The following is a 57,671-nucleotide window of genomic DNA, read 5'->3' as shown; positions in this document are numbered from 1 at the left end:
ACAAGTAAGAAAAGCGCCCCCAAATATAGTGGATAGGCGATCATCGCCCATAATCGAATTGGGGCCAGCGCTAAACCGATTGTTGCAAGTAACACGAACACAAACCGCGTTATATGTTGCCACGGAATATCCGCCATACTTGGGTCTTTAAGCGTGACGGAAACCAAAACTGCCGTACCAAAAGAAGCAATCGCAATAAATGTCAGCAATAATGACCAGTGTAAGTTTCTCAACTTATCAATCAAAGTTAGCTTTTCGGCGATAATCCGCATTAATTAAATCGCCTCACTCGTGGAAGTTTTATTTTCTTCCTGCGCCATTGGGCTTGCCACTTTGTGCGTCTCTTTTGAAACGGGGTCTCGCTTCAACGTTTCTGTCATTATATCTCTTGCTATGGGGTAAGCTGCACTCGACCCACCACCATGATCCACAATCACACTACATACATATTTAGGATTGTCGGCAGGTGCATAACATACAAACAAGCCGTGATCTCGCAATTTCCAAGGTAATTGGTCGTTCTTAACAACACCGGTGACACGTTCTGCTGTTGAAATACGGCGCACTTGCGCTGTCCCCGTCTTACCGGCCAAACGTTGACCATTTCCGACATCACCAGCACGCAATGCTGTCCCTCCTGGTTCAGATGTCACGGCATACATACCAGCTCGCAATTGATCAGCAATTTCAGAATCCAGAGGCTCATAATGCGGCACCCCCGGATCAGGCGCAGCTGCGCCGCCAATGAATACTTTTGGCGACGGTGAGGCATTTTCTGCGGCAATTCTGGCTGTCATCACGGCCAATTGAAGCGGCGAAGTCGTCAAATATCCCTGACCAATACCATAATTGAGCGTTTCACCCTCATACCATGGCTCCTGTTTAGCAGCTTGCTTCCAAGCCGGATCAGGAACCACACCGGCATTCCCACCAGTCATCCCCAACTCATATACTTGTCCCAGCCCCATTTTCCGGGCCATATCTGCAATTCCCTGCACACCAATGCGACGTGCAATATCATAAAAATACACATCACAAGATTTCTGAATTGCGCCCTTCATATTGACAGAACCATGCCCGCCACGCTTCCAGCAGTGGAAGTCCCGGCCACCAAACCATGTTTTTCCGCCGCAATACACATGATCATTAGGTGTTGCGACGCCTGCTTCCAAAGCTGCTGCCGCGACAATCATCTTAAACGTTGACCCTGGAGGATACAGACCATCATAAGCTTTGTGATAAAGCGGAGATTTTTTATTGCCTAAAAGGTCATTATATTTTGACTGAGATATACCAGATACAAAGTCATTCGGATTGAACGCTGGTGTTGAAGCCATGGCAATGAGTTCGCCACTCTTAATATCCATGACAACTGCGCTACCGCTTTCTTCACCAAAACGGGCAATCGCAAATTTCTGAATTTCCGCATCAAAGCTTAAAACAATATCTCCACCGTCTTTGGGGGCGACATCATCACTTGGCAGCCGATCTACGATACGACCTGAAGCATTTACAGCAATCCGTTGGAAGCCAGGTATCCCTCTCAAATATGTTTCGGCATGCTGCTCAATCCCTTGGCGGCCCAAACGCATATCTGGGTGGCGATAAATTCTTTGCATGCGGCTTTGAATTTGCCGTTGTCCCGCAAAATCATCAGGACCAATTTGCAAACGGGCAATTTCCGCAGCTATCAAACTATCAAGCTCTTCCCTATTGGGGCGTGCGACATAGCCAATTGTGTGCGCAAAAGCTGCTCCCATAGGGTAAGAGCGCAATTCGCCAACTTCCGCATAAACACCTCTAAACTCTGGTGCATGCACATTGATACGTGAAAAATCTTGCCAACTTAAATCATCAGCGACTGGAATGGGCACAAACCTAGCCTGCTGCCGCGCTTGCAATAAAATTTTACGATGTTTACTTCCTGAGATGGGAATATATCTGCCTAAATGAGTAAGCGTATTCTCAAGATTATCTGTCTCTTCAGGAACAATCAGCACATAAAAATTTCTTTTATTGGATGCTAGTCGCTGTCCAAACCGATCAAAAATCACACCTCTACGTGCAGGCGCAGGGTCTAACCTGATCCTATTTTCCGTTGCTAATTCCGCGTATTCGTCACCCTCAAACAATTGCAGCTGCGTTAACCGAGCAGCCAGTCCTGTCCATAACACAGCTCCCGCTGCTCCCATAACTATGGAACGGCGAGTAAATTCAGCATCTTTTGATCTATTAGCACTCATACAGACAACGCCTCGTCATATGGGGCAAACAACGGACTTAACAAATAATATAACCCAAGAGTCCAAATGAGGTCTCCAACTAATGACAAGTCGATAACTTGAGCACCGCCAGCAATATCTCCAGCTAAAGACAGCCCCATCAAACCTGCAATACTACCGATAATTATCGAAACAAATTCAACTGGTATTGAAGCTGACATCGCTCGAAAACTGCCTCTTGCCACTAGGCCTGCACCATATCCACACAAGCCAGCCAACGCCCATGCTCCAAGGGGAGCTTCGCATATGAAATCTTGAAACAAACCTACGAACACAATCAAGACAGCGGCCCAAATAGACATACCCAACCGTACAGTCGAAAGTGCATAAAGCAGCACGGCAATCGGCCAAGTGTCAGTCAATGGGAAAGGCATATGGTGAAGCAACGGCGTTGCACCGAGCATACATATGACTATCGCAAAAACCGCTCCAAGAAACAGCCTTATGCGTGTGGTTGTGTTCAAGGGCGACCTCCAACATTCGTACCACCCTGCTCAGAATTTGAAGCTTCTTCAAAACTTTGACTTGTGAGATTTTCATCCGTATTAGGTGTTAAAAGCTTGCCATCACTTATCATCAATTCCTCAGGTGTAACAAAGCTTGGAGGTGGCAAAATTCTTACGAAATCTATCGCATCGCGTTGCATCGCTAAGTCTAGACGCCATCCTTCTTTATCCTGATGAGCAAAGCCCACGCGAAGGCCGCGCTCAAACAACCCGTCATCACCAGATGTGACCCACTCTTCGCCCTCAACAATTTTATCCGGCGTTTCGGCATGCAATATGCGCGCGCCCACTTTTTTATCTCCAACAAGCAAAGCGCGGTCCAACGAAGTTCTCCCCATGACAGGAATACGACTATTATAATCTGTCAAAAGCAAAATTCGAGACGTGCGATGACCAGTTCGAACAACCCGCCCTAACAGGCCGTGTTCATTAACGACGGCGAATCCATCAAAAACACCGTGAACTGCACCCGCATTTGCAATCCGTGAATGCGTGAATGGTCCATTTGTTTCAGCAATGACGCGCGCTGTAACACCGCCGATTTGAGGTTCTCCCATTAGATCAAGCATATTCTCATACTCAACCATGCGCAGCGACATCGTTCTTGATGCTTCTCGCCAACGTTCTAAGGAGTGAACCTGACTTTCAAGTTCACGAATGCGCTCTTTGGAGGCTTTGTTTGCAAACAACCATGTGTATCCGGCAAAATGATGATTGGCCGCACTTGATAGTTGCGATGTGATCCCATCCATACGTGCTCGGGCAGGCTGCAAAGCCCTGCGAACATCGGAGGAAGACTGAACCATCAACAAGCCAAGTAAAGCGATAGCAATACCCGCAATTCCGGCACGCGCTGCAAAGCGTGGTGCACCGACTTGATGTCGCGCATGCCTAGCCATGAGACTGCCTCCATTCTGAATATGGAAGCCTCCCATACAGAGAGGCACCCAAAACGCTACTACACTTTACCCTGATTTGGTCTAATCGTTTAGACGTCGGGCGCAAGAATATCTTTCATGTTTTCGAAATCTTCAAGAACAATACCGGAGCCTTTAACGACACATTTTAAAGGATCATCAGCAACTGTCACTGGTAATTGAGTACGCTCTTTAAGCACAACATCAAGGTTACGAAGCAGCGCGCCCCCACCGGTCAACACAATACCCTTATCAACGATGTCAGCTGCAAGCTCTGGCGGCATTGCTTCTAGTGCTTGTTTAACCGCTTCAACAATTTCAGAAACCGGATCTTGAAGTGACTTAGCAACCATTGCTTCAGAAACAGATGCCTCTTTGGGCACACCATTCATAAGGTCACGTCCACGCACCTCAATGGACATGCCATTACCATTGTCAGGAATTTTTGCTGTCCCAATTTCTTTCTTGATACGCTCAGCAGACGCCTCACCAATCAATAGATTTTCTTCACGCCGCAAGAAGTTCACAATGGCTTCATCCATTTTGTCACCACCCATGCGAACCGAACGCGAATACACAATTCCACGCAAAGACATCACTGCGACTTCGGTTGTACCACCACCAATATCGACGACCATTGAACCAGATGGTTCATCAATCGGTAGGTTGGCACCGATAGCAGCAGCCATTGGCTCATCAATCAAATGCACCTGACGTGCTCCAGCCATAAGCGCAGATTGGTGAATTGCACGACGTTCAACCGGCGTAGCACCGGTTGGCACACAGATTATAATAAGAGGAGAAATCAACGAACGCTTCTTCATCACTTTCTGGATGAAGCTTTTGATCATCTCTTCAGCGACTTCAAAATCAGCAATGACTCCATCGCGCATAGGGCGAATAGCTTCCATCCCGAATGGCGTTTTACCAAGCATCAGCTTGGCTTCAGAACCAACGGCGTGCACCACCTTACGCCCGTTTTGTGTGACGTACGCCACCACTGAAGGCTCATCAAGCTGTACGCCTTGTCCTTTAACATAGACAAGGGTGTTGGCAGTCCCCAAATCAATGGCCATATCAGTTGACATCATGCCAAGAAGTTTACCAAACATACATTCGCCACTTTCAATACTAATTGGAACGTTACGTTCCGCATTACAGTTAATTCTACCCTTTATACCTGTTTGCCGTTTCAGAACAATTAAAGCAAGGGGGGCAATCAAAGGTATTGAAATTTAACGGAACGATCAGTACCATTATAACAAAATACTGTTTTTAAATGAAATTATGAGAATTTCCTCATAATTCAAAGCCTGACGCTCAATTGTGGGATATAACAATTTTTCAATCAAAACCCCGAGAACGACAACTAATTTCCCGTCTTTTCGCAATTACCAGCTCATCTTACCAACTTTCAGCAATGCATTTGTTCAATTTTCAAACATCAGAATGATAATAGTTATAAGTTCCATTCTAGACATTTCTCAAATATGAGAACGAATTGGCGTAAGCTATTGCAGGAATCTCAGACATGTCTCAAAAGCGCTTTGCAGCCTTCCAACACAATTCTTATGTCCGCTACTTTATCGCTAGATTTTTAACAACATTCGCTGTTCAAATTTTATCTGTTTCCGTAGGTTGGCAAATATATGATCTCACCAAAGAACCAATCTGGCTGGGATGGATAGGTCTCGTTCAATTCTTGCCTGCTTTATTATTAGTGTTTGTAACTGGCCTATCAGCTGATAAGTATGGGCGTCGCCTCATCATGGGTATCTCATACGCTGTGGAAGCATTGTGTGCAGTTGCGATATTAGCCTTAGCAATGTTCAACCAGATATCTCCGATACCAGTCCTTATCATCCTTACAATCTTCGGAATTGGACGGGCGTTTGCTTCCCCAGCTGTTTCAGCCCTAGCCGTGAATGTCGTTCCCAAAGAAGATTTCGCAAACGCCGTGGCTTGGAACTCATCTTCTTGGCAATCAGCTACAATTGTCGGTCCAGTGATTGGAGGCTTGTTGTATGGCATTTCCGCAGAAACAGCTTACTCCGCTGCATCACTTTTCCTCATAGCATCAACACTTTTAGTCTTTACCATTCCTAAACCTAAACAACGCAAATCCATCGGAGCCACATCCTTTGCAACCGTCGTTGGAGGTTTCACTTTTATCTGGAAAGAAAAAGTAATCTTAGGCGCAATTTCACTAGATTTATTTGCGGTACTATTGGGAGGCGCAGTTGCCCTCCTCCCCGTTTATGCATCAGATATTTTGCAATTAGGTCCAGCAGGATTAGGGCTTTTGCGCGCGGCTCCAGGCATAGGCGCATTAATCATGGTGGGAATCATTACATCTTTTCACATTCGAAGCCATGTGGGCCTTATCTTATTTGCTTGCGTTGCTCTATTTGGTGCATCAACTATCGTGTTCGGATTCTCCACAAGTGCTTGGGTTGCTATACCAGCCCTCATGTTCATCGGGGCGTTTGATATGGTGTCCGTTTATATCAGGGAAACATTGCTGCAATTGTGGACACCCGATGAGATGCGTAGTCGTGTCAACGCAGTAAATTCGATATTCTTAGGTGCCTCCAACGAACTCGGTGAGTTTAGAGCCGGCACAATGGCACACGCCTTTGGTGCTGTCTCAGCAGTTGTCATAGGTGGATTTGCCACAATCGGGGTAGCTGCGTCTTGGGCACTATTATTTCCAGCAATAAGAAAAACCCAAAACCTCGATGTAGAAGAAAAATCACTCTAAACACAAAAATGACACCGCTCTCCACAGTTTGGACGACGGTGCCATTAATTCAAAATATATAGCTTAATTTAATTTGTGTATGGTTCCAAGCGGATCTCTACCCGGCGGTTTAATGGTTCGTTGACCCCATCGCCAGTTGGAACTTTAAGGCGGCTCTCACCATAGCCTGTAACAACCAATCGACCACCTAAAATGCCTTCTTGCATTAAGCGAGCAGCAACATTGTTCGCGCGCGCTTGAGATAGTTCATCGTTTTTCTGATAAGATCCCACAGTGTCCGTGTGACCATCAATAAAGACAACAGTCTTATCAAACTCTTGCAATACCAATCCAACATCTTGGAGGACATAATCAAACTGATTGTTAATTTCCGCGCGGCCTGTTGCAAAAGTGATATCACCCGGCATTACCAGCTGAATTGTATCACCGACACGCGTAACACCTACACCCGTTTCATCTAAGCGCTCACGCAATTTCTTTTCTTGCTGGTCCATATAGCGTCCGCTAGCACCCCCAGCGATTGCACCGATACCTGCACCGATCATAGCATTTTTGGCAGCCTGCTCACCACTAGACGTATTTGTTAATGCGCCCAAAACAGCCCCACCCAAGGCACCAATAGCTGCGCCTTTTGCAGTATTCGAGGTTTTTGTTTCCCGCGAATAGGGATCTGTTGTTTGACAGCCTGCCACCAAAATTGTGGTGCTCAATGCCGCCAAAGCAATAATATTTTTCATAGTAGACTCCCAAATAGGTAACTTAAATTACGTCACCCGCCCAAAGGCTCAAATTGCATATTCATTGTGTTAAACGCTGAACTGACCTTATGGTTCCACCTATTCCCAGAATTTGTTTTTTTCTTGACCTTTCTATCGCGAAATAAAAAAGAGCAATGCTTCAAAGCATTGCTCTTTAGAAAATTCACATCAATTCTAATAAACGTTTAGATATTTGAATCTGAGCTTTTACTACGGCGTATTTCAAGCTTGTTAAAAGCATGAATATAAGCTTTGGCAGCCGAGACGAGTGTGTCTGGATCTGAAGATTTTCCAGTTGCGACCAACCCATCTTCGCTTAATCTAACTGACACTGTTGCTTGCGCATCCGTTCCTTCGGTCACTGCATGAATTTGAAACAATTCCAACACAGCGTCGTGTGGAATAATTGCACGAATGGCATTAAAAACAGCATCAACAGGCCCATTGCCTTCCGCGCGCGCAGATTTGATTTCACCCTCAGTTTCAAGCTCAATCTCTGCGATTTGCGGTCCCTCAGTACCAGCAACAACTTTCAAGGCATGAAGTGATATAAGTTCGTCCGTCCCCGACAATTGATCATCTACCAATGCCATGATGTCTTCATCAAAAACATCTTTTTTCTTGTCAGCCAAATCCTTGAAGCGCCGAAAAGCATCATTCATCGCCTCATCATCTAAAACATAACCTAGATTTTCTAGCTTATCTCTAAAAGCATTGCGACCAGACAACTTACCTAAAACCAAAGACGTAGCCGATACACCCACATCTTCCGGATTCATGATTTCATAGGTTTGATTATTCTTCAGCATCCCGTCTTGGTGGATACCGCTTTCATGCGCAAAGGCATTCTTCCCGACAATCGCCTTATTAAACTGAACAGGAAAACCAGTAATCTGGGACACACGTTTAGAGGCACGAGACAATTTTGTAGCATCAATATTTGTTTCGTAAGCAAACGCATCTTTACGCACACGCATTGCCATAACAATCTCTTCAAGCGCGGCATTCCCCGCTCTTTCGCCAAGACCATTAATTGTACATTCAATTTGACGCGCACCACCAGCAACACCAGCTAAAGAATTGGCAACTGCCAACCCGAGATCATTGTGACAATGTGTGGACCAGATTGCTTTATCTGAATTAGCAACATTCGCGATCAAACGCTCAAACAATTCCTGATATTCCTGAGGGTGTGAATACCCGACAGTATCAGGAATATTGATTGTTGTTGCACCTGATGCAATCGCTAGATCACAACAGCGACACAAAAAATCAAAATCCGTGCGTGTCGCATCTTCTGGCGACCATTCAACATCCTCAACATAGCCACGTGCCTGTGCGACAGATCGGCCAACAGCCTCTAGCACAGCATTTTCACCCATTTTCAGCTTATGCTTCATGTGCACTGGGCTTGTGGAAATAAAGGTGTGAATACGGGGTCGCTCTGCCTTGCGTACAGCCTCACCACATCTTTCAACATCACGAGGCACAGCGCGAGAAAGACCAGCAACAATTATTGAAGAAGATCGACGGGCTACTTCGCTGACGCATTCAAAATCACCGGACGACGCAGCAGGAAAGCCAGCCTCGATAATATCTACGCCCATGCTTTCTAGCAATTCGGCAAGCTCTAGCTTTTCATTCAAAGTCATAGACGCACCCGGTGATTGCTCACCGTCACGCAACGTCGTGTCGAAAATACGGATTTGGTTATTTTTCTCTGTCATATCATTCGCTCAGATTTCTGTATTGGCGCGGAATATTTGAAATTCTATCAGCACCCCTGAACACGCGCCGGTTGCTACCAGCTAAAAGTCAAACGCATCCAGGGGCTAATCAGTGACAGCCCTGCAAGACGCAGTAAGGATAGAAGAGAATTTTTCATGGGATGGATATATGTATGAGCAAAGTGCCAAGTCAACAAATCTAATGATATTCAACGAAAATAAATTCAACTCAAATCAATTTTAACGCAAAAATATCTCAAAATATTTGCAGGAATTTAGAAAAAATTGGCGTATTTATCTATATACTCATTAAACTGAGACATCATCTTGCTCGGTTACGCGTCTTCGCGCAAAAAGCATCAACGGAGCCCATATTAACAAGGAACCAAGCACTGCTAGAAGTGCCAACCATGGATTCCCCTTTATTGCCGCCATTACAGCACCGCCGCCAAAAGCAACGAGAGCTGTTTTGGGAATAACACCGATTCCAGCACCAGCCCAAAAGCGCCAGAATTTCGCATGGCTCACGCCAAATGCCATATTCACAATGATAAAAGGAGCAGTCGGCACATTACGCACAATCATGGACGCAAGAAAGTCATTCTTCCCAACAAATCGAGATATCCGATTTACGGTATCACCACCATATTTACGGACAGTTTCCACTCCCATAAACCGGCCGACCCAAAATGTCATTGCCATAGAGCACATTGCTGCAATCCAAGCATATACAAAACCCAGCACCGGACCGAATGCAACAACCGCAACAGCTATCAATCCAAATTGCGGCGCACCGATAAATGCCATTGTGCAGAATAACAAGATAAGTGCAGGCAAACCCAATGGATGATCTTTTAAAGAAACCAGCAAGAGCTCGACTTTAGACAAAATGCCCTCACCGCTCTCACCATTCATCAATACAAGTTTGCCAAAAACCAGAATCGCAGCCACAACAACAAATAGCGCTGCCGATACACCTACGGCACGCCAAGCGGATTTATCCATACGGTTCAAAAATTTAAGTACTGATCCCATTCGCGCCCTTTGCCGTCAGCACACGCATACGTCAAGTCTCAATCCAACACCTATCGAAGTTATAAGCAATCTAACTCGTTTCGAATGCAATTTACGCGTATTTTTATCACACAAACAATGACGTTGTGATTACCTTACTCACAAGCACCAACATATTTGGCATCGGCCTGAATTGTGAAGGGAGCCATCATCCCATAAAAAGAAGCCGCTCCACTTGCATTCAAGGAAATAGCTCTACGTGAAGCGCTTAACTCTCCATTCGCAATACCTTTAACATCCCCGTCACAATTGAGCTTGAAAGCATAGCCTTTTTCCGTCGTCGTTACGTCAGCCATTGCACAATAACCCGACAGATCTTCAACAATATCGTTTAAAGATACTGTCGCTTCATCGGGAGTTACACATTGAGTCTCCGTGCTTGTTATGGGTGCAGGGCCAATCATTGTCTCATGCGTCCATTCCCAAGCCCCAGGCTCGATAGCAATAATGCGTTTGCCTTCGGTTTCATTGGGAGCAGCAAGTGCAGCAGACATGGCAAGCGTCAATGATGCTGCGATTGCACCAAATGTTGTAAGCGATTTCACCATTTTAACTCCTGCTCTCAAAAACACCTTGCTAGAAACATTTTGAGGTTTTTGATTCAAATACATTATTATTCACCTTATATGATTTGAAATTGAGGCAAGATCACGGCTCTTTGCGTCCATATTAGATGCATTTCCATTACGATTCAGCAACATATCTCAACATAATCGCAGCAGATAAAGCACCAACAATATATCCACCCACATGCGCTTCCCATGCAATTACACTCCCCAACAATGTAGGACCAACAACAGCAAGCATCACATTACCTAACAAGAAAACACCGCTTAAAACACCAAATTGCTGCGAAAGCATTTGTCCCTTGGCCATCAATAAGAACACTGCGCCAGTCAAACCAGAAACTGCTCCCGATGCGCCCACGGCAATAGAAGTATCCCCGCCCATTATTTGTCCAAAATAAAGATAAAATAGAGCACCACCAATTTGTGACGCCACATAAATAATCAAGGTCCGCCAGACACCTAATGCTCGGACAACCCCTGTCCCAAACGCAAGCGCAAACACCGCATTCATCCCCACATGCGCCCAATCGGCATGCAAGAGTCCATGTGTCAGAAAAGTCAGAGGACCATCATACCAATTAGCATATGCTTTAAAACTTCCGGCTTCTGCAAAATACCGGTCAGGAAACAATGCATAATCGACTAAGATAGCAAATTTTGTCTCTTCACCTTGCAGTGAATAAACGAGATAACACACGACCAGCAAAGCACTTAAAAGAACCATACTAATAGGTGCATTGAACACAGGCTCTTTAACACCTTCATCAGAACTTATCTCATTGGGATCAATTGGCGGTTCTTTATTAACCATGTTTTCAATTCACTTATGCAAAATCAAATTCAAGTTGTATGTAGGAAGTTTTGAGCTTCAACACACCCATTCATATGCAAGTGAACGGAAATAAACATAAAATGACTCAAAACTTCGCTAGATCTTGGATATAAAGCGATGAAAAAATTAGCTCTTGCTATCACAGCATTTTCAACTGCCTTCGTCTCGCTACCCGCAAAGGCAGAAGAGGCCGATAAATTACTGCCGAATTTAAAGCTTCAATCAGGACTCGCGAAACTTGCTGCGATAAAAAAGGAACAATTATTAGATTATGTTGCGCACAGTGACACCGTATTCCACTTAAAACGCACGCTTCACACCAAACCAGCAAAGAAACAAAATAACAAAGCAAGCCTAGCTGGCAGCCTTCACCCTTTTGAAAACAAAATAATTTTTTCAAGTTCTTTATATATAGGTGAAAAAGCTATTGGTGGTGCGAAAAACATAACTGCGCCTATTCGGATAAACGGACATCTTGTTTCAGACAATCAATTTGACATTCAAGATCTTCAAGGGCGCATTGGAGACTCAGCTGCTTACACTGGTATTGGTATAAACACGTCTGATTCAACGCGTAAATCATGGGGATTTAACATCATGGTCGGGGCAATGTTTTCCCAAAACCCAGAGTTTACGATCGCAACGAGTGAACGACTCTATTCAGATTCCCTCATAAATCTCGAGAATCTTGGATCCGACCAATTGGCTCTTACCGAAGAGCTCTCTCAATTCAAGATTACGCCAGTCTTCAACGCGGGTATTTCTTACAGATTTTAACTATTTCCTAAAAACTCCTGCTTGCTCTGTCATTACAAAAATGTAAGCCTCTTATTAGTGCCGCCAAAATGAACATGAAAAACATGCAGATTGGTGACTTAGACAGGGGTGTATATTATGGGCTTAAAAATTCACAGTTCAGCATTCATTGCTGTTTTGACTTCAATGACATTGATAACAGGATGCGCAACCACAAACACGGCAATCTTACCGCATTCCGTTCCCTCTCTTTATGGACCGACAGCAGCTGACATGCCTTCAAATATAAGCGCGAACCAAGAGCGGTGTGCAGCAATATTTGAAGAAATAGATTCCTTAAACGCTAAATTAGATCTTGCTGCAGTTGATGAAGACAAAGGTATTTTCAAACCGGCAAAATTTAACCGAGGCGAAGTAAGGCGGGCATATCTTATGGGATTAGCACGAGGCATTCCTTGCCCTAAAACCTCTTTAGAAGCCACAATCAGGACCTCAGGCGGGAAAAGTCAACCTGCCAGCTAATCAGACAGGAATCAGCTGTTTCATTTCCCATTGAAGCCAAGATCTATGCGCTTCCAATCGTTCTACAAAACGAACATCAGCCTCTGGACTGGTCAACACTTCGTCACGCCAACGCTGAAGAATGAGGTCCTGCGTCTTCAGCCAATTGAGAAGGTTTTCCTGTGTTTCGAAAGGAAGGCAACGAATAGAATTATTTTGAGTTTGAGCCATTTTCTTTCCCAACATTTGAAATTAAGAATTATTCTCAATATCTATCACGCCGCGGCAGTCGTCAAGTTAAATGCGAATTATTCTCATAACGATCTCAGATAGCAAATACATGCGTAATTCCGATAACGTTGAAAAATTAAAGGGCCAATTAACAAAACATCGCTAAAAATTAAGAAGCCTCCGCGCAATAACGCATCCTTCTTTCTTCAATTGGACCACTTACAATGTTAAAATCCACAACTTGCCTCATGGCAGGAGTTACTCTGGCAACCATTCTTCCGCTCTCTGCGAATGCCGAGACCAATTGGGCCGTATCAGGTGGACTGGGGACTCTTGGAGGAAATGCAGAGATCAAAGTTCAGCTGAATGACTATTTTGATGTTCGAGGCGGTTATAATTATTTCACTGTCGATGTAGACGAAACCTATTCAGGTATAACTTACGAAGGCGATTTAGATATGTCTGGTCTAGGTGCCTATATAGATCTTCGTCCGTTTAAAAATAGCTTCATTCTCAGCGCTGGTGCGCATTTTGGCGACAAACTTATAGACCTTGAAGCACGCTCCAACGAAAACATTTCTATTGGTGATCAGGTTTTCACACCCGCGCAAGCAGGTGTTCTTGACCTCAAAGCAGAGCTAACAAACCCAACACCATTTTTGGGATTGGGCTACGACTCAACTTTTCAGAATGATGGACCTTGGGGTGTGAAGTTATTAGTTGGTAGCCTATTTACTGGTGAAGCAGACGTAACACTGGAATCACGAGATGGACTATTCTCTACAGATCCAACATTTTTAGCGGAACTTGAAAAAGAACGCTTAAAAATTGAAGAAGATGCTGAAGATTTTAAATTCTACCCAGTAGTGCAAGCTGGGCTAAGCTACCGCTTTTAAAATGAAAAAACCCCGCCTCTTTGTGAAGCGGGGTTTCTTTTATTTCGCACCTGAACATTTAGTTCTTAGATTTATCTACCAATTGGTTAGATTTAGACCAATGCATCATGCCGCGAAGCTTTTCACCAACTTCTTCAATGTTGTGGTCATTCATGCGAGCGCGCATTGATTTAAAGCTTGGCGCACCAGCTTGGTTTTCAAGAACCCAATCACGTGCAAATTTACCGTTTTGGATATCTTCAAGCACAGCTTTCATGGCTTTCTTTGTTTCAGAAGTCACCACGCGCGGACCAGAAACGTACTCACCATACTCAGCTGTGTTAGAGATTGAGTAGTTCATGTTGGCGATACCGCCTTCATAGATCAGGTCGACGATAAGTTTTGTTTCGTGAAGACACTCAAAATATGCCATTTCAGGCGCGTAGCCAGCTTCAACAAGTGTTTCATAACCAGCTTTAATAAGTTCAACAACACCACCACATAGAACAGCTTGCTCACCAAATAGGTCTGTTTCTGTTTCTTCTTTGAATGAAGTCTCGATCACACCAGCGCGCGTGTTACCAATCGCTTTTGAGTAACTAAGCGCAACTTGCTGTGCTGTTCCTGTTGCATCTTGGTGGATCGCAATAAGACCTGGGAGACCAAAACCTTGTGAGAACTGACCACGTAGCGTGTGCCCCGGACCTTTAGGCGCTGACAAAGACACATCCACATCTTTTGGTGGAACGATCAAGTTGTAGTGAATGTTAAAACCATGACCAAACATGATGTGCTGGCCTTTACGAACATGTGGTTCGATTTCATTCGCCCAAAGTACAGCTTGCTTTTCATCTGGAACAAGAATCATCACAACATCAGCCCACTGTGTGGCTTCAGCAGGTGTCATCACTTTGAGACCTTCAGCTTCAGCTTTAGGCTTAGACTGAGACGTTGCTTGCAAACCAACAACAAGCTCTTTAACGCCGCTCTCGCGCATGTTCAAAACATGTGCGTGTCCTTGTGAACCATACCCAATGACAGCCACTTTCTTGGACTGGATTAAAGCTAGGTCTGCATCGTTTTCGTAATATACTTTCATCGGAAAGGCTCCTTAGGGTCAATTCTATAATTTAAGTTATTTTGGGATTAGCTTGGGTCACACATAATATCAAACCACGCGTGAGAAAAATGACATTTCCAACCACGTATCGGCCGAATAGTCGTTTAGGTTCTTGAATGAGACGGTAGAGCCATTCCATACCCAGCTTTCGCCAAGTTTCTGGTGCGCGGTTAACGCGTTCAGCAAGGAAATCAATAATAGCTCCACCATTTACTATTGTCGTCGGCCAGCTCGCTGCTGCCCGCAAAGCCATAGAAGTCATTTCTTGCTTGGGCATTCCCATAGCAAGAATCACAAGGTCGGGTTTAGAGGTCTCAATCGCTTCAATATAAGCTGCTTCATCTTGGAAACCATTCAAACGCGATACGATTGTTCCACCACGCGTTTCAATGACATCACAGCCTTTAGACAACCAAGGCTCCTGAGTTCCAAATACAGCGACCTTCATACCATCAAATTTCTCAATAATGCGTGGTATTAGATCTGTACCATTCAGGTTTGCACCCGGATTTTGGTTTAGCCATTTCATTAAAATCTTCATGCCTGAACCATCTCGCAATAAAATATCCGATCCGATCAGCGCTTTGAACAAGCCCTCATCTTTCACCATCAAATTTACAGCGTGTGCATTCACAAACGAAATCACCTGAGGTGAAGTCGCATCCGGCAATCCATTTAGCAATGCATCCACATTCGCTTCCGTTTCAGGAACCGTTAAATGTTCTAGCATGTCGTAAATTTTCTTACCGGACGACATAATCTACCGACCAGCTCCCGCATGAGGGCCGCGCTGAAGCGATAATACACCCGTTCTTGAGACTTCAACCAAACCAAGCGGAAGCATAAGTTCGACCATCTGATCAATTTTGGCAGACGTTCCAGTCACTTCAAAAACGAAGCTTTCATTTGTCGTATCAACAACATTGCAACGGAAAATTTCGCTTATCCGTAAAGCTTCCACACGTTTCTCGCCTTTACCTGCAACTTTTAACAGCGCAAGCTCACGTTCAATTCCAGACTTTGAATTCGTGATATCAATCACACGAGCCACAGGCACAAGGCGTAACAATTGTGCTTCAATCTGCTCAAGTGTGTGATTAGTCCCATTACTCACAATCGTTATGCGAGACGTGTGGGATTTAAAATCAACTTCGGCAACAGTGAGACTTTCAATGTTATATCCACGTGCGGAAAACAGCCCGACAACCCTTGCCAGAACTCCAGGTTCGTTATCAACAATGATAGCAAGTGTCCGCTTCTCGATAATATCTTCACCATGGTGAAGATCATATGCGGAAGCAGGTTCCATCGCATCTTGCATGGCTTCAATTTCTGCATCAGTCATGTTCGTAACTCCTTCAGCCATGCCTTAAACAAGCTGCTTACCAGCTTCATCAATTTCATCACCTGTAATATCAGACAGGATCATCTCATTGTGTGCAGCACCCGACGGGATCATTGGCAAACAATTTTCTGCTTTTTCAACCATACAATCAAAAATCACAGGCCCGTCATGGTTGATCATTTCAAGAAGTGCATCATCAAGCATTGTTGGATCGCTACACTTTATTCCATGCCCACCAAGAGCTTCCGCCAACTTCACGAAATCCGGTAATGTTTCAGAATAAGAACTAGAGTATCGTTCACCATGCAATAATTGCTGCCACTGACGAACCATGCCCATCCATTCATTATTTAGAATAAATATTTTAACCGGCAATTTGTGCTGAATGGCAGTAGAAAACTCCTGCATACACATCTGGATAGAAGCTTCACCAGCGATATCAACCACAAGCGCACCGGGATGTGCTTTTTGAACACCGACTGCCGCCGGCAACCCATACCCCATAGTCCCAAGCCCACCAGAGGTCATCCAGTGATTTGGTTCTGCAAATTTAAAATGTTGCGCAGCCCACATTTGATGCTGACCAACTTCAGTCGTGATATAAACGTCGTCACGCTCTTTTGTTAGTTCATATAACCGCTCAATTGCGTATTGCGGTTTAATCACTTCATCCGATTTTGGATAGGAAAAAGACTGGCGCGCTTTCCATTCATTAATCTGGCTCCACCACGCTTTTAGAGATGGCGTTCTTTTCTTATTCTCTCGCCAACCTTCAAGCAAAGCGCTCAATGCTCTTTCACAATCACCAACAACAGGCACGTCAACACGCACAACCTTGTTTATGGATGATGGGTCTATATCAATATGGATTTTTTTAGAATTTGGAGAAAACGCATCCAAACGCCCCGTTACACGGTCATCAAAGCGCGCACCGACACAAATCATCACATCACAATCATGCATCGCATTATTAGCTTCATAAGATCCGTGCATTCCCAGCATACCAAGGAATTTTTCGTCTTCACCCGGATACGCACCAAGCCCCATCAATGTAGAAGTGATAGGAAAACCTGTTTCTGCCACTAATTCACGCAACACTTTAGAAGCTTTTGGCCCCGAATTGATAACACCGCCACCAGTGTAGAAAATCGGCTTAGATGCGGTTTTCATCAGCTCTAAAGCTTGTTCGATACGCTTTTCTTTAGGCTCCGTACGCGGCTGATATGTACGGTGTTCTACAGCTTCCGGCCCGCAATATTCACCTGAAGCAAACTGAACATCCTTAGGAATATCAATAACAACGGGGCCCGGACGCCCGCTAGTCGCAACATAAAATGCCTCATGCATAATACGCGCGAGATCATTTACGTCTTTAACAAGGTAATTGTGTTTACAACATGCCCGCGTCACACCAACCGTATCACACTCTTGGAAAGCATCTGTCCCGATAAGGTGGGTTGGAACTTGTCCAGTTAGAACAACCATTGGAATGGAATCCAGCATTGCATCAGCAATCGGCGTCACCATATTGGTTGCACCTGGTCCAGACGTTACAAGCGCAACACCACATTTACCCGTTGAGCGCGCATATCCTTCCGCTGCATGGCCTGCCCCTTGCTCATGACGTACTAAGACATGCTCAACAGCATTTTGATTATAAATCGCATCATAAATTGGAAGAACTGCACCACCAGGATAACCAAATATGGTATCAACGCCCTGCTCTTTCAGCGCGCGCAACACCATTTCTGCACCGGTCAAAGTTGTAGGGGGAAGCGATTTCGAGTTTTTATTTTTTGGAGCCATGGGGTCTCTCCGGAATCTGATTTTTTTCAAAAATATATGATCGACTGGGGCAACGCGAAACTACGAAAAAGGGCTCCATGTTGGAGCCCCAATTTCAAAAACCCGACATCCCCTTCCGCGTTAAGCGAGGGATGCCGGGCTAATAACGAGTAGTACGATAGATGCGTTGAGCATGATCTTTCCCAAAAAACTGTGAGAATGGCTTTAGCCCCTCAAAACTCTTTCGTCAATCTCACTATGAATAGAACATATCACCTTTTTGCGAACTTCCAGACTATTTGAAGGAATACGCGCCCAAAACGGAAATTGATGGGCTATCCATGTAAACTGCCTTTTAGCGTAACGGCGAGTATCTCGTTTTCCTCGCTCAATAGAGTCTTCCAAACGAATTGCCCCATCAAAATACTCACAAAAACCGGGCATGCCATGCGCTCGCATGATCGGTAAATCCTTGGAAAGGCCCCGTTCATAAAGAATACGGGCTTCGTCTGGCGCGCCTGTTTCCAGCATTTTATCGTAACGCGCATTAATACGCGCATATAATTCTGCGCGTATCGGCGTTAACGCGAAACCGACCCATTCGTTTTGTTTTAAAAATGGCGGCTCAGGAGTTTGAAACGAGGTAATTGACCTGCCAGTATGATAAAATACTTCAAGCGCGCGAGTTAGCCTTTGAATATCTAACGGCCGAATGCGCATTGCAGCCTCTGGATCAACCAAAGCAAGCGCCTTATGCGCAGCTTCTCGATCTTCTTCAACTTGATCCAATGCTTTGCGTTTTACACTTTCAGGGACATCCGGCACCTTAGAAAGGCCGTGCACAAGCGCTGACAGATACAGTCCTGTCCCACCAGCGAGAATAGGCACTTTTCCGCGCGCCCGAATATCTTCAATGCGCTCACATGCGTCTTTAAGCCATAATCCCGTAGAATAACGCTGAGAACCATCAACATGACCAAACATGTGATGAGGTGCTTGTGCAATCTCTTCTATTGAAGGTCTTGCAGACAAAACCGATAGGTCCTTATACACCTGCATAGCATCAGCATTGATGATTTCACCATCCAACTCTTTTGCAAGTGCGATAGATAAATCTGTTTTTCCGCTTGCAGTTGGCCCGTGGATCAGTATTGCTGGCGCGGTTCGCACTATGAGCTTATCCTTTTTAAGCTTACCGCCCACTTCTAACTATAAGGGTACGGGTTTTATGAAACTTGTTATCGCCGCAAAAAAATCCGACAATTTGTCTTCTGCAATAGACCGTATTCTAGAAGGCGCACATGGTGCTATTGGTGACATTACCGACCTTGGCGGCGAAACATGGAATTGCAAAGAACGCAGCATAGAACAAGATGCATGGGAAGAGCTAGCCGAAGATGTCGCTATCCAACTAAAAGATAGCCGTGGTGAATTTGCTTTCGTTCCCGAAGAAAACCGCAAGAAAAAACTACTCATATCCGACATGGACTCCACAATTATCGGTCAGGAATGTATTGATGAACTTGCAGACTTTGCTGGCAAAAAAGACGAAGTTTCTGAAATAACAGAACGTGCGATGCGTGGTGAGCTGGATTTTGAAGGCGCATTGAAAACACGCGTTGAAATGCTCAAAGGCCTATCAGTATCAGTTCTCGAAGATTGTTTTAAAGAACGTATCACCTTAAATGAAGGCGCACGCACTGTTGTCAAAACAATGGAAGCATATGGCGCACGCTGTGTACTCGTCTCTGGCGGTTTCACATTTTTCACTTCCAAAGTTCAAGAACTAGCTGGCTTTCACCACAACCGCGCCAACACACTCATAATTGAAAACAATCTCATGACTGGTGAAGTCGGCATGCCTATCCTTGGTCGTGAAGCAAAACTAATTGCACTGAATGAGGAAGCAGCTATTGCGGGTGTTACCGCCGCTGATGCTTTAGCCATGGGAGATGGTGCAAACGATTTGGCTATGATTGAAGCAGCAGGCATGGGCCTCGCCTATTGCGCCAAGCCTGTTGTTTCTGCTCAGGCAGACGTGGCCATCAAAGGCAAAAGCCTAATCCCCGCTCTATTCTTTCAAGGTTATCACGAATCTGAATTCGTCACTGACTAATTTAAGCGCGCATTACGGCTCCAGATGAGATAGCTGCTGGTTTGGAAGTATTTATCTATTTGGCTTCACTGCCCCAAACCTGCATAGCCCTCAAAACAGGCTCCAACTTCTTACCTTTTTCGGTGAGTACATATTCTGCCCTCGGGGGATGCTTCTCATAATATCGCCGTTCCAATACCCCATGGTCTTCAAATAATTTCAAACGATTTGAAAGTGTATTCGGCGCAATACCTTTGAGAGTGTCCTGAAGGTCTTGAAAACGTCGCGTTCCATGTAAGACAAACTCTCTAATAATCTCAGAAGACCAGCGTGACCCTAAAATAACAGCAGCACGAGAAACCGGGCATGAAGGAAGTTTGAATTTTGTCATACATCAAACATAACTTAGTTTACTTCCAGAACAAGAAGTGACCGCATAAAATCTAATGGCTGGATAAATTTGATCAATAAAAAACCTTAGATCTTATAAAAATTTTTGTCGCGAGGCTTCTTAGCTCTTTCACGCTTTATTTCTCTATGCGCGTTGTAATGAAATTAGCTGTCCTGCCGAGTCCGTATAGATCTAAATGTGGTGTCTCCATCGCGATAAAATTGAAGCAAGACAGGTTCACCCCGCGCTGCTACAATTTCAGCTTCAGCAATCGCTTCATCTGGTGTGCGGACTGTCAAAAAATTGACCTCTACGATCACATCACCTTTTGATAACTTGCCAATAGCATCAGAACCAGGCTCAACGCGCACAACCACCACCCCCTCAACAGAGGCAGGAATACGATAGCGGCGACGATCTTCATCTGAAATGACAGATAATTCTACGCCCAATAAATTCGAAAATGATGGTGCACCGGAATAATCTACTGGCTCATCAGAACGGACATCAGATTCCATAAGATCCAACGTCACGACAATTTCTGTTTCTTTCTTTTTACGAAGCACCGACATTGCAACTCCCTCACCAATAGGCGCACTTGCAACAATGCTAGATAAATCTCTCGTTTCTTTAATTTCTTGTCCGTGGAACGCGTAAATCAAATCTCCGATTTCAAGCCCAGCACGTGAGGCCGGACTATTCTCTGTCACATGCGTTACAATCGCGCCAACGGCTCGTTTGCGCCCGTAACTGCGCGCTAATTCAGGCGTAACGCCTTGAACACGCACCCCCAGCCAACCACGCTCTACAAAGCCCTTGTCTTTGAGTTGCTGCACGATTTGGGTTGTGAGATTTGACGGTACAGAAAAGCCAACCCCCACAGACCCTCCGCCACCGCTAGGAGAATAAATTGCCGTATTCACGCCAATGACTTCACCATTTAAATTAAACAATGGTCCACCAGAGTTTCCTTTATTAATGGCAGCATCTGTTTGAATAAAATCATCATATTGACCTGCATTGATATTACGATCACGCGCGGAGACGATACCCGCAGTCACGGTGCCACCCAGCCCAAACGGGTTCCCAATCGCAACAACCCAATCGCCCACCAATGCTGAATCAGAATCGCCAAAATCCACAGAGATGAGAGGCGCTTCTGGGACAACTTTTAGCAAAGCCAAGTCCGTAGCAGCATCTCGTCCAACGAGTTCAGCCGCAAGAATAGTCCCATCTGATAAAACGACATCAATCTCGTCAGCCGATTCAATCACGTGATTATTGGTAACAACATAACCTTCAACATCAATAATAAAGCCAGAGCCAAGTGAAGACACCCGTTTCAGACCATCACCATCGCGATTGAAAAACTCATTAAACTCTTCAAGCGGCGAATCCTCACCAAATGCCCCTATGCCAGAGCCAGCGCTCATCGTCTGACGAGTTGAGATATTCACAACTGACGGCATAAGGCGTGCTGCCAGCTTTGAAAAACTGTCAGGCGCATTTTGTGGAGCCTGAGCAGGTGTTTCAATGGCAGTTTGAGCTGAAGCAACACTGAAACAACCCAAAACAAGACCTACGCACAATGTCAGTGCGACACTCCAACTAGCTTGCAAGTGTGATTGTCTCATTTCTTGTTTCCTCAATTCCTGCATGAATCGACTTACGCTTTAGTTTATACAAACTCAATTCTCTGTAGCAAATTTATCCAACTAAAATGCAAAACAGGCTTCATCACAATAAAAAGCCGCGCCAACCATCTATGGCTGACACGGCAAAATAATGGCAAAGCCAAACTCTCAATTTATTCTGATCAATCAACCAGAACCCAAAAAGTTAGTTTCCACCGTCTTTGTTAGCGAAATAACCAAAGAAATCGCTATCAGGTGACAACACCATTGGAGTGCCAGCTTTTACACCGTTTTTATAGGCATCCATTGAACGGTAGAAAGAAAAGAATTCAGGATCCAAATTATATGCATTAGCGTAAATAGCGTTACGTTGTGCATCTCCATCACCTTTGATCTTTTCACTTTCTTCATTTGCTTTTGCAAGAAGAACAGTCGCATTTTTATCTGCTTCCGCACGGATTCTCAAAGCTTGCTCTTCACCTTCGGCGCGGATCTCTGCAGCTTGCTGCTGACGTTCTGTCTGCATTCTCACAAACACACGCTCAGAGTTGGCGCGTGGCAAATCTGCACGTGTGATACGCACATCAACAATTTCAATACCGTATTTTTCAGCACCATCATTTAAGATGTCACGGATAGACATCATCAATTCAGCACGCTGTCCGGAAATAATATCAGGTGTTTCAACTTCACCCAAAACTTTACGAAGCGCACCAATCATAATGCCGTTCAACTGAGCGCGCGCACCGCGTTCATTGTTTGCAGATCGGAAAAACTGCAATGGATCAACAATTTTCCAACGCGCAAACGCATCAACATTCAAACGTTCTTGATCAGCCGCAATGATTTCAAGAGCGGGCAAGTCAAAGCCGAGATTCTTTTTATCAAAAATGGCGACATTCTGAACGAATGGAACTTTAAAATGCAGACCTGCTTCTGAATTCTCTTTGTTAAGATTATCATATTCAGGAACGCCAGCTTCGCCCTCTTCAACTGATACAATTGGCGTTGGCGCATTGATAACGCTTTGTGCTTCACCAAACTGGATCAAAATGGCCTGTTCATCCACACGCACAATGTAAAACGAATTAAACGCGACTATTGCTGCCAAACCGACAAGAATAAGCGCAAATGGTCCTAATATTTTAGCCATTCTTATTTCTCCCCACGACGAAGTTGATCAAGCGGAAGATACGGAACTGCGCCAGCATCATTGTCCAGAATGATTGTCTCTGAACGACCAAGCACTTCTTCCATAGTTTCAAGATACATACGTTCACGCGTTACACGCGGTGCTTTACGATATTCTTCAAATACAAGACGGAAACGTTCTGCCTCACCGGTAGCTGCTGCAATCACTTTTGAGCGATACGCATCTGCCTCTTGAAGAATTTTTTCTGCCTCACCACGCGCCCTTGGTACAACATTGTTGGCGTAAGCTGTCGCTTGGTTGATTGTCGATACTTTATCTTGAGCTGCGTTGTTCACATCAAGGAATGCATCATTCACAACGGCAGGCGGTTGAGATTTATCAAGCTGAACGACTGTAATCTCGATACCAGCACCATAACTATCTAAAGTGCTCTGAATAAGCTCACGCGTAGACGTTTGCACTTCATCACGACCTTTTGAAATAATACTTTGGAAATCCATTTTACCAACAACTTCACGCATGGAGCTTTCAGCAATAGATTTCAGTGTATTTTCCGGACCGTTCACATTGAACAAGAAATCTTGTGGGTTATTCACCTTCCAGTGAACCACAAAATCAATATCCACAATGTTTTCATCACCTGTCAGCATTTGGCCTTCAGAAGCACCCGTACCGATGTGAAGTTTCTGAATTTCGTTCACAAGTACGATTTCATGTGTTTCGATTGGGTCAGGGAAACGAACATGGAAACCCGGTCCACGTGTCGAGTGGAACTCACCAAAGCGCAGCACTACTGCCTGCTCTTGTTCATTCACCTGAAACACACCAGTGGCTAACCAACCGATAAGACCCACGACAGCAAACATAGCAAAGCCAGCGCCGCTGAAACCGCCGCCACCTTTTGAACCTTTGCCACCACGTCCACCGCCGCCCTTGCGACGATTTGCAAATTTCTCTTGCATCTTTTTTAGACTATCCTCTAGGTCTGGTCCTTGTTGGCCATTATCGCCCGGACGCCCCCAAGGACTTTTATCATCACCGCCAGATCCTTTAGGACCATCGCCCCACGGACCTTTGCCGCCCTTATTATCGTTCCAAGGCATTTACGCCACTCCTTTCGGATTTAAAAGTCTACACTATATCAACTATCTAATATCGTTTAACTTTGGAAAGCTTCAACCGTGACAAACACGAATTCTGACCTCAAACAGGCTGTTCTTGACGTTCTTGACGTAATTATTCACCCAGATACAGCAAAAAGCCTCGTTAAGTCCCAAAGAGTTCAAGGTCTTTCCATACAAAATGGGGGCCAAGTGGGCTTCATTATCGAAATTGATGGAGGCCCATCTCCTCAAGCTGATTCTCTCCAAAAAACTATTGAAGAGGCCGTAAGTCAGATTAATGGCGTTTCTAAGGTCACAGTCGTCATGACTTCACATTCAGAAACGCCGCAATCTCGTCCCTCGTCTCAGCCAGCTATGGCTCCCGGTGCCACTCATCGGATGCAAAAAGGTGACGGTACGGCGACTAAAGATGCCAAACGTCCCGCAAAAGCCAGTTCGACACCTGCAGAACGCACAAGCCTTCCCGGCGTGAATGCAATGATCGCCATTGCAAGTGCCAAAGGCGGCGTTGGCAAATCCTCAGTCACTGCAAATCTCGCTGTCGCCTGCGCGCAACTGGGCCTCAAAGTCGGCATTCTCGATACAGATGTTTATGGCCCTTCTATTCCCACAATGTTTGGCTCCAGCGAAATAGAGCCGCAACAAAACAAAGAAGGTAAGCTCATTCCGATTGAAGCACATGGCATCAAAACCATGTCGATTGGCTATCTGGCAGACACGGATGCACCAATGATTTGGCGCGGTCCGGTTGTTGTTTCAGCAATCAACCAAATGATGAAAGATGTAGAATGGGGCAATCTGGATATTTTGTTTGTCGATACACCGCCCGGAACAGGTGATATCCAACTATCACTCGCCCAACGCGCACCGCTTACGGGTGCGGTCATTGTTTCTACACCGCAAGAAATCGCGCTCGCCGATGTTCGTCGAGGGGTCGCAATGTTCCACAAAACGCATACACCCGTTCTTGGTATCATTGAAAACATGGCTTGGTTTGATGATCCAGTTAGCAATAACCGTACTTATATCTTTGGTGAGGGCGGCGCAAAGAAAACAGCTGAAGCGCTAGACATTCCATTTTTGGGAGAACTTCCAATAGTGCCTAAAATACGCAAAGATGCAGATAATGGCACACCTGCTGTTCTAACAAATGGCCCAGTTCAAGACAGCTTTCGCCTAATAGCCGAACAGATAATCGCCTCATTAGATGCGCCTCAAGGCAAGGCTCCACCACGCATAATTTTCGAGTAAATTTTTAGCAAATTTTACCTACCGCAAGAAAACCAAGAAATTACATATAGAACAGCTACTTTCTCACAATTTGTTGCTCCTCCCCTATTTATTTTAACCTTTTTTTAGGGTTTCCTAGACGCATGGCCTCCTCATTGCAGGGAGCACCAGTCTAGCAGAAAGCTATGTGCGTTTTCTTATCGTCTTGACGGAGCTTTATCTATGTCCTTCTCATATCCTATCCGCGGTGTTTTCTGGCCGCAGGATGAATTTGGACGCGTCCTAAATATTGCGGTCAAGCGAGAAGAGCTTTCTCCGCTCTGGTCAAACCTAAGCGAAAGCGCCGTTGATTATGCGCATGAACGCTTTGAGCAAGATCTACACAGCGTTTACCTTACTGGTCCAGCAGCACGCAACCGCCCTGGTGGTGGTTCGATTTTTATCGTCCTCCACAAAAACGCAAAAAGTTCAAATGCGCCTAGTTGGTGTGTATCTGCTGCTGAAGCTTTACGACGTGATCACAATTGTAAATTTGGACTAAATATTCACGTTCTCAAATGGCATCAGGTTTTCTCGCCTATGGGACGTTATTCACAAGCAAAATTCCGTTTGAGTGTAAATTCAGTGTGTGTGGGCGGACGTCCAGTCACGCGCTTGATCACGCCCCAGTGCGTGAACGAAGCCGTCGCAAATCCTATGCTTGTCACGTTTGAAAACAGGCTCAAACAAGCAAAACAAAAAACACTCACCTCAGACAGTCGCCGCATTATTCGTTCAGTTTCAGCCAATGTCGGACACGCCATTGTATCTGCAGGCTATGCAAGCGTGATAGCAGCAGAACAAACCTACACTGAGGATCTGGATATTCGCCGCGATATCTTTTCACTTTATCACCCAGAGCGCGCAGAAGACATTCAACGCGCATATGATATGTCCGCGCTTCCTTCTTATGATCCAGTTCAAGTACGTTCATTCATCAATGAAGCAAGTGAATGGGTTTTGCCGCTCGTAGATGAATGGTTAAACACCAATAATCCCAAACGTGTGGAATTGCTTTCAGTATAGTTTGAAGAACTCCTACTACTGATCAAAAGCGCAAAACTCGGTATGGACGCGACAAGCATTCCCGATGCCGCGCTTTTGATTGCAATCACGCACAGCATTTACTCGCGCAGCAACCGGATCTTGGGCACTGGCAACTGCCCAATAACGCCAATCAAAAGCAGACCCAGAATTGCCAACCTCCTCTTTCGCCATTGCGTAGACAAAACACCCATTAAACGGCTCCACCGACACACAAGCCCCAGATGTGGCGCTACAATTTTTTTGCGCTAACAGCAAAGCATCATTCCTTGTGTCTTGTCCTTTACTCAAGCCTACACTGCCATTTTCAGAACGAGAAAAACCGCCCCATAACTGACTAAAGCGCGGTAAATTCTCAATGTCGCAATTTGGATAGAGCGCATCACGCCCAGCAACATCATCATTAGACAAGCCGCGCTTCCATATCCCCGGTGCCTGCACATTTCTGCGCACCATAGCGGCACTTCCCGCAACTTTTATCGAGGGTTTCAACCCCTCTGTAGAGGCCATGCAATTTATGGGTATTTCATTATAGGGAATGTCATCACTATCAATATTTAGAGATGGTCGCTCTGTGGGGTGGCCTAACCCTAAAGCATGGCCAACTTCATGCAAAATAAGTGTTGGAAAATGCACACAGCTAGGATGCGTTTTCTCCAAATTCTCATCAACATAAAAACAACGCTCTTTATTGACCCGCACATCGGCGCTTTCAATTCGATCTTTTACATCTGTTGACCGCACCCCATTGGCAAGCGTGACATAATTGGTCGGTCGGTCATAAAAAATCGTATAGCCATTCATCAGTGCATTTCGAAAATTTGGAAATTCCAATGCACTAGAAGCATAAAAATCTATTTCAGCGCCCTGATCAGTTTCACCAAACACAGCAAGGGGGAAACTTGGTTTAATTTGACCTGTCACATCTGTGAATTTTAAAACCGGATGCCCTGAAGACCAGCGATCCAAAGCTTGTGCAATAACATTTTTAGCTTGGTCACAATTTGTATCATCAACAAAATGCAGCTCACATATGCTGACATCGACAGAATATTCCAAACCACCGCCCAACCCGCGCTGCTGCGTCTCTACAAGAGACCCATCCGTCATTGCCCAGCGAGAAGCACGTCTTAAATCCTCAATCGGATTACCTGTTGATTTACGTGGCCCCTCCACAACAAAAGCTGCAGCTGATTGCACGATTAGCAATCCCGCAAGTATGCTTGTAGCAAAAAAACGGACCATATTTTCTCTTTTACAAAACCGCTAATCACACTCAAACTAGCGCTATAAAACTGAAACGCAGATGAACACTTTCAACTCGCTTAATTGTTAGAGCTTCCGTTTATACAGGTTTGCGTACTAATTTGCGCATCACAAATGCATGATCATTATCTTCATCGGCAGCATGATTAGTTTCCTCAACACACGTCCAGACGTCATCATCTATCTCTGGAAAGAAAGTATCGCCTTCTGGCTCTGTATTGACTTCAGTCACATAGAGCACATCGACATTTTCAAATGCTGCAGTATAGATCGCTCCACCGCCGATAATCATAACCTCTTCAACATCGGTTTGATCTGCGATTGCACGCCCAGCCGCAATGGCAACACCAAGACTTGGGAATACGCGCGCACCTTGAGCATCAAAATCATGTCGACGAGACACCACAAGATTTGCCCGCCCTTTTAAAGGCTTAAAAGGTAAACTCTCCCACGTTTTGCGTCCCATAATAACCGGCTTACCGAGTGTGACGGATTTAAAAAACTTCAAATCCCCCTTCAAACGCCAGGGTAAATCACCATCCACACCGATGACGCCATTTTTTGCACGTGCCACAATCATAGCGAGTTTAGGCAGATGAAGTGATGTATTGGAACTTTTAGAAGACACTATTTTTCTCTTTTGTTGGGGAATTTCCATTCCCTAGCCGATCGCCAATATATTATTGCCAACCTGACTTAACAGCACGCAAAGAATACATAATAAAGGATAACCTACAGCCTCTTTAGTATTTTGCCCAAAGGCCGACAATATGGAATCCACACCAAATTCAGATTTCAGCCTTTTAAATGCATTTGTGGATGCAATTGCGTATCGCTCAAGTGAACATCTTCCCATTGTATTATGTGGATATGTGCTGACCGGTATTATTCTATGGCTGCTCAACGGGCGCGCTTGGGCTTTTCTCTATGTCGCCATAATTCCCTTTGTAAATTGGAGTTTTGGCTGGGCACCCAATATCGCACTCCCTTTTGCACCTGAATTTGGATTTAATCCTGTCACCATCGTCACTGGGCTAGTGCTTGTAGTGAGAGATTTCACCCAGCAGGAAATGAAGCACAAAGTTTTGCTTGCTATGCTCATAGGCGTGGGTTGGTCTTTTTATTATGCCAGCCCTGAGATTGCCTTGGCATCTGCTGCAGCATTCGCAATCGCGGAATTGGTTGATTGGGCTTTATTTACATTCACAAAATTCAGGCTCTCAACCCGCATCATGCTGTCCAGCGCAATAGCCGCCCCGATAGACACAACAGTTTTCTTATTGGGTGCAAAATTTCTAACATTCCCCAATTGGATAATGTCCATCATTGGAAAACTCTTTGGCGCTGCTGTCGTTTCAGGCATTGTCCGCTCTCGTGAAACACCACCTGCAAAGCCGACATCAAGCTTAACATAAAAAAAGGGTGGCACATTTGGCACCACCCTTTTTCTAATCTCAAGAGACTAAGTCAGAAAAGCCTAGTGGCCGTCTGTGTGCTCTTCAACTTCAGCTTCTGCAGCATCTTCTAGCTCTGATGCTTTATCAGCTGCATCGCTTTTCATGCCGTCCAAAGCGGAAGCTGCTTTGTCTTTAGCTTCGCCAACCATTTCACCAGCTTTTTCAGCAGCACCTTCAACAGCGTCACCAGCATCGGAAGCTAGTTCTGAAGCGCCTTCAACTGTTGCATCAACAGCGTCGCCTGTTGCTGCTGCAGCGTCTGAAGCAGCTTCACCCACAGCATCTGCTGCATCACCAGCAGCGTCGACAGTTGCATCAACTGCTTCACCAGCAGCTTCAGCAGCACCATTTGCAGCTTCTTCAGCTTTTTGACAAGCAGACAAGCCAAGAACAGCAGCAGCTGATACGAGTAGCAATTTAGATTTCATGTTCATCGGTATAGACCCCCTTCGGTCAATCAAGTGTTTTAGGAACCCCCAAAAACAATTCGGCTCCTTCGCACGAATAATAGTTTCGGCCCTGTTTTTAAGAAAAAATCAACCCTTTATTACATTTTAACTTTTGTCAGCTTCACGCCCAACAAACTGCTATTGCACATATTTTTGTGCAATCAGATGCGCGAATTACTATTCAACAAAAAGTATATTTATTTGTTTTATATAACTTTTTTATAAAAACAAACACAAATAAAAATGATAGAAGCTTAAACTGCAATCGGAGCTTTTATCGTAGGGTGAGCTTCGTATCCATGGAGGGTGAAATCTTCGTAATCCCAGCCAAAAAGGTCAGTTTTATCAGGGTTTAGTGTCATTATAGGGAGCTGCTTCGTATCACGAGTCAGTTGTAATTTCGCCTGCTCAATGTGATTCATATACAGATGAGCATCACCAAAGGAATGCACAAATTCACCGGCCTCAAGACCCGTTGCCCGCGCCATCATCATCGTAAGCAAGGCATAAGAAGCAATATTGAAAGGCACTCCAAGAAAGACATCCGCTGATCTTTGGTACAACTGACAACTCAATTTTCCATCCGCAACAAAAAATTGAAACAGACAATGACAAGGCGGCAAAGCCATATCATTCACATCAGCGGGATTCCACGCAGATACAATTAAGCGACGTGAATTTGGGTTGGTTTTAATCTCGTTCAATACCCAAGAAATCTGATCAATCACACGCCCATCCGGCGCGGCCCATGAACGCCATTGCTTTCCATAAACCGGCCCAAGATCCCCATTTTCATCAGCCCATTCATCCCAGATAGAAACTTTGTTGTCCGTAAGGTATTTGATATTTGTATCACCCTTCAGGAACCATAGAAGCTCAATAATAATGGATCGAAGATGTAATTTTTTCGTGGTTAAGATTGGAAATGTCTCGGACAGATCAAACCGCATCTGACGCCCGAAAACACCCTTGGTTCCCGTTCCAGTCCGGTCTCCCCGCTCAACACCATTGTCTAAAACATCTTGAAGCAAATCGAGGTATTGGCGCATTGAGGTACTTTCAGCTCACATCTTAACAGGCAAAATTCAGTAAGAATCAGTTATTTTAAATTCAGTCTATGCTCCATAGCAGAAACTATACAGCCACCCACATTTATTGGTGCACCTTAAGAACATCAACCATAAAACTCGATAAAATTAACCAAATACGTCGCCAAGTAATTGGGTAGCGGCTAGCCATGCCCGTTTTTCAGCAATGGGAGAGTATTGAAGGCCATTTTCCGGCGCATTTGCTTTGGGATTCATGAATGAATGCATGGTTTGGCCATATGCATGTATTTGCCAATCGCACCGAGCGCGCGTTAATTCCTCTCCGAGCGTCAAAACACTCTCAGGATTTGCTTTGGGATCGTCATATCCGTGCAATGCAAGAACGCTCGCTTTAATTTCATTTTCTGGCAGGCCATTGGGTATAAACAAGCCATGAAAACTAATCGCCGCTTTAATATCCTCGCCCGCGCGCGCAAGATCTAGAGCACACAGACCACCGAAGCAAAAACCAAGAATACTCATTTTGTCGGCTTCAACTTCTTCAAACTCTCGCGCAGCTCCCAAAGTTGCCAATAAACGCCGCTTCAATTTTGCCCGGTCTTCCATAAACGGATTCATCAATGCTGCATTTTCATCTGCATTTTTGCCAGACCGCCCTTCGCCATACACATCAATTGCAAACCCGACATAACCAAGCTTAGCCAACTCAATCGCTTTATCTTCGCTAAATTGAGTACGCCCTCGCCAATCCGGAGCGACTAACACGCAAGGTCGTTTGCCTGCTTGATCATCCCATGCCAGCAAGCCTATGCAATTTGTATCTCCATCGCGATATTCTACTTGTTTTGATTGGATGCTCATGACTTATCTCGCTCCTGAATAATACAATCATAGAGTTTGGATTTTTGTTGGCCATTCTGATCAAAATTGTCTGGTGAGAACCAGACTTCAAACCCTTTTTTCGTCGCCGGCCATTCTGTGTCGATAAGAGAGAACCAAGCCGTATCTCTGTTCTTGCCAAATCGAACCATGTGTTTACGAAATATGCCCTCAAACTTCATTCCAAAGCGCTCAGCCGCAGCCCAGGACGGCGCATTCAAGCTATCGCATTTCCACTCAAATCTGCGATACCCCAGATCTTCAAATACATATTTTGCCATTAGATAGAAAGCTTCGGTCGATTTGGGGCTGCGTGCCATTAAAGGCGACCAGTGAACATAGCCCATTTCCACACTTCCATTTGCTGTATCAATGCGCAGGAATGCCTGTTTCCCTATCGCCTTGCCTGTTGCCGGATCTATAACAGCGTAAAATTCATCAACGGAATTATGTTCACAACGATCAATCCATTTTTGGAACCCATCAAATGTCTCGCCGCCTTCCACCTTTAAAAAGTGCGCGCGTTCTCTTTCATCTGGCGTCGCAAGGGTCTCAAACAAGCCTTTTGCATGTTTCTTAGAGCTAAGCTTGTCCAAACGCACAAAGCGTCCTTCGATTGCCGCAATATCCGGCCTCTTTCTTGGAGACCAATCCTCAATGACCATAATTTCCTCGGAGTCTAGCAACCCATTCCTAAACAGGAGCTCACCACACCACAGCTTTTCTTGCTAGGGGAAACAATGTGTCCATATCAATAAAAAACGTGACAACAGCAGAGCCAACAGCAGGCAAGAAACTGCTGACTCGCTATCGTCACGTTACATTTACAAATCTAAATCTGGTTGTCGGCGCTTTAATTCGCGCGGGATAAATCTACTTTTCCACTTCGCTTAGGCACAACACCACTTGCAAAGCTTCCTCCTTCCGCGTGGAGATAGTCATCAACCGCTTGATTGGCTTGGCCTTCATCAAGGCCAGAACGCTCAACGAGCCGGCGTGCAAGCGCATTCGTCTCGGTCTCATCCGTTCGTGTCTTAGAATATCTGTTCATGCGTGTTCCTCCATTTTTAGCAACAGCACACCCGGCACCCCGATTATTATTTATTGCACACCTGCATCCACCAAAGGAAAACAGCAATTCCTTCAACGATATAGGCTAGCAATTGGGGCGTCCCGCTATGCTGGTAAAAAGAAGCTTACTATAGAATCAGTAATTTGGGAAATCATGTTAGCTATTCATTCAGAAAACAAATTTCTCCAATGAACAGATCGTACAAATTCCACTATTGTAACAGTTCATCATTTAAGTGCTTTAAGATCTATTTTCTGGATACTTCAAAACATCCCCAAATATGCTTATCACTTCTTATATTACTGATATTTCAGGTAAAAACCGTTTTTTTAGCGGCTTTTCGGATTTTTATCACCTTCAGCGCTTTTCCTGTTAAGCATTCGCGCCTATATTAGATCTGTTCTTCGGAACTATAACGATAAACCCTTGTGTAATAAACGGCTCGGACCCGGGGGCGGTACCCGGCGGCTCCACCATATTAACCAGCTCATTTGGCTGTTGGATTTGGGGCCGAAATAGGATCGACGGACGTGTAAAGACTTGTATTTCGTTCGAATGGGCCCCGTTAGAAGCCCAATCGCAAATAGTTGCAAATGACAACTTTGCTGAAGGTGAGCTTCTCGCAGCGTAAGCTGTGCGAACAAACCGCATAAACTCCTAGGGACTTTTAGCACTCTAGGCGGGGTTCGGAAGCACCTGGCAACAGAAGCTTCCACTTATCTTCATTGCCAGATAGAATCCAATTCAGAGGCTCTTGCGCTTCCTCTTTTTCGTTTAAAACGAAGAAGCTTTATTTGCTCTTCCCTCTTCACACAAATCCCGCATGTTTATGTATATGTTGATCTATCTGAGAGACGGATTCATCGACAGCACCGTCCAAACCGCCAGTCCGCCTCCAAATACGCTCATGTATCGTATAGGCAAAAGTCTGCACGAAAGGTTCGATCACACCTACGCTTAAAGCAATTCGCCAATCTTGAGTCAGCGCAAAGGCAACAGCGATCGCAACAGTAAAATGCATCACCCCATAAGATATAGTCTTTAGAACAGCGCGATTCATAACCAACTCCCGTTAACTGCCATATGGCAAAAGAACCAATTCTAACCATTTAGTGAGAATGATTCTCATTACTAGAGGTGGGCGATTTATTTTTTGTAAAGAGCGCGCACCCGCTGATTGCCAGATTTTCGGCAACCAGCGAGATCACAAATTTTATTCTTTAGGACTTGCTTCTAACAATAAGACCCAATCTTCCCCTTTCCCTGAGGTAGGTGGAACAAATGATTGAATACCGTGACTTTGCTCGTTGCGAAACTCATAAGACACGCCATAGCGCGGATCAAACCAGACTTGCTTATGCATAGCTGAGCTTAGATTGTTGAGATCTAAAGTCAGCGCCTCTCCACGCGGCGAATACGCAATAATACGCGCCCCATCTTCACTTCGGGCAGCACGTATTTTAGCAGCCCCATGCACAGGGCCATCTAGGATCAAAGACTGATCTGGAACAAGCGTTTCAAAGTGATGCTCTTCCATAAAGCGGCGCATATATCCCATTTGACGCGCTCCCGGATGCTCAATGGCCTCTGACCATGGGATATTTGCCCCAATCGCAGGTTCGTGTTTGGGCGACCACATTTGCCAAACATTATTGTTTCCATATGTATGCCCTGCAGCCCCTGCCAATACAGACCACCAAGCCGCTTGCCTCGCATCATCATCATTGAACCTTATACGGGGATCATGGCCTTTATTGTAAAACCCGACAGGAATACCTTCATAGCGCGGCTCACCATCAAGAGTGGGTTTAACGACATCCAGAGACCGATCATATTCAGCGTATAAGCCGGTGTCATGATTTGGTGCCGCATGGGATGATTGGTTCATATAAAAATCAAGCCATTCAGCATCTTTAAACTGCACGGATGATTGCCCCGGTCCACGCGGATGAAAAGTGATAAGATGTTTGCCCTTATCTCCAACCCCTAACCCTATTGCCATCGCTTCAATGTTTGCACGCTCTGCGTCAGACCGTGCATTTGAATCGCCACCTAATATCCAGATAACATCATTTTCCTGATAGCGTTTGCCTAGAAACTTTCCAAATGTCTTAGCGTTCTCTGGCGTAAAGATAAGCCTGTCCCCATCGCGCCAATAATGGCCCCATGATGGAAGCATCCCGACGGTCATGCCCAATGAATTGGCTTTCTCCACGACATAATCAACGTGCTTAAAATAAGCTTCATTTGGCTGGGCTGGATCTAAATCGGTCAGCGGCATATCACCGTTTGCATTTGGTGTGTAAATGCCATTCAGCTCTGATAGAACAACCGCTTGAATGACAGTGAATCCTTTTTCTGCACGATCGGTTAAATACTGATCCACTTCTTCTTTGTTTAAGCGATGAAAAATGGCCCAAGCTGTGTCTCCCATATAAAAGAACGGCTCCCCCGTCTCTCGCTGCAGATATCGCCCATTATCAGACACCTCGAGCTGATTTTGTGCATATGCCGCTACAAAGGGTGCCCCACTTAAAATAGTGCAAGCAAATAGTGCCGATAGTATTTTCACAGATTATTCCTCCCAATCTGTTTTAATCAAAACTGGCGACTGGCAATAAAATCGGACCATGACACAGCCTCTTTATATTTATGCCCGCACCAGTATCTACTGATCTTATATTTACGCGATAAGGTAACCGGTGTCATAACTATGTGCAACAGGCAAAACGGCCAGCTATTTAAATAACCAAATACCTGATTGTTTTCTACATCACGCAAGGCCGATGCTGTGAAAGCATAAGGTGAGAAGCTTCATTCAATCACCCAAGAAGCTCACTCTTTCAAAAATAATTCGCTCGCAAATCCACCCACTCCAAAACTTCCAATTTGCTCGATTCGTTGATTGACAATGTTATGTTATAACATTACATAATTGATTTCGCTCAATGGGGACATAACGTGAATTTACTTTGGAAAAATTTAGTACTCAGCACTGCAATTTCGATGATTGGCAGCGGTGTTGCTTACGCCGATACAGTCGAAACAAAATCAGAGGGATCTGAAACGAGTGAGACGCAACGCATCGATACTGTCGTTGTGACAAGTACACTTGCAGGCCGAAACGCGATCACTTCTTTGCCGGTAATGGTGCTATCGGGTGAGGAATTAGCAAACAGACGTCTGGGCGGACTAGGTGAAACTCTAGCAGGATTACCGGGTGTTCACTTAGACAATTTTGGCGGTGGTGCATCGCGCCCAGTTATTCGTGGACAAACCGTCCCGCGTATCGAAATATTATCTGATGGCGCAAACCTATTTGACGTGTCATCCGTCGCGCCTGACCATGCAATCACCAGCGAACCATTATTGCTGGATGGAATTGAAGTCCTACGCGGTTCTGCAGCTGCCCGTTATGGCGGAAATGCTCTCAATGGCGCAGTCAATTTAATTGACAGCAAAATCCCTAAATCACTGCCTGAAGACGGTTTTTCAGGCGGCGCAGAAGCGCGCTATGGCATGGGCGATCAAGAAGCCTCCATGGCCGCGCGCGCAACTGCGTCTGTAGGACAATTTGCTTTTCACCTTGAAGGCTTTAACCGTTCCAGCGAAAACTATTCCGTCCCCAAAAATTTTGGCAGCGATGAACTTCGCGACTCTTTCTCCAAAGGCGATGGCTATAGCATTGGTGGGTCTTGGCTTGTTCCTAAAGGCTATATCGGCGCAGCCTATTCTCGATTAGATAGTGAATACGGTCTGCCGGGTCACTCCCACAAAAATGCGGTCTGTCACACACACGGAACAGACCTACACTGTGCCTCCCATGGCGCTTACGAAGACCCTTTTGGTTCATCAGACGAACACACAGCAAAAATCAACCTTCGCGCAGACCGCTATGACGTTCGCGCAGATTATGAAAAACTAATCCCAGGTATTGATCACACACGTATACGATTATCTTACACAGATTATGCACATGACGAGGTCGATGGTCCCTTTATTTTCACCAATTACACCAATGAAGTATATGATGGCCGTCTTGAGCTAACTCATGCAGCAATAGCTGGTTTTTCCGGCACTTTTGGCGTGCAATATACTGATGGTGAATTTAACGGAATTAACGTCAACGACTTGCATAAGGCGTTTCCCGAAAACGGACTTGGGTTTGACGGCCCTTCATACCATCTAACCGAAAATGTCGGCGTATTCCTCAATGAAACGCGTTCATTTGGTGCAGTCGATCTTGATTTTGCAATCCGCAAAGATTGGCGTGAAATCAGTGTCACGATACCTCAATATCGCATACAATTATCACCTGAATTATCGGACCTGTATGACGATATTTTCATTCCGTGGTATGGAGAAAACTGGAGAGAAACTATAAAGGATGAAAACATTGAATTGTTCAAAGAGAGACATCCAGCCGCAAAACATGAACCTCTCTCAGCTTCTCTTGGAGCCACATGGAATATTAGCGACGGCTATGCAATAGCGGCATCTATTGCCCATTCTGAACGCGCTCCAAATATCCGCGAACTATACGCATATGGAAATAACCTAGCGACCAATAGTTATGAAGTTGGGCTATCCCAATCGCGCCGAGCCTCTTCTAGATTCCCTGAAAGCACAACAGATGTGATGGAGTCGACCGATTCCCTTAATCTAACTTTCCGCAAAACTCTGGGATCAATTCAGTATGAAATTGGCCTTTTCCACCAAGACATAGAAGACTACATTTTTGCACGCCTAATCGAAACAGACAGCGAAACAGGCACGCCCCATAATTATCTGCTTTATGTCGCAGCCGATGCCAAATTTACCGGTATTGATGGACAAATCAGCTTCGAGCTTTCTTCAAATGGCCGCGCAACACTATTTGGTGATTATGTCGATGCTGAAATGAGCAAAGAGGACGACAATTTACCTCGTATTCCACCCGGTCGATTAGGTGGGCGCTATGAATGGAACCAAGGTCCAATTGTTGCCGATGTCGAGTTCTACCACACTTTCGAACAGGACAGTGTCGCGTCATATGAGACACAAACAGATGGCTATAACATGCTGAATGCCACAGCATCCTACAAGTTCAATGCAGATTCAGATCAATCAACAGAATTGTTCATTCGCGCAACAAACTTGCTAGATGAACTGGCCTTTGTTCACACGTCCTTTGTGAAAAACCAATCTCCACTACGCGGACGCAATGTCGTGTTTGGCTTGCGCACTCAATTCTAAACAAAATCCTCAAGGCCGAATGATTTTCTCCCTCGGCCTTGAGGCCTCTCCTCATTGTTTTCGATATTCCCATCTCCCCACAGCAATAGACATTAAATAACGAACATCTTATCCTTTTGAGCATTCAAATGATCAGGCCAAGCTCAATGCTCAAATCCATTCATCATGCAGCGATAATCTGTTCAGATTACCAGCGTTCAAAACATTTCTATATTGATATTTTAGGTCTTGAGGTCGTCGCGGAAAACTACCGTGAAGCTCGCAATTCCTACAAACTCGACCTTCGCCTGCCCGATGGTGGACAAATCGAACTTTTCTCATTTCCCGATGCCCCGCCCCGTCCAAGCTATCCAGAAGCCCAAGGGCTTCGTCATTTAGCCTTCTGCGTGGATAAATTAGAGCCATTTATCGCTCATCTTACAGCACACAATATAGACGTAGAGCCCATCCGAACTGATGAATTCACAGGCAAACGCTTCACATTTTTTGCAGACCCAGACGATTTACCACTGGAAATATATGAAAGCTAAAGCGGTCAATTCCAGATCAGGATAAAAAGCTGAAAACTATCACAAAAAACGCGATGGACTTATCCTTAACCACGCAATATCCTCACCCAAAATTACTTCATTTAATAGGGCTATTTGATATGACTGATGCAGCAAAACACGGCTTTACCACCAAACAACTCCATGCTGGTGCAGCTCCTGATCCAGCCACAGGTGCCCGCAACACGCCAATCTATCAATCAACTGCTTATGTCTTCAAAAGCCCAGAGCATGCGGCAAACCTGTTTGCGTTAAAAGAAGTTGGCTATATCTATTCCCGCCTCACCAACCCAACTGTTGGTGCTTTACAAGAACGTATCGCAGCACTTGAAGGCGGTGCAGGTGCTGTCTGTTGTTCATCTGGTCACGCTGCACAAATCTTGGCGCTTTTCCCGCTTATGGGACCGGGCAAAAATATCGTCGCTTCAACACGCTTATATGGCGGCACGCTCACTCAATTTTCTCAAACGATTAAACGCTTTGGCTGGTCCGCAAAATTTGTAGACTTTGACGACACTCAAGCTGTCGCTGACGCCATTGATGATGATACACGCGCAGTCTTCTGTGAGAGTATCGCGAACCCGGGCGGTTATATCACTGACTTAGATGCAATCTCTGCGGTATCAGATAAAGCTGGCATTCCGCTTATCGTTGATAACACCACTGCTACACCATATTTGTGTAACCCAATTGACCATGGCGCAACATTAGTTGTGCACTCCACAACCAAATACCTCACAGGAAATGGCTCTGTGACAGGTGGCTGTGTTGTTGATTCTGGAAAATTTGACTGGATGGCATCGGATAAATTCCCATCACTCTCTCAACCAGAACCAGCTTATCATGGCTTAATCTTCGCGGAAGCGCTTGGCCCTATGGCATTCACATTCCACGGAATCGCCATTGGATTGCGTGATCTTGGCATGACGATGAACCCACAAGGTGCACATTATACGCTTATGGGTATAGAAACACTATCTCTGCGTATGCGCGAACACGTCAAAAACGCTCAAATCATCTCTGCATGGCTTGAAAATCATGATGCTGTCGAGGCTGTCACCTATGCAGGCCTGCCATCCTCCCCCTATCACAGCCGTGTCGCAAAAATCTGTCCCAAAGGCGCTGGTGGATTATTCACTATTCAGCTTAAAGGCGGACACGACGCGTGTGTAAAATTGATCGAAAACTTGGAGCTGTTCAGCCATGTGGCTAATCTTGGTGATGCAAAATCCTTGATAATTCACCCCGCTTCAACAACACATAGTCAGCTATCTGATGCTGAAAAAATTGCCGCCGGTGCTGCACCAAACCTTGTGCGGATTTCTATCGGTATTGAAGACTCAGACGATTTGATTGCTGACCTAGAACAAGCGCTAAGCAAATAACCAACTTACATGCGTCTGAGGCGCTTCTGCACCTCAGACGTAACTTAAATATCCAACAAATTTCATTTTTTTACAAAGACAATACACCATTGTAATTTATGACAATACAATACGCTATTTAACACCGGATCATGCGCCTAGATTGACAAAAAATCTAACCCAACACTACCAAATCAACAAAAAATAAAAACTCGTTTTGATAAGAATATGTCTTAAAAAACATATGCTTGATGGCCATCCCGCCATCTTTCCTTCAACCTTGAAGAACTCTCGTTTTATCTAAGTTAGAAATTCATTCATTTCGTGCTAAGATGGGCTTTTGTGGTTATAAAGTTCATCCTCTTAAAAGAGCGAACCAATTAAAAACCGCTCGCCCATGAAAAGAACGGGATTGACGTAGCCGCTAAGCTGCTTAATCCCTGCTATCTAATTCTGCTGGAGAATGGTTTATGACTAAAGATGGAATGGGTTCAGGCAACTCTGAAGACCTTATTGGCTACAAAGCTCTTTCTGAAGCCGCGTTAAAAGGCGTGATGCGCGAAGCGCTAAGATTTGCAGCCAAAGGTGAGTCTCTTCCCGGCGGACACCATTTCTACATTACGTTCAAAACAGCGGCTCCGGGCATAAGCATGGCTGATGCCATCAAAGACCGTTTCCCTGAAGAGATGACAATTGTTGTTCAGCACCAATATTGGGATCTGGAAGTGAATGACGACAATTTCGAAATCGTCTTGAAATTTGGCGGCGTCCCTCAGCACCTTGTTATTCCGTATGCAGCCGTCACTCGCTTCTTTGATCCATCCGTCAATTATGGACTGGTATTCGAGATGGGCACGACAGCCTTGATCGAAGGGGGTCAACAAATCGAATTTGGTGACGACACAACAGAAATTGCCGAAGCTGTTTCAGAAGAAAAAAGCGACAAAGACAAAAGCGAGGGCGAAGCTGAAGGCACTGTCGTGTCTCTTGATGCTTTCCGCCGCAAATAAACACACGCAATTAACGACACATAAAAGGCGGCTTGATACTCCAGATCAGGTCGCCTTTTTTATTCCTCCATTATGAGGCACAGATATGAGTATCCAATCCCTTTTCATCACCCAGCTTCTGCGCGATAGCCTCACGCAAGATAAAGACTGGGCAGAGCTGAACCAAGACCTAGAAACAGCCTGTTTGCAAATTGCCGAAGATGATGAAGCCGGCCAAAAATGGTGTGATGAAAACGGCTATGATGGATATACATCCTATGCATCCCTCAACGACCTGCCAGACCGTGCCAGCGCCTTCGCAACCTTAAAAGCAAAACTAGACGCCAAAGCGGATGAATTTGCCAAGGCAAGCCATATGGATATTGGTTGCGCCAAATGGGAAATGGATAGTTTCTGGATTAATATCCTCAATCCACTCGCGGCACATTCTGGTCACATCCATCCCCATTCAGTGATCTCCGGCACGTATTATGTCAAAACCCCGGAGGGGGCTGGCGCACTAAAATTAGAAGATCCACGCCTTGCAATGATGATGAATGCCCCTGCTATCGCTAAAGATGCGCCCTTATCTGCCAAACGTTTCGTCTATGAAAAACCCGAACCGGGCACAGTGATGATGTGGGAAAGCTGGCTACGTCATGAGGTGACTGCCAATATGGGAGAAGATCTTCGCATTTCTATCTCATTCAATTATTCTCTGGTCTAAACTTAAATATTGATATTATCCTTGGTGGTAACAGGTACGAAACTTGCTGAAGGTAAAGTGGTTAAATGTCACACTTATCCCTTAGCCATATTGGAATATTTGAAAGCCAGCCTATATTAATATCATGGTAGACGAAAAATCCCCTTCAGAGCCACTTCAAGCTCATGCCGCTAAGGCGGACAAAACAGCCAAATATTTGCGCATGTTAGCAGGGAAAGCTTTGTCAGGTTTTGCTTTCAGCATCTTCTTTGTTGCCATGCTTTTAGCTTTCGATATTGCAAACCTGAGAACACTCATATTTGCTTCTCAAGACAAATGGGTTGCTTTGTTTATATTGACATTTTTCCTTGGCCTAACCTTCGGATCTGTCCAAATGGGCATCGCCATTATGAACAAATTTGGCAAAGATGACGATGATGATGACAAACCTGGGCGCGGCCCTAAAATGCCTGATCTCGCAGCTTTCCTCGAAGGCCTACTCACACCGCCACCAGAACCCCAACCTATACGGGTCAAAGCGCGCCGCCTTTACTAGCGCAACCCTGCGTCCTATTGCCTATCCCTGATTGACATTACGACTGCATCAGAGAGTTGCCAATTGCTTCAAATTCATTGAAAGTCTTGGTTAATCGCAATTTGATTCCACTTTGGAGGGGAAAATTATGAGCAAACGCGACGATCTCATTGCCAAATATGCCGCTGACCTTAAAGAAAAATGCGGTGAAACACCTGACATGGATTTCCTAACAAAGGTGACAATCGGTTGTGGTCCTTCAATCTACAACAAAGACTCTTCAACTGTGTCAGCCACTGACAAAAAAGAGCTTGAAACTGTAAAGAACAACTTCTTGATTAAGAAGCTTGGCCTAAAAGACAGCCCAGAGCTAGACACAGCGATTGACGCAGTCATCGAAAAATACGGCAAATCAGAGCGCAACAAATTCCGCGCCGTGGTTTACTACCTTCTTGCCAAACACTTCAAAAAAGAAGCGATTTACGACAAGAAATAAGCGCTATTCTATCGCTAAAATTTTAAAGCAGGTATTGATACACATTCGATACCTGCTTTTTTATTGGAGAACTGATATTGGCAAAGCATTTCGCAACAATCACATGGTCCCGTGACAACGCTGACTTCAAAGCCAACAAGCATTCACGTGCCCATGAATGGGAATTTGATGGCGGCCTGAAAGTGCCTGCTTCTGCATCTCCTCATATCGTGCCTTTGCCCTATTCCGTTGAAGAAAATATAGACCCTGAAGAAGCCTTCATTGCCTCTCTATCCAGCTGCCATATGCTCTTTTATCTCCACATGGCTCGCGATGCTGGCTTTGTGGTCAACAGCTACACCGACAAAGCTGAAGGCGAACTCAGCAAAAATGCGGCTGGCCGTATGGCTGTGACGAAGGTCACGCTCAACCCTGTCGTCACCTATGAGGGTGAAAGACCATCTCCTGCGCAGATAGATCAGCTCCACCACGCTGCGCATGAGCACTGCTTTATCGCAAATTCAGTCACCACAGACATCATCACCAACACAGAACATTCCTGACATAAGTTAAGCTCTTAGCTTCACCCAGCGCACAAACACGAAACGACTATGTCTTCACATAAGTCTCAGCTGTCTGGCCAATGCGGGTAAGCATTGCTTCGCGAAATTGCGTTTTGGCATCTTGGCCTAATTCACCGACGCGATCATAGGTAAATAGCTGAACGTCCTTGCGCCATTCATAGGCATGAATAGAGGCTAAGGCTTTTTCCCGCGTATCTTCATGCGCAATAAAAACCGAACGCTTCCACATTTGGGTTGCATCCAGCCTTTCTAGCTCCCATTCCGTACCCGCCGTCACATTGGACAAGTCCACGACAATAACATCGGACGAATTCATGATCATTTTGATCACTTCCTGCCACCAATTATCATGCGTGCGCACCATGAAAGCTTCTTTATTGGACGAACAGGAAACAATGAAATTCAATGGAATTCGATCACGCAATCGCTTTGCCAGACACCGATAATTGCGTGCCGACCCCACCCAAACAGGTCCCCATTTTGCGCGGTTAAACTGGCGAAAAAATAGCCGTATAATCATCCAGACCGGCGTGATCGGTATTAATGCCCAATGACGCGGTATGATATCCAACAGCCAAGACCAAGCTGACTTCTTGAAGAATTTATCAGATAAAGTTGTCGTATGCCCAAAGGGCGTAATGTGACTGGAAATAACGTGAGACAGTGATTTTGAAACCTTCTTATCATTGAATTTGCGCAGCAATAAAATCCGCGCCGGTTGCCCCCGAAACACAACAAATACAAACCAAACCAAAGTAGAGATTGTCAGGACGGTGATAGCAGCATACCCCACTCTCTCACCCCACATCATTTTTTGTCCGGCTGGTGTCGTTTCGGCTTTAATCAGCAAATAATCACGCAGAGAATTTTGCGATTGAAATGCATCAATCCGCATGGAATCAAGCGCGCGCGCCGCCTCAAATTCTTCATCGGTTAAATCACGGTCAGCGTTGTAAAATTCTTCCGCCGTTATAAGGCCGACCTCTTTTGCTTGTTGCAAAGCTGTATCTTCATGTTCAACGCTATAAATGATCGCCCCAAATGCACAGATAATGCTAACCAACATCATCCAGCCCGCCCACAAGCGGATTGCGCGCTTCATTCCAAAAAACACTTTTTTCAACTTGGGTAATTTTGTCGTTTTCACAAAACCTGGGACAATAATATCCGCATCAGAAATCTGTCCGCCCATCGCCAGCAACCGATCCGCTGCAGCTTTACGGCCCTGTTCGCAATGGTCGTTATTGCGCGCCGCCGCCGCCAATTCAACATTGGAAAACCCGTGCAGCTTCTCACGGTCTTTATTGGAAAAAGGCTCACGCGATTTCAAGAATCCATGCGTGCGCCATGCTTTCAACCGCAACTTATATTCGGGACGTGCCATACTGATCGGTCCTGATACAACGACTTTTGTATATCATAGCATGATATGAATTTTTCTCTCTAGTTGGAATTTTTCAGCACATAGACAACAACCTAACATTGTGCATAGTAGATTTAAATTTTCTATTTTTGGGGGGGGAATTATTATGCTTCGCATGACCTTAACTATCATCGCATTTCTGATGACCACACATTACACTTCAGCTATAGCAAATCCTGAATCAAACGACCTAAAACCTGTGACAGTGCATGACCCAAGTGCACAACCAACCACCCCACCAAATGTCGAGCCATTAATTGAAGTTTTGATGCAAACTAGAAAGTCAGCAAGTTGCATTGTCACACTGTCGGTAGACATACAGGGAATCCCTTTCGACTTAACGGCTAAATGCGACTTCGCTGAATATGAACCTGCAGCAATAGAAGCAATGCAAAGCGCAAGGTTCGCGCCTAAATTCATATATAAAACGCCAGTCATCCGCGTCGGCGTGGAATACCCAATCGAATTAAAGATGTAGGCCTAAACTTCATTAAATACGCATATCCGCCCCAAGGACAATTTCTCACACACGCTTCCTAGTTGATCCTTTACGCGCATTGGCTTAATCCATATCGCATAAAACAGCCACGCACTCCCCGTGCGCAAAATATACATTCGAGGACAGCCCCAAATGAGCGACAAAACAACACGCAGCGAAACTGATACTTTTGGCCCAATCGACGTTGATGCGTCAAAATATTGGGGTGCGCAGGCACAACGCTCATTGGGTAATTTCAAAATCGGTTGGGAACAACAACCTCAACCTATCATCACAGCCCTTGGTGTTGTGAAACGCGGTTGTGCAGAAGCAAACATGGCGCTTGGAAAAATGGACAAAGACTTGGGTAAAGTCATCGTTCAAGCCGCTAATGAAGTGATTGAAGGTAAGCTCAACGATCACTTCCCGCTTGTCGTCTGGCAAACTGGATCTGGTACACAGTCCAACATGAACGCCAATGAAGTGATCTCAAACCGCGCCATTGAAATTCTTGGCGGCGAAATGGGGTCCAAAACGCCCGTTCACCCAAATGATCACTGCAACATGTCTCAGTCGTCAAACGACACATTCCCAACAGCCATGCACATTGCTTGCTCTGTTGAGATTGAACACACATTGTTGCCAGCGCTAACAAAACTCTACAACGCGCTAAACGATAAAGCCCAAGAATATAAAGACATTATCAAAATCGGTCGCACACACACACAAGACGCGACACCAATCACATTGGGCCAAGAGTTTTCTGGTTACGCTAAACAAGTTGAAAACGGCATTGAGCGCATCAAGCAAACTCAACCTGCACTCCTAGAGCTAGCACAAGGTGGAACAGCCGTGGGAACTGGACTAGCCTGTCCTGAAGGCTTTGCAGAATTAGTCGCTGACAAAATCGCACAAATCACAGGCTTGCCGTTTAAAACAGCGCCAAACAAATTTGAAAGCCTTGCAGCGCATGACGCAATGGTGTTTGCCCATGGCGCAATCACAACTGTGGCCATGTCTTGCTTTAAAATCGCCAACGACATTCGCTTCTTAGGTTCTGGTCCGCGTTCTGGTTTGGGTGAATTAGCCTTGCCAGAAAACGAGCCAGGTTCTTCCATCATGCCGGGTAAAGTGAACCCAACACAATGTGAAGCGCTCACGCAAGTATGTGCACACATTCACGGCAACAACTCAGCAATTTCTTTTGCAGGCTCTCAAGGCCATTTTGAGCTAAACGTGTTCAACCCGATGATGGCATACAACTTCTTGCAATCGGTGAAATTGCTATCAGATGCAGCTATCTCCTTCACAGACAATTGTGTGGTCGGCATTGAGCCGCGTTTGGACAACATCAAAAAAGGTCTGGAAAACTCTCTCATGTTGGTGACACCACTAAAAGAGAAATACGGTTACGACCTTGCTGCGAAAGTTGCCAAAAACGCGCACAAAAACGGCACGACTTTGAAAATCGAAGCCCTTGCTTTGGGTATCTCGGAAGAAGACTTCGACGCTATCGTCGTCCCAGCCAAAATGATTGGCCCAACACCGAAATAACTAAGCTTTTAGCGCTTAAATCCAAAGCCGCTTCTCTCACCCAGAGGAGCGGCTTTTGTTATTTTTACGCCATGCATTGGAACAAAATGCTCCCTTGATCGTTTGAAACATGAAACGCCACCTAATTTTCAAGGGGAAAACATGTCCAGATTTTCAATGCCCGTGCTTGCCAGTGCAAGCGTCCTAATCGCTATGCCTGCGATTGCTCAAAAGGCTGAAACTTCCCCCGCAAAAGACAATCGAGGCACATTTAATTTCGTTCTGGAAAATGACTGGTTTGGAGATCAAGACCGAAACTACACAAATGGTTTCCGCCTTGGATATTTATCAGCCCCCAAAGATGCCCAATGGGTGGATAGTGCGCTTGCAAACTTGTTCACCAAAGAAGGCGAAGAAGCCACCATACGCCGTGGGTTTGCTGTGGGACATTCTGTTTTCACACCCCGTGATATCAGCGAAACAGAATTCATTCCCGACCAACATCCCTATGCAGGATATTTATATCTTGAAGCGACCTCACTCATTGAGACTGAAAACGCAATTGATCAGGTATCAATTCGTTTAGGCCAAGTTGGAAAATCAGCCGGTGGTGAATGGCTTCAAGAAGAATTTCACAGCCTCATCAGCGACGACCTTCCTCTGGGCTGGGAAAACCAAGTCGGCGAACAATTTGGAGCTGACCTAGTTTATGATCGCAGATATCGCGCGCTCGCAAACTTTGGTAATTCTGACTATGGCGTCGACCTTGTTCCCAATGCAGGTTTCACTCTGGGAACCCTCAACACCAATGCGCGCGCCGGGTTAACTGCGCGTTTTGGGAATGACCTAAAAAACGACTATGGCCCGCCCCGTATCCGCCCTTCCCTTGCCGGTGCTGGATATTTCGAACCGGATGATGATTTTAGCTGGTATGTTTTTGGAGGCGCAGAGGCACGCTATGTCGCCCATGATTACATCCTCGATGGCAGCCTGTTTGACGACACTGACACGCGCTCCATCCACACGGAACGCCTCGTCCATGATTTACAAGCTGGCCTCGTCCTGCAATGGGGCAGAAACCAAATCAGCCTCACCTATGTTGAACGCTCAAAACAATTTGAAGAACAAACCACCCCGCAAAGATTTGGTGCAATCGGCTGGTCAGTCAAACTCTAGTTTTGGCAGTCTAAAGCCGACAAGCCCCAATTAAATCCCCCCGCATGGATCTCCCAATCCATGACGAAAAAGCCGTTTCTCCGCCCCAGAGGAACGGCTTTTTTATGCCATGCATTTCACAAAACACCTTCCTCCATCGCGTCAAAACCAGTTTAAACTCACCAATTGTTATGTTATAACATATCTAAATTGATTTCTATTAGCTGTAGATTTTTCTGTTTCACGAAAGACATGACATGACGGACAACGCGCAATCGCCTCCAATCACAGACTTTTTCAATGCTGACATGGCGCAGGCATATGATGAAAGAAACAGTAAGCTCGCGATCATTCAACAAGACATCCACTTTCTCATCAATCTGGTGTTGGACAAGCTTCCCGATCAAGCGCGCATTCTTTGCGTGGGTGCGGGCACGGGCGCTGAAATTCTGGCTCTATCTCGCATCCATCCTCAATGGCGATTTGTTGCGCTTGATCCTTCCAAATCCATGCTGGATGTCTGCCGCAAAAGATTAGAACAAGAAAACTTGTTGGATAGATGTGAGTTCATCCATGGATATGTCGAAGACATAGAAGATGTAAATGCATTTGATGCCGTGCTCAGCATTATGGTCGCCCACTTTATCCCGCCAGATGCGCGCACATCATATTATAAAAAAATCTACAACTTATTGAAACCAGATGCATATTTCATCTCCACCGAGATCAGCTATGATCTAGAATCTGAACAATTTCACGCCATGCTTGAAAATTGGGGGCAAATACAAAAACTCATGGGTGCCACTCCTGAATCTCTAGAAAATTTGCCAAATACTTTGCGCAATATCCTCAGTGTTATTTCACCCCAAGCAACAGAAAGTATGATCAAAAAAGCAGGGTTTGAACTGCCCGTTCAATTCTTCCAGAATTTCATGGCCTATGGTTGGTACGCAAAAAAATAGGTGAGCAACCGGCTCGCTAAATGACCTCAAAACTGTTGGATAAGAATAATTAATCACAGCATGAGGATTGCAGTTCTGGTCTGATTTTGTTTGAACATCACAAATTCAATAAAAGTCGAGCAATCCTCATGCCCACCATCCCCTCACTTGAAGCTGATTGTTCCAAATGCGCGGCGCTTTGCTGCGTGGTATTTGCCTTTGATAAATCAGATGAATTCGCCATCGACAAAGAGGCTGGGGAAACATGCGTAAATCTGGAAACAGTGGGCAGCAATTGCGGCAAATGCAAAATCCACACAACGCTTAAACAAGACGGTTTTGGCGGGTGCGCCGCTTATGATTGCCACGGCGCGGGTCAACGTTTGATGCAGGAAATCTACAAGGGTAAATCTTGGATAGATGACCCAGCGCTTTTGCCTGACATTATGGATTCTTTTCGCGGTATGCTCATCGTGCATGAATTAATACTGCTATTGCAAACAGCCAGTCGCCTACCGCTTACCGCACTGGAAACTGAAAAATACAATAAATATATGGACCGCCTCTGCCCAGAAAATGGCTGGACAGAGCGCAGCTTGCTCAAGCTTGAAACGAGTGAGTTTAGGTTAGAAGTTGGTGAATTCTTAGTGAGCTTACGCCACCACGCCAATGAAATTCAGCGCCTAATGCGCAAAAACTAAAACCCAATCAATCGGCTAAACTCGACCATAAATACTGCGTGGCATAGGCGCGCCAAGGTCGCCATTTTTGCGCAATGTCTTGCAATTGTTTTGGCTTCACGCGCTCACCTGTCAGTTTTTCATACGCATTGATAAGTGCCGCATCCGCTGCGGGAAAAGCATCAGCTTCTTGCATCGCCCGCATGGCAATATATTGCGCAGTCCAATCACCAATACCTTTTAGCGCGGTGAGTGATTTGATCGTATCCTCCAAACTGGCTCGAATTGAAAACAGGTCTGGATCATTCACAACAGCTTGCGCCATTGCCATCAGTGCACCAGAACGCGCTCGCGGCATTTTAAGATGGGATAAATCAGTCTCACTTAATTTTTTAGCTGTAGGAAAAACATGAGTTAATTGGCTATATCCGCCATTATTTTCTATACGCTCACCATAATCACGCACCAACATACTCCCCAGTTTACGTGCAGCCTCAATCGTAATCTGTTGACCAAGAATTGCACGCATCGCCAGCTCAAATCCATCCCATGCCCCCGGTGCGCGCAGTCCCGGCCTTTTCGCAATAATGGGAGCCAGCAATTTATCTTTTGAAAGGTGTTCAGCCACCAATTCAGGATCAATGGCAAGATCAAGCAAACGCCTGATACGGGCAATAATTTGCGGCAAATCAGATAGCACCGGATAATTAATCCTTGCCTCAATCTTGCCGCCCGATTTGCCTTCAAAATGGGATATCACCACAATGCCAACATTATCGCCCACCGAAATCGTGCGCGCATATTTACCATCAACAACCACCTCCATGCCATCAATGGCACGCGCTGAAAAATATCCCAGCATGGCAGGCCAGTCATAAGGTGCGCGGTAATTTAACTGGACCACCACATCACCTGCCGCCGCGTCTTGCACAGCTTGAGCTTTTTCATTGCGGCGCATTTCACTTGGCGGGCGATCGTAAAGCGCGGCAAAAGTTTCGTTAAAGCGCCGAATACTCCCAAAGCCAGACGCCAGCGCCACTTGCGCGAGGGATAAATTCGTATCTCGTATCAATTGCTTTGCCAGCAAGACCCGCCGCGTCTGCGCCACGGAAATAGGAGATGCCCCTAAATGCTGAGAGAATAACCGGCGCAAATGCCGATCGCCTACGCCCAATCTATCCGCAAGATCTTCAACACTGCCTTCATCTAAAATGCCAAGCTCAATCATACTCAGCGCACGTGAAACAGTATTTGATGTCCCCTTCCATGCGCCAAGGTCAGGTGCTGTTTCAGGACGACACCTTAGACATGGCCGAAACCCTGCCTCCTGCGCGGCTGCTGCGCTGGGATAAAAGTCGACATTCTCCGCCAATGGCGTGCGCGCCGGACAAACAGGCCGACAATATATTCCCGTCGTCTTCACAGCAGTAAAAAACCTACCGTCAAAACGTGTGTCGCGCATAGAGACTGCACGATAGCAAGCTGAGTGATCTAATTCCATAAACTGACCATGACGTTTGGGCTTAAAATCGTCTAGCGGTTTTCGGCTCTCAATGACAAAACATCAACCACGTCCGAAAACCGCGAGTGAAAATTCACAGACTCGCGATAAGCTAGAGCCAGATTCCAAAATGGTGAAACTTGATGCTGACGCTTTTTAAAGAAATTATAGACGGTCCTTTTGGGCACCTTTCTCTCATCATTGATGAAGCCGAAAATCTGCGCGCAGTTGAATGGGAAGATTTTGACGCGAGATGCCAAAAACTTCTCGTGCGTCATTATGGTGAAAATGGCTTCACACTTAATTTAGCACAGAATGACCAGCCATCTACGACAGCTTCGGCACTGATTGACTATTTTGCTGGCAATTTGTCAGCACTAAATCATATCAAAACCGCCACTGGCGGCACATTATTTCAACAGAAAGTATGGACTGCCTTGCGCACAATTCCACACGGCCAAACCCTTACCTATGGTGATCTTGCCAAACAGATAGGAAACCCTAAAGCTGTGCGTGCTGTTGGTTTGGCCAATGGTGCAAATCCTATTGGTATTGTCGTGCCCTGCCACCGCGTCATCGGCACAAACGGAAAACTAACGGGATATGCTGGAGGCGTAGATAAAAAACGCTGGCTATTAGAACATGAAGGCGCAATTCCTGCCTCTCTTTCTCTAGATGTTTAGCCGGTGTAATATCTACTAAATTGATGTAAAATCTTCGGATTTTAAGTTAATATCGTAATTAGAGTTATGCACAAAAGTGCGCATCTATTGTGGAGAATTGAATGCCGTATTCCGCCCCGTTGGAAGCAATCAAAAATGCCTTAAAATTCAACGCAGACATTGATGCTGCAGGCGCAACTGGTGCATTTGAAAACTATGATAGCGACCTTATTGCACCCGTTCTGGAAGAAGCCAACAAACTCGCATCTGGTATTCTCTCACCCCTAAATCCAACCGGCCACCAAAATGGTGCCTCCCTAAAAGACGGTGTTGTCACCTCAGCCCCTGGATTTGCTGATGCTTACAAAACCTTCGCTGAAGGCGGTTGGATTGGCCTTCCTTTCCCTGAAGAATTTGGCGGGCAAGCCCTTCCTAAATCTCTTGCGATCGCTGTGATGGAAATGATCCAAGGTGCCAACCCAGCTTTTGGCCTAAATCCAATGCTGACATTTGGCTCCATAGAAGCCCTCTTGGTAAAAGGCACAGATGAGCAGAAATCCACCTATCTTGAAAAGCTAATTTCAGGGGAATGGACAGGTGCTATGAACCTGACCGAAGCCTCAGCAGGATCGGATGTTGGTGCATTAAAATCAAAAGCTATTCCCAATGATGACGGTTCATTTTCGATTACAGGCCAGAAGATTTTCATCACATGGGGAGAGCATGATGTTACCGATAATATCATCCAGCTAGTTCTTGCTCGCACACCCGATTCACCAGAAGGCTCACGCGGTATCTCACTGTTTCTTGTGCCAAAATTCTTCGTCAACGACGATGGTTCATTGGGCGATCGCAACACTTATCAATGTATTGGACTGGAAGAAAAAATCGGAATTCATGCCTCTCCTACATGTGTCATGGAATATAATGGCGCAAAAGGTTGGCTGATTGGCGAAGAAAACAAAGGCCTCGCAGCCATGTTCATCATGATGAATGCAGCCCGCCTGCAAGTTGGCCTTCAAGGTGTTGCCGTTTGTGAATCCGCCATGCAAGCAGCCAATGCTTATGCACGTGATCGCAAGCAAGGTTCAGCGCCAGGTGTTCAGGGCGATGCAGCCATCATCCACCATCCTGACATTAAACGCACGCTCGTCTCAATGGCCGCGACAACCCAAGCCGCACGGGCAATTGTTTACGCCGCAGCAGGCGCATCTGATCTCGCCGAACATTCCACAGATGACGCGAGCAAAGCTAAATTTAAACAACGTGAAGACTTACTTGTCCCCATCGCAAAAGCATGGGCCACAGATCGCGGATGTGAAATGGCAAACCAAGCTGTGCAAGTCTATGGCGGCATGGGCTTTATGAATGAAACAGACGCTGCTCAAATCATGCTGGATGCACGTATTAATCCCATCTATGAAGGCACAAATGGTATTCAAGCGATGGATCTTGTTGGCCGCAAACTCGCATCTGACAAAGGTGCAGGCATGACAGCCATGATTGCCGAAATCCGCAAGACAATTGCAGATGCCTCCACCACTGGAAATGGCCATTTAGCTATCGTTGCAAACCGCCTCTACACAGCTGCCGGAGCGCTGGAAGAAGCCACAGAATGGATGCTCACCAATATGGCTTCCAACCGCTCCACAGCCCTTGCTGGTGCTACGGCCTATTTGCGCCTGGCCGGCGATGTTATAGGCGGTCATCTGCTCGCTCAGGCAGCTATAGGTTCAATCGAAGCAGACGATAGCTTCAAAGAAAAAGCCGTCATTTTGGCGCGTATTTTCGCTGATGAAACCCTCACTCAAGCCCAAGGGCGTATGGAAGCGGTTTCAGCACCTGCAAATCTTGTGGAAGACGCTATGACAACCCTATTTGAAGCTATAGAAGCTTAATTTTTGCACTGAACATTTTGCGGGTTTCAGCCTAGACTGATCTCAAACCGATTCCTTTTGGAAAAGAGAGACCAACATGACTGAAGCCCCTATCGGCTCAAAAGCCAATAAATCACAATTTGACTGCTATGATGATCTTGCACAAGACGAACCCTATTTCGTCATTCGTGCCCACGATACACTTTCGGATGCTCTAGTAGAATTGCACGCCTATATTGGTGCAGGCCAATCTGGCGCTGCGCACAACAAACTCGCAGACATCATGGCACTCGTTTCTGAAGGCGCTCCTCGCCCCTCGGGAAGCCCAAAATACCGCGAGACATTCGCGATTTCGGCTGCAATGGAGCGTTGGCGTCAGAAAAACGGCTAAGAAAGTAGCAAGCTAAATAAAAGCGAACGCGCAAATCATTCTTGGTTTGCGCGTTTTTTGTTACGCACGAAGCGCCGCCAGCAAAACTCTGCAGCGCCAAACAATGTCATAATTACCAACGCAGCAAACCAAAGAAAATCGGCCTGCTCTTCGCTCACATTTGGGTAGCGCTTTGCGATTTCATAGCCGTATTTTGTAAACATAATAGCAATAAATATCTGTACAAAAAAAGTACGCCCTTCAACAAACTTTTGGCCGAACCATGGTTTTTTGATTTTATCTCGCACTTCATCCGTCATATGCGGACTATTCATAACCGCGCCATTGGGTCCAAACTCAGGAACAAAATTATTTTTTGATTTTTCACTTGGCATTCCCCAACTCCGCTTGCACACTGCAAGTGCAAATCACACCAAATATATTCAGAGTTGTAAATGGTCGAACCAATCAGCCTTAATAAATACCGCAAAGAAAAAGCTAAAGCCGCTCAAAAACAGCAAGCTAAAGAAAATCGTGTTCTATTTGGCGCAACAAAATCCGAGAAGAACCTATTAAAAGCAAGCGATGAAAAGGCTAAAAAAGAGCTAGAAAACAAACGGCTTGACGACTAACAAGACAATCTAAGGGTTTATACTCAACCCGCTGGCAGGCCATCTTCTAGCCTTTCCATGCCACCCTGTTCTGATTCTACAGGTGCAATCTCACCGCTTTCGATCAACTGCTGTGTGAGATAGGCCTGACTATTGCGCAATTCATTCAACCGTTGAAATGCACCTTGTGATAATTTTAAAAAATCTTCGCTTGGCATTGGTCCAGCCAAATCTTCAGCGCGTTGATAAAGCTCGCTTGCTTCTGCGAGTTCTCCAAACATTTCCGCACAAGCACCAAGATTAAAATTCAAAGCTGGCTCATCTGGAAATTGGCTCGCCATATCTTCAAATTGGCGACATGAGGCCATGTTATTTCCAGCTTTGGCCGCAGACAAAGCGCTCTCAAACCCGTTGACGAGTTCCGTGTATGGTAGTGTCGGCGTATCCATTAAGTGAGCTTTAGCTGTGCGTTCAAACGGTGCAATCACCCGCCGCAAACGCGATGCTTGCTGCGCAACAAGACGGCGTTCCATACGGCGGCCTCTATCTTCATGCTCCCAATAATCAAAGCCAAATGCACCTAATCCAGAATGACGCGGTCCCATATGGCGACGATCTATAGGCGCGCCGTCTCTCCGGTTCCCAGACTTGTTTCCCAGCTTGTCATAATAATATGTTTCGCGGCAAACGCGATCACTATCCTGATCACTCAAACGCTCATCAGAGACAATATTTCCGTTTTCTACATTCGCTAAAAGCGCATGAACATGAATTTCAGCACGGATATCAAAACACTCAACTTCATAGGTCACACGCGCTTCGCAATCGAAGGGGCCATCCCATTCCACACATTTTGATCTTTGCTCATAGTATGGCGGCGAGAATGAACTATATGCGTCGACATCTCCAAACCAGACACCTGTAACACCAAGATCTTCACCCATGCGCACGGCCTGCCCAACTGTGCCACCCCATCCATTATCGTAGCTGCTATAAGGAGAGACCGAAAACCAAGGATAACCTTCAAAACTTGTATTTCTCAGCAAGCCGTCCAGACTGGTCGTGAAAGCGTGACCATGAGGGCCAGAAAAACCCATAATCGCGACATCACGTAATTTGGCAGCTTCTGTATTGTATGCGGGTTCTGAAACAACATATTCAAGGCCGGGTGAGGCACAATTGCCCAGGAATGCGGTGGAGAGAATCACGCCAACATATTTCATCGAAAATCTCTGCATAACCAACACCTTAAAAATATGTTTCTATCACCTTATTGCAATTCCCTAGCGGCAACAATCTAAGCATGGAATCAAATTGGGTCGAGATTATGCCACGCTATAAATGTGAATAATAAAGTCTATTCACTGAATGAAACTTGAACGCTTTCTCTACAGCCCCAGCTAAGAACAAACATTGCAAGGAAATTTTTGTATGACTGATACTTCTTCGCTATTTCGTCCGATCAAAATTAAAGGGCTGGACCTTCCCAACCGGATCGTAATGGCACCAATGACTCGGGCATTCAGTCCCAAGGGTATTCCAGGTCAAAATGTGGCTGATTATTATGCCCGTCGTGCTGCGGCAGATGTTGGATTAATCGTCACAGAAGGCACGCTTATCCGCCGTGAATCCGCAGGCGAAAACGAGAACTACCCGCTTTTCTGGGGAGATAAACCTCTGGCGGGCTGGAAAACAGTAGTTGAGGATGTGCACGCTGCTGGCGGAAAAATCGCACCGCAAATCTGGCATCAGGGTGCAGCTCGCGCTGAAGGTAGCGGACACTTTCCAGACGCAAACACCGACAGTCCATCAGGTGTCACTTTCGATGGTAAAGATCTAAATTACACACCAACAGAAGAAGACATAGCCGATATGGTTGCCGCCTATGCAGATGCGGCCCGTGATGCCATGAAACTTGGTTTTGACACTGTCGAAATTCACGGTGCACATGGCTATTTAATTGATGATTTCTTCTGGGATAAGACGAATAAACGTACTGATAAATATGGCGGAGACCTTGTTGGCCGCACGCAATTTGCTAAAGAAGTTATCCAGCAAGTGCGCGCAGCTGTGGGCGATGACACACCAATCATCTTCCGCTGGTCACAATTTAAGCCTTATGCCTATAAAGACAAACTCGCTCACAACCCGACGGAGTTAGAGCCATTCCTTGGTGCTTTGGTGGATGCAGGTGTTGATGTTCTTCACGCAAGTCAACGTCGCTTCTGGGAACCAGAATTTGCTGATATTGATGGAGAAAAAGGCCTCAATTTAGCAGGCTGGTGTAAGAAACTGACAGGGATACCTTCCATCACAGTTGGCTCTGTTTGCCTAGATAATGATTTTCTTTCAACGTTTGGCGGACAAGAAGCAACGGGTGAAAGCAACATAGAAAATCTGATCGAACGGTTAGAGCGCGAAGAGTTTGACATGGTTGCAGTTGGCCGCGCTCTACTTACCGACCCTGAATGGGCAACGAAGGTCAAAGAAGGGCGTTTGGAAGACTTCAAACCTTTCGATAAAGACTCTCTAAAAACATTGGCTTAGCACAAAAAATCTTCAGCTCGCTTAGGCATTGTCATAAGCGAGCTGAAGCCATTTTTCTACTTCCTCATCAATGTCGTCTACAGACATCAATTTGATATTATGGCTCACCATGCCAGCAGGGTTTTTAGCAGCTTCCAATTTACCTTCCCCAGCTTGTCCCTTTAAAGATATCCCTAGATCAACACGTGATTTTGTACTTGGCTGGACCAATGCAAACTGTTTGGATCGACGCAAACTCACATACGCCTTCTTTGGTGCAATTTCGACATCATCTCCATATTTTTGAACTATTGAAATGATAGTCTCGTAAATTGGAAAAAGTGCCGCTTTAGCACCTCCATATTGGGCGGAAATTGGGTCTTCTTCTTGTGGTTCGGATTTTTGACGGAATAGATGCACAATCGTGTTTGCAAAACCATGAGTCACCCCATGGTCTGCCTTCAGAATTTTCATCAACTCGCCATGTTTGGATAGATTTGATTGAGCTAAAACGGAAAACCATTCTTCCAATGACTTACCTGTTTTATCAGGCATAT

60 protein-coding genes and 1 other RNA gene (2 of these 61 cut by a window edge) are annotated in these 57,671 nt (G+C 45.5%); 27 read left to right on the top strand and 34 right to left on the bottom strand.

Going from position 1 to position 57,671, the window contains the following annotated elements:
- The 5 genes from rodA to HBAL_RS02405 form a co-directional block, all read right to left on the bottom strand.
- A protein-coding gene (gene rodA / locus HBAL_RS02425) for a rod shape-determining protein RodA (RefSeq protein ID WP_015826337.1) crosses the window boundary here: on the bottom strand, window positions 1-272 show its start. 868 nt of this gene lie to the left of the window's left edge; the window shows 272 of its 1,140 coding nt (coding positions 1-272); its start codon is at window positions 270-272; the stop codon falls past the left edge of the window.
- A gap of 3 nt (window positions 273-275) precedes the next feature.
- Window positions 276-2,243: a penicillin-binding protein 2 gene (gene mrdA, locus HBAL_RS02420; protein ID WP_015826336.1), complete on the bottom strand. Its 1,968-nt coding sequence runs from the start codon at window positions 2,241-2,243 to the stop codon at window positions 276-278.
- Window positions 2,240-2,746, bottom strand: coding sequence for a hypothetical protein (locus HBAL_RS02415; RefSeq protein WP_015826335.1), 507 nt, complete (start codon window positions 2,744-2,746; stop codon window positions 2,240-2,242). The genes mrdA and HBAL_RS02415 overlap by 4 nt, the downstream gene beginning before the upstream one ends.
- Window positions 2,743-3,687 carry a rod shape-determining protein MreC gene (mreC, locus tag HBAL_RS02410; RefSeq protein WP_015826334.1) on the bottom strand — a complete coding sequence of 315 codons (945 nt, stop codon included), beginning with the start codon at window positions 3,685-3,687 and terminating at the stop codon, window positions 2,743-2,745. The genes HBAL_RS02415 and mreC overlap by 4 nt, the downstream gene beginning before the upstream one ends.
- 89 nt (window positions 3,688-3,776) lie before the next feature.
- Window positions 3,777-4,817: a rod shape-determining protein gene (locus tag HBAL_RS02405; RefSeq protein ID WP_015826333.1), complete on the bottom strand. Its 1,041-nt coding sequence runs from the start codon at window positions 4,815-4,817 to the stop codon at window positions 3,777-3,779.
- A 419-nt stretch (window positions 4,818-5,236) separates the two neighbouring features.
- Between HBAL_RS02405 and HBAL_RS02400 the strand changes: the two genes are divergently transcribed.
- A complete protein-coding gene (locus tag HBAL_RS02400; RefSeq protein ID WP_015826332.1) occupies window positions 5,237-6,466 on the top strand; it encodes an MFS transporter in 1,230 nt (409 codons plus the stop codon).
- Between the two features lie 68 nt (window positions 6,467-6,534).
- Here HBAL_RS02400 and HBAL_RS02395 read toward each other — a convergent pair whose 3' ends face one another.
- The 5 genes from HBAL_RS02395 to HBAL_RS02375 all read right to left on the bottom strand — a co-directional run bounded on the left by HBAL_RS02395 (window position 6,535) and on the right by HBAL_RS02375 (window position 11,405).
- Window positions 6,535-7,203: an OmpA family protein gene (locus HBAL_RS02395; protein WP_015826331.1), complete on the bottom strand. Its 669-nt coding sequence runs from the start codon at window positions 7,201-7,203 to the stop codon at window positions 6,535-6,537.
- A gap of 206 nt (window positions 7,204-7,409) precedes the next feature.
- Window positions 7,410-8,951, bottom strand: coding sequence for a 2-isopropylmalate synthase (locus tag HBAL_RS02390; RefSeq protein ID WP_015826330.1), 1,542 nt, complete (start codon window positions 8,949-8,951; stop codon window positions 7,410-7,412).
- A gap of 309 nt (window positions 8,952-9,260) precedes the next feature.
- Window positions 9,261-9,986 (bottom strand): TVP38/TMEM64 family protein, encoded by a 726-nt coding sequence (locus HBAL_RS02385; protein WP_015826329.1) that lies wholly within the window; start codon window positions 9,984-9,986, stop codon window positions 9,261-9,263.
- 134 nt (window positions 9,987-10,120) lie between these two features.
- Window positions 10,121-10,573 (bottom strand): DUF3617 domain-containing protein, encoded by a 453-nt coding sequence (locus HBAL_RS02380; RefSeq protein ID WP_015826328.1) that lies wholly within the window; start codon window positions 10,571-10,573, stop codon window positions 10,121-10,123.
- Between the two features lie 136 nt (window positions 10,574-10,709).
- Window positions 10,710-11,405 carry a rhomboid family intramembrane serine protease gene (locus HBAL_RS02375; RefSeq protein ID WP_015826327.1) on the bottom strand — a complete coding sequence of 232 codons (696 nt, stop codon included), beginning with the start codon at window positions 11,403-11,405 and terminating at the stop codon, window positions 10,710-10,712.
- Between the two features lie 138 nt (window positions 11,406-11,543).
- Between HBAL_RS02375 and HBAL_RS02370 the strand changes: the two genes are divergently transcribed.
- Both HBAL_RS02370 and HBAL_RS02365 read left to right on the top strand, forming a co-directional pair.
- On the top strand, window positions 11,544-12,203 hold the full coding sequence (locus HBAL_RS02370; RefSeq protein WP_015826326.1) for a hypothetical protein: 660 nt from the start codon (window positions 11,544-11,546) through the stop codon (window positions 12,201-12,203).
- A 117-nt stretch (window positions 12,204-12,320) separates the two neighbouring features.
- Window positions 12,321-12,704 carry a hypothetical protein gene (locus HBAL_RS02365; protein WP_015826325.1) on the top strand — a complete coding sequence of 128 codons (384 nt, stop codon included), beginning with the start codon at window positions 12,321-12,323 and terminating at the stop codon, window positions 12,702-12,704.
- Here the strand turns inward: HBAL_RS02365 and HBAL_RS02360 are convergent, their stop codons facing one another.
- Window positions 12,705-12,914: a hypothetical protein gene (locus HBAL_RS02360; RefSeq protein ID WP_015826324.1), complete on the bottom strand. Its 210-nt coding sequence runs from the start codon at window positions 12,912-12,914 to the stop codon at window positions 12,705-12,707.
- A gap of 224 nt (window positions 12,915-13,138) precedes the next feature.
- On the opposite strand from HBAL_RS02360, the gene HBAL_RS02355 reads away from it, so the two are divergent.
- A complete protein-coding gene (locus HBAL_RS02355) occupies window positions 13,139-13,810 on the top strand; it encodes a hypothetical protein (RefSeq protein ID WP_015826323.1) in 672 nt (223 codons plus the stop codon).
- 58 nt (window positions 13,811-13,868) lie between these two features.
- Here the strand turns inward: HBAL_RS02355 and ilvC are convergent, their stop codons facing one another.
- From ilvC to miaA, 5 genes are all read right to left on the bottom strand, one after another.
- Complete coding sequence (gene ilvC / locus HBAL_RS02350) at window positions 13,869-14,888, bottom strand: ketol-acid reductoisomerase (protein WP_015826322.1); 1,020 nt, start codon at window positions 14,886-14,888, stop codon at window positions 13,869-13,871.
- Between the two features lie 31 nt (window positions 14,889-14,919).
- Window positions 14,920-15,666 carry a WecB/TagA/CpsF family glycosyltransferase gene (locus tag HBAL_RS02345; RefSeq protein WP_015826321.1) on the bottom strand — a complete coding sequence of 249 codons (747 nt, stop codon included), beginning with the start codon at window positions 15,664-15,666 and terminating at the stop codon, window positions 14,920-14,922.
- Between the two features lie 3 nt (window positions 15,667-15,669).
- Window positions 15,670-16,254, bottom strand: coding sequence for an acetolactate synthase small subunit (ilvN, locus tag HBAL_RS02340; RefSeq protein ID WP_015826320.1), 585 nt, complete (start codon window positions 16,252-16,254; stop codon window positions 15,670-15,672).
- Between the two features lie 24 nt (window positions 16,255-16,278).
- The gene (locus tag HBAL_RS02335) at window positions 16,279-18,060 is read right to left on the bottom strand and encodes an acetolactate synthase 3 large subunit (protein ID WP_015826319.1); all 1,782 of its coding nucleotides are present in this window, start codon (window positions 18,058-18,060) and stop codon (window positions 16,279-16,281) included.
- A 204-nt stretch (window positions 18,061-18,264) separates the two neighbouring features.
- Window positions 18,265-19,209, bottom strand: coding sequence for a tRNA (adenosine(37)-N6)-dimethylallyltransferase MiaA (gene miaA, locus HBAL_RS02330; RefSeq protein ID WP_015826318.1), 945 nt, complete (start codon window positions 19,207-19,209; stop codon window positions 18,265-18,267).
- A gap of 58 nt (window positions 19,210-19,267) precedes the next feature.
- On the opposite strand from miaA, the gene serB reads away from it, so the two are divergent.
- Entirely contained in the window at window positions 19,268-20,155 is an 888-nt protein-coding gene (gene serB, locus HBAL_RS02325) for a phosphoserine phosphatase SerB (protein ID WP_015826317.1), read from the top strand.
- Window positions 20,156-20,210: 55 nt separating this feature from the next.
- Here the strand turns inward: serB and HBAL_RS02320 are convergent, their stop codons facing one another.
- From HBAL_RS02320 to hflK, 4 genes are all read right to left on the bottom strand, one after another.
- Window positions 20,211-20,525 (bottom strand): winged helix-turn-helix transcriptional regulator, encoded by a 315-nt coding sequence (locus HBAL_RS02320; protein ID WP_015826316.1) that lies wholly within the window; start codon window positions 20,523-20,525, stop codon window positions 20,211-20,213.
- Window positions 20,526-20,689: 164 nt separating this feature from the next.
- A complete protein-coding gene (locus HBAL_RS02315) occupies window positions 20,690-22,159 on the bottom strand; it encodes a Do family serine endopeptidase (RefSeq protein ID WP_015826315.1) in 1,470 nt (489 codons plus the stop codon).
- A gap of 205 nt (window positions 22,160-22,364) precedes the next feature.
- The gene (gene hflC, locus HBAL_RS02310) at window positions 22,365-23,312 is read right to left on the bottom strand and encodes a protease modulator HflC (RefSeq protein WP_015826314.1); all 948 of its coding nucleotides are present in this window, start codon (window positions 23,310-23,312) and stop codon (window positions 22,365-22,367) included.
- 2 nt (window positions 23,313-23,314) lie between these two features.
- Window positions 23,315-24,415: an FtsH protease activity modulator HflK gene (gene hflK, locus HBAL_RS02305; RefSeq protein WP_015826313.1), complete on the bottom strand. Its 1,101-nt coding sequence runs from the start codon at window positions 24,413-24,415 to the stop codon at window positions 23,315-23,317.
- 78 nt (window positions 24,416-24,493) lie between these two features.
- Here hflK and HBAL_RS02300 point away from each other — a divergent pair, with 78 nt between their 5' ends.
- Both HBAL_RS02300 and HBAL_RS02295 read left to right on the top strand, forming a co-directional pair.
- On the top strand, window positions 24,494-25,687 hold the full coding sequence (locus HBAL_RS02300) for an Mrp/NBP35 family ATP-binding protein (protein WP_015826312.1): 1,194 nt from the start codon (window positions 24,494-24,496) through the stop codon (window positions 25,685-25,687).
- A 201-nt stretch (window positions 25,688-25,888) separates the two neighbouring features.
- Window positions 25,889-26,731, top strand: a complete 843-nt coding sequence (locus HBAL_RS02295) for a hypothetical protein (protein ID WP_015826311.1) — start codon at window positions 25,889-25,891, stop codon at window positions 26,729-26,731.
- Window positions 26,732-26,746: 15 nt separating this feature from the next.
- Here HBAL_RS02295 and HBAL_RS02290 read toward each other — a convergent pair whose 3' ends face one another.
- Both HBAL_RS02290 and HBAL_RS02285 read right to left on the bottom strand, forming a co-directional pair.
- The gene (locus HBAL_RS02290) at window positions 26,747-27,994 is read right to left on the bottom strand and encodes a DUF4189 domain-containing protein (RefSeq protein WP_015826310.1); all 1,248 of its coding nucleotides are present in this window, start codon (window positions 27,992-27,994) and stop codon (window positions 26,747-26,749) included.
- 100 nt (window positions 27,995-28,094) lie between these two features.
- On the bottom strand, window positions 28,095-28,643 hold the full coding sequence (locus tag HBAL_RS02285) for a dihydrofolate reductase (protein WP_015826309.1): 549 nt from the start codon (window positions 28,641-28,643) through the stop codon (window positions 28,095-28,097).
- 142 nt (window positions 28,644-28,785) lie between these two features.
- On the opposite strand from HBAL_RS02285, the gene HBAL_RS02280 reads away from it, so the two are divergent.
- On the top strand, window positions 28,786-29,430 hold the full coding sequence (locus tag HBAL_RS02280; RefSeq protein ID WP_015826308.1) for a VUT family protein: 645 nt from the start codon (window positions 28,786-28,788) through the stop codon (window positions 29,428-29,430).
- 62 nt (window positions 29,431-29,492) lie between these two features.
- Here HBAL_RS02280 and HBAL_RS02275 read toward each other — a convergent pair whose 3' ends face one another.
- The 5 genes from HBAL_RS02275 to HBAL_RS02255 all read right to left on the bottom strand — a co-directional run bounded on the left by HBAL_RS02275 (window position 29,493) and on the right by HBAL_RS02255 (window position 32,900).
- Window positions 29,493-29,906 (bottom strand): hypothetical protein, encoded by a 414-nt coding sequence (locus HBAL_RS02275; protein ID WP_015826307.1) that lies wholly within the window; start codon window positions 29,904-29,906, stop codon window positions 29,493-29,495.
- Between the two features lie 269 nt (window positions 29,907-30,175).
- Window positions 30,176-30,970, bottom strand: coding sequence for a thymidylate synthase (locus HBAL_RS02270; protein WP_015826306.1), 795 nt, complete (start codon window positions 30,968-30,970; stop codon window positions 30,176-30,178).
- Window positions 30,971-31,117: 147 nt separating this feature from the next.
- Window positions 31,118-31,831 (bottom strand): dienelactone hydrolase family protein, encoded by a 714-nt coding sequence (locus tag HBAL_RS02265; protein ID WP_015826305.1) that lies wholly within the window; start codon window positions 31,829-31,831, stop codon window positions 31,118-31,120.
- Window positions 31,828-32,514 (bottom strand): GNAT family N-acetyltransferase, encoded by a 687-nt coding sequence (locus HBAL_RS02260; protein ID WP_015826304.1) that lies wholly within the window; start codon window positions 32,512-32,514, stop codon window positions 31,828-31,830. The genes HBAL_RS02265 and HBAL_RS02260 overlap by 4 nt, the downstream gene beginning before the upstream one ends.
- Window positions 32,515-32,702: 188 nt before the next feature.
- Entirely contained in the window at window positions 32,703-32,900 is a 198-nt protein-coding gene (locus tag HBAL_RS02255; protein ID WP_015826303.1) for a hypothetical protein, read from the bottom strand.
- A 381-nt stretch (window positions 32,901-33,281) separates the two neighbouring features.
- Between HBAL_RS02255 and ssrA the strand changes: the two genes are divergently transcribed.
- Window positions 33,282-33,638, top strand: a transfer-messenger RNA (tmRNA) gene (gene ssrA / locus HBAL_RS16555).
- Window positions 33,639-33,729: 91 nt separating this feature from the next.
- Here ssrA and HBAL_RS02245 read toward each other — a convergent pair.
- Together HBAL_RS02245 and HBAL_RS02240 are read right to left on the bottom strand one after the other, a co-directional pair.
- Complete coding sequence (locus HBAL_RS02245; RefSeq protein ID WP_015826301.1) at window positions 33,730-33,981, bottom strand: DUF2061 domain-containing protein; 252 nt, start codon at window positions 33,979-33,981, stop codon at window positions 33,730-33,732.
- A 153-nt stretch (window positions 33,982-34,134) separates the two neighbouring features.
- The gene (locus HBAL_RS02240; RefSeq protein ID WP_015826300.1) at window positions 34,135-35,493 is read right to left on the bottom strand and encodes a glycoside hydrolase family 140 protein; all 1,359 of its coding nucleotides are present in this window, start codon (window positions 35,491-35,493) and stop codon (window positions 34,135-34,137) included.
- Between the two features lie 389 nt (window positions 35,494-35,882).
- On the opposite strand from HBAL_RS02240, the gene HBAL_RS02235 reads away from it, so the two are divergent.
- The 8 genes from HBAL_RS02235 to HBAL_RS02200 all read left to right on the top strand — a co-directional run bounded on the left by HBAL_RS02235 (window position 35,883) and on the right by HBAL_RS02200 (window position 43,336).
- A complete protein-coding gene (locus HBAL_RS02235) occupies window positions 35,883-38,156 on the top strand; it encodes a TonB-dependent receptor domain-containing protein (RefSeq protein ID WP_015826299.1) in 2,274 nt (757 codons plus the stop codon).
- Between the two features lie 146 nt (window positions 38,157-38,302).
- Entirely contained in the window at window positions 38,303-38,686 is a 384-nt protein-coding gene (gene gloA2, locus HBAL_RS02230) for an SMU1112c/YaeR family gloxylase I-like metalloprotein (RefSeq protein ID WP_015826298.1), read from the top strand.
- Between the two features lie 119 nt (window positions 38,687-38,805).
- Entirely contained in the window at window positions 38,806-40,089 is a 1,284-nt protein-coding gene (locus HBAL_RS02225; RefSeq protein ID WP_015826297.1) for an O-acetylhomoserine aminocarboxypropyltransferase/cysteine synthase family protein, read from the top strand.
- Window positions 40,090-40,538: 449 nt separating this feature from the next.
- The gene (locus tag HBAL_RS02220; RefSeq protein WP_015826296.1) at window positions 40,539-41,078 is read left to right on the top strand and encodes an SspB family protein; all 540 of its coding nucleotides are present in this window, start codon (window positions 40,539-40,541) and stop codon (window positions 41,076-41,078) included.
- Between the two features lie 85 nt (window positions 41,079-41,163).
- Window positions 41,164-41,784: a TIGR02466 family protein gene (locus tag HBAL_RS02215; RefSeq protein WP_015826295.1), complete on the top strand. Its 621-nt coding sequence runs from the start codon at window positions 41,164-41,166 to the stop codon at window positions 41,782-41,784.
- 124 nt (window positions 41,785-41,908) lie between these two features.
- Window positions 41,909-42,319 carry a hypothetical protein gene (locus HBAL_RS02210; protein ID WP_015826294.1) on the top strand — a complete coding sequence of 137 codons (411 nt, stop codon included), beginning with the start codon at window positions 41,909-41,911 and terminating at the stop codon, window positions 42,317-42,319.
- Window positions 42,320-42,446: 127 nt separating this feature from the next.
- On the top strand, window positions 42,447-42,794 hold the full coding sequence (locus tag HBAL_RS02205) for a DUF2853 family protein (protein WP_015826293.1): 348 nt from the start codon (window positions 42,447-42,449) through the stop codon (window positions 42,792-42,794).
- A gap of 77 nt (window positions 42,795-42,871) precedes the next feature.
- Window positions 42,872-43,336: an OsmC family protein gene (locus HBAL_RS02200; RefSeq protein WP_015826292.1), complete on the top strand. Its 465-nt coding sequence runs from the start codon at window positions 42,872-42,874 to the stop codon at window positions 43,334-43,336.
- Between the two features lie 46 nt (window positions 43,337-43,382).
- Here HBAL_RS02200 and HBAL_RS02195 read toward each other — a convergent pair whose 3' ends face one another.
- On the bottom strand, window positions 43,383-44,741 hold the full coding sequence (locus HBAL_RS02195; RefSeq protein WP_015826291.1) for a hypothetical protein: 1,359 nt from the start codon (window positions 44,739-44,741) through the stop codon (window positions 43,383-43,385).
- A 154-nt stretch (window positions 44,742-44,895) separates the two neighbouring features.
- Between HBAL_RS02195 and HBAL_RS02190 the strand changes: the two genes are divergently transcribed.
- From HBAL_RS02190 to HBAL_RS02170, 5 genes are all read left to right on the top strand, one after another.
- Window positions 44,896-45,258 carry a hypothetical protein gene (locus HBAL_RS02190; RefSeq protein WP_149037350.1) on the top strand — a complete coding sequence of 121 codons (363 nt, stop codon included), beginning with the start codon at window positions 44,896-44,898 and terminating at the stop codon, window positions 45,256-45,258.
- A gap of 153 nt (window positions 45,259-45,411) precedes the next feature.
- Window positions 45,412-46,812: a class II fumarate hydratase gene (gene fumC / locus HBAL_RS02185; RefSeq protein WP_015826289.1), complete on the top strand. Its 1,401-nt coding sequence runs from the start codon at window positions 45,412-45,414 to the stop codon at window positions 46,810-46,812.
- 141 nt (window positions 46,813-46,953) lie between these two features.
- Entirely contained in the window at window positions 46,954-47,967 is a 1,014-nt protein-coding gene (locus HBAL_RS02180) for a lipid A deacylase LpxR family protein (RefSeq protein WP_015826288.1), read from the top strand.
- 236 nt (window positions 47,968-48,203) lie between these two features.
- The gene (locus HBAL_RS02175; RefSeq protein ID WP_015826287.1) at window positions 48,204-48,908 is read left to right on the top strand and encodes a class I SAM-dependent methyltransferase; all 705 of its coding nucleotides are present in this window, start codon (window positions 48,204-48,206) and stop codon (window positions 48,906-48,908) included.
- Between the two features lie 128 nt (window positions 48,909-49,036).
- On the top strand, window positions 49,037-49,588 hold the full coding sequence (locus tag HBAL_RS02170; RefSeq protein ID WP_015826286.1) for a hypothetical protein: 552 nt from the start codon (window positions 49,037-49,039) through the stop codon (window positions 49,586-49,588).
- A gap of 7 nt (window positions 49,589-49,595) precedes the next feature.
- Here HBAL_RS02170 and HBAL_RS02165 read toward each other — a convergent pair whose 3' ends face one another.
- Complete coding sequence (locus HBAL_RS02165; protein ID WP_015826285.1) at window positions 49,596-51,068, bottom strand: DNA-3-methyladenine glycosylase 2 family protein; 1,473 nt, start codon at window positions 51,066-51,068, stop codon at window positions 49,596-49,598.
- A 143-nt stretch (window positions 51,069-51,211) separates the two neighbouring features.
- On the opposite strand from HBAL_RS02165, the gene ogt reads away from it, so the two are divergent.
- The 3 genes from ogt (at window position 51,212) to HBAL_RS02150 (ending at window position 53,998) form a co-directional block, all read left to right on the top strand.
- Entirely contained in the window at window positions 51,212-51,751 is a 540-nt protein-coding gene (gene ogt / locus HBAL_RS02160; protein WP_015826284.1) for a methylated-DNA--[protein]-cysteine S-methyltransferase, read from the top strand.
- Window positions 51,752-51,852: 101 nt separating this feature from the next.
- A complete protein-coding gene (locus tag HBAL_RS02155; RefSeq protein ID WP_015826283.1) occupies window positions 51,853-53,628 on the top strand; it encodes an acyl-CoA dehydrogenase in 1,776 nt (591 codons plus the stop codon).
- 76 nt (window positions 53,629-53,704) lie between these two features.
- Window positions 53,705-53,998: a hypothetical protein gene (locus HBAL_RS02150; RefSeq protein ID WP_015826282.1), complete on the top strand. Its 294-nt coding sequence runs from the start codon at window positions 53,705-53,707 to the stop codon at window positions 53,996-53,998.
- A 35-nt stretch (window positions 53,999-54,033) separates the two neighbouring features.
- Here HBAL_RS02150 and HBAL_RS02145 read toward each other — a convergent pair whose 3' ends face one another.
- Window positions 54,034-54,372, bottom strand: coding sequence for a hypothetical protein (locus tag HBAL_RS02145; protein WP_015826281.1), 339 nt, complete (start codon window positions 54,370-54,372; stop codon window positions 54,034-54,036).
- 60 nt (window positions 54,373-54,432) lie between these two features.
- On the opposite strand from HBAL_RS02145, the gene HBAL_RS02140 reads away from it, so the two are divergent.
- Window positions 54,433-54,609, top strand: coding sequence for a DUF4169 family protein (locus HBAL_RS02140; protein ID WP_015826280.1), 177 nt, complete (start codon window positions 54,433-54,435; stop codon window positions 54,607-54,609).
- Between the two features lie 23 nt (window positions 54,610-54,632).
- On the opposite strand, the gene HBAL_RS02135 is transcribed toward HBAL_RS02140, so the two are convergent.
- Window positions 54,633-55,826, bottom strand: a complete 1,194-nt coding sequence (locus HBAL_RS02135) for a tetratricopeptide repeat protein (RefSeq protein WP_174256049.1) — start codon at window positions 55,824-55,826, stop codon at window positions 54,633-54,635.
- A gap of 193 nt (window positions 55,827-56,019) precedes the next feature.
- On the opposite strand from HBAL_RS02135, the gene HBAL_RS02130 reads away from it, so the two are divergent.
- The gene (locus HBAL_RS02130) at window positions 56,020-57,135 is read left to right on the top strand and encodes an NADH:flavin oxidoreductase (RefSeq protein WP_015826278.1); all 1,116 of its coding nucleotides are present in this window, start codon (window positions 56,020-56,022) and stop codon (window positions 57,133-57,135) included.
- Between the two features lie 21 nt (window positions 57,136-57,156).
- On the opposite strand, the gene HBAL_RS02125 is transcribed toward HBAL_RS02130, so the two are convergent.
- Window positions 57,157-57,671: the 3' portion of a DUF4287 domain-containing protein gene (locus HBAL_RS02125; RefSeq protein ID WP_015826277.1), read on the bottom strand. It continues 40 nt past the right edge of the window; 515 of the gene's 555 nt are visible here — the last part of the coding sequence; its start codon lies off the right edge, out of view; it ends in the stop codon at window positions 57,157-57,159.

It is taken from the genome of Hirschia baltica ATCC 49814, from assembly GCF_000023785.1.
Taxonomy (GTDB): domain Bacteria; phylum Pseudomonadota; class Alphaproteobacteria; order Caulobacterales; family Hyphomonadaceae; genus Hirschia; species Hirschia baltica.
This window is presented reverse-complemented; position numbering and strand designations above follow the sequence as displayed.

Coding starts and splice junctions, on each gene's coding strand:
- mreC (WP_015826334.1), bottom strand. CDS start 3,687: ATGGCTAGGCATGCGCGACATCAAGTCGGTGCACCACGCTTTGCAGCG.
- HBAL_RS02280 (WP_015826308.1), top strand. CDS start 28,786: ATGGAATCCACACCAAATTCAGATTTCAGCCTTTTAAATGCATTTGTG.
- hflK (WP_015826313.1), bottom strand. CDS start 24,415: ATGCCTTGGAACGATAATAAGGGCGGCAAAGGTCCGTGGGGCGATGGT.
- HBAL_RS02355 (WP_015826323.1), top strand. CDS start 13,139: ATGTTAAAATCCACAACTTGCCTCATGGCAGGAGTTACTCTGGCAACC.
- HBAL_RS02130 (WP_015826278.1), top strand. CDS start 56,020: ATGACTGATACTTCTTCGCTATTTCGTCCGATCAAAATTAAAGGGCTG.
- ilvC (WP_015826322.1), bottom strand. CDS start 14,888: ATGAAAGTATATTACGAAAACGATGCAGACCTAGCTTTAATCCAGTCC.
- mrdA (WP_015826336.1), bottom strand. CDS start 2,243: ATGAGTGCTAATAGATCAAAAGATGCTGAATTTACTCGCCGTTCCATA.
- HBAL_RS02270 (WP_015826306.1), bottom strand. CDS start 30,970: ATGCGCCAATACCTCGATTTGCTTCAAGATGTTTTAGACAATGGTGTT.
- HBAL_RS02375 (WP_015826327.1), bottom strand. CDS start 11,405: ATGGTTAATAAAGAACCGCCAATTGATCCCAATGAGATAAGTTCTGAT.
- HBAL_RS02225 (WP_015826297.1), top strand. CDS start 38,806: ATGACTGATGCAGCAAAACACGGCTTTACCACCAAACAACTCCATGCT.
- HBAL_RS02265 (WP_015826305.1), bottom strand. CDS start 31,831: ATGAGCATCCAATCAAAACAAGTAGAATATCGCGATGGAGATACAAAT.
- HBAL_RS02155 (WP_015826283.1), top strand. CDS start 51,853: ATGCCGTATTCCGCCCCGTTGGAAGCAATCAAAAATGCCTTAAAATTC.
- HBAL_RS02275 (WP_015826307.1), bottom strand. CDS start 29,906: ATGAACATGAAATCTAAATTGCTACTCGTATCAGCTGCTGCTGTTCTT.
- HBAL_RS02180 (WP_015826288.1), top strand. CDS start 46,954: ATGTCCAGATTTTCAATGCCCGTGCTTGCCAGTGCAAGCGTCCTAATC.
- HBAL_RS02395 (WP_015826331.1), bottom strand. CDS start 7,203: ATGAAAAATATTATTGCTTTGGCGGCATTGAGCACCACAATTTTGGTG.
- HBAL_RS02380 (WP_015826328.1), bottom strand. CDS start 10,573: ATGGTGAAATCGCTTACAACATTTGGTGCAATCGCAGCATCATTGACG.
- hflC (WP_015826314.1), bottom strand. CDS start 23,312: ATGGCTAAAATATTAGGACCATTTGCGCTTATTCTTGTCGGTTTGGCA.
- HBAL_RS02405 (WP_015826333.1), bottom strand. CDS start 4,817: ATGTTTGGTAAACTTCTTGGCATGATGTCAACTGATATGGCCATTGAT.
- HBAL_RS02205 (WP_015826293.1), top strand. CDS start 42,447: ATGAGCAAACGCGACGATCTCATTGCCAAATATGCCGCTGACCTTAAA.
- HBAL_RS02220 (WP_015826296.1), top strand. CDS start 40,539: ATGACTAAAGATGGAATGGGTTCAGGCAACTCTGAAGACCTTATTGGC.
- HBAL_RS02315 (WP_015826315.1), bottom strand. CDS start 22,159: ATGAGACAATCACACTTGCAAGCTAGTTGGAGTGTCGCACTGACATTG.
- HBAL_RS02320 (WP_015826316.1), bottom strand. CDS start 20,525: ATGACAAAATTCAAACTTCCTTCATGCCCGGTTTCTCGTGCTGCTGTT.
- gloA2 (WP_015826298.1), top strand. CDS start 38,303: ATGCTCAAATCCATTCATCATGCAGCGATAATCTGTTCAGATTACCAG.
- ilvN (WP_015826320.1), bottom strand. CDS start 16,254: ATGACTGATGCAGAAATTGAAGCCATGCAAGATGCGATGGAACCTGCT.
- HBAL_RS02370 (WP_015826326.1), top strand. CDS start 11,544: ATGAAAAAATTAGCTCTTGCTATCACAGCATTTTCAACTGCCTTCGTC.
- HBAL_RS02150 (WP_015826282.1), top strand. CDS start 53,705: ATGACTGAAGCCCCTATCGGCTCAAAAGCCAATAAATCACAATTTGAC.
- HBAL_RS02195 (WP_015826291.1), bottom strand. CDS start 44,741: ATGGCACGTCCCGAATATAAGTTGCGGTTGAAAGCATGGCGCACGCAT.
- HBAL_RS02385 (WP_015826329.1), bottom strand. CDS start 9,986: ATGGGATCAGTACTTAAATTTTTGAACCGTATGGATAAATCCGCTTGG.
- fumC (WP_015826289.1), top strand. CDS start 45,412: ATGAGCGACAAAACAACACGCAGCGAAACTGATACTTTTGGCCCAATC.
- HBAL_RS02255 (WP_015826303.1), bottom strand. CDS start 32,900: ATGAACAGATATTCTAAGACACGAACGGATGAGACCGAGACGAATGCG.
- HBAL_RS02295 (WP_015826311.1), top strand. CDS start 25,889: ATGTCCTTCTCATATCCTATCCGCGGTGTTTTCTGGCCGCAGGATGAA.
- HBAL_RS02245 (WP_015826301.1), bottom strand. CDS start 33,981: ATGAATCGCGCTGTTCTAAAGACTATATCTTATGGGGTGATGCATTTT.
- HBAL_RS02145 (WP_015826281.1), bottom strand. CDS start 54,372: ATGCCAAGTGAAAAATCAAAAAATAATTTTGTTCCTGAGTTTGGACCC.
- HBAL_RS02335 (WP_015826319.1), bottom strand. CDS start 18,060: ATGGCTCCAAAAAATAAAAACTCGAAATCGCTTCCCCCTACAACTTTG.
- HBAL_RS02290 (WP_015826310.1), bottom strand. CDS start 27,994: ATGGTCCGTTTTTTTGCTACAAGCATACTTGCGGGATTGCTAATCGTG.
- HBAL_RS02170 (WP_015826286.1), top strand. CDS start 49,037: ATGCCCACCATCCCCTCACTTGAAGCTGATTGTTCCAAATGCGCGGCG.
- HBAL_RS02400 (WP_015826332.1), top strand. CDS start 5,237: ATGTCTCAAAAGCGCTTTGCAGCCTTCCAACACAATTCTTATGTCCGC.
- ogt (WP_015826284.1), top strand. CDS start 51,212: ATGCTGACGCTTTTTAAAGAAATTATAGACGGTCCTTTTGGGCACCTT.
- HBAL_RS02175 (WP_015826287.1), top strand. CDS start 48,204: ATGACGGACAACGCGCAATCGCCTCCAATCACAGACTTTTTCAATGCT.
- HBAL_RS02345 (WP_015826321.1), bottom strand. CDS start 15,666: ATGTCGTCCGGTAAGAAAATTTACGACATGCTAGAACATTTAACGGTT.
- HBAL_RS02140 (WP_015826280.1), top strand. CDS start 54,433: ATGGTCGAACCAATCAGCCTTAATAAATACCGCAAAGAAAAAGCTAAA.
- HBAL_RS02165 (WP_015826285.1), bottom strand. CDS start 51,068: ATGGAATTAGATCACTCAGCTTGCTATCGTGCAGTCTCTATGCGCGAC.
- HBAL_RS02360 (WP_015826324.1), bottom strand. CDS start 12,914: ATGGCTCAAACTCAAAATAATTCTATTCGTTGCCTTCCTTTCGAAACA.
- HBAL_RS02390 (WP_015826330.1), bottom strand. CDS start 8,951: ATGACAGAGAAAAATAACCAAATCCGTATTTTCGACACGACGTTGCGT.
- HBAL_RS02260 (WP_015826304.1), bottom strand. CDS start 32,514: ATGGTCATTGAGGATTGGTCTCCAAGAAAGAGGCCGGATATTGCGGCA.
- HBAL_RS02365 (WP_015826325.1), top strand. CDS start 12,321: ATGGGCTTAAAAATTCACAGTTCAGCATTCATTGCTGTTTTGACTTCA.
- HBAL_RS02215 (WP_015826295.1), top strand. CDS start 41,164: ATGAGTATCCAATCCCTTTTCATCACCCAGCTTCTGCGCGATAGCCTC.
- HBAL_RS02190 (WP_149037350.1), top strand. CDS start 44,896: ATGACCTTAACTATCATCGCATTTCTGATGACCACACATTACACTTCA.
- HBAL_RS02135 (WP_174256049.1), bottom strand. CDS start 55,826: ATGCAGAGATTTTCGATGAAATATGTTGGCGTGATTCTCTCCACCGCA.
- serB (WP_015826317.1), top strand. CDS start 19,268: ATGAAACTTGTTATCGCCGCAAAAAAATCCGACAATTTGTCTTCTGCA.
- HBAL_RS02210 (WP_015826294.1), top strand. CDS start 41,909: ATGGTAGACGAAAAATCCCCTTCAGAGCCACTTCAAGCTCATGCCGCT.